This is a genomic window from Pseudomonas sp. B414 (assembly GCF_055408445.1).
This window is the reverse complement of sequence record NZ_JBUZTQ010000003.1, coordinates 230,686-272,469: the sequence shown is the minus strand read 5'-3', so window position 1 is coordinate 272,469 and position 41,784 is coordinate 230,686. Positions and strand designations below refer to the sequence as shown.

Here is a 41,784-nt window from a genome sequence, read left to right as displayed (position 1 = left end):
TGAATGATCGCGCGCTCTTCAACGCTGAGTTCGGAATAGGACATAGGGGCAGCACCGTACCGGAAAGGTCAGGTGTTGCACTCAGTTTTCGCGGCCGCCCATCAAATAAGGCGAGTACTAACATGCCCCTCTCCCCGCCACGCCAACAGCTACTCCTGGTGGATGACGAAGAGGACGCACTGCTGGAGTTGGCTGAGCTGCTGGAGGGCGAGGGCTTTTGTTGCTATACGGCAACTTCAGTCAAACTCGCCCTTTCGCAGTTGACCCAACATCCGGATATTGCGCTGGTCATCACCGACCTGCGCATGCCGGAAGAGAGCGGTATTGCGCTGATCAAGCGCCTGCGCGAGCACACATCGCGCCAGCATTTGCCGGTGATTGTCATTTCAGGGCACGCCGATATGGACGATGTAAGCGACCTTCTGCGCCTGCAGGTGCTGGATCTGTTTCGCAAACCCATCTACCACGTGCGCCTGCTCGACACCCTCGACAATCTCTTTCCACACCCCACGCAATTGCATCTGGCCAGAACCTGAACCCTCTATAAAAAACCCCGCGACCTGTATAAGCGTCTGCGGGGTTTTTTATAGATCCGCTTTACAACTGATAACTAAAACTTAGTGTATAACGCGGCCGCCGGTTAAAACTGTCCAGCGCCATATCCGACATGGGCTTGGCAACTTCCAGGGCAATGTTGTAATAACGCTTGTCACCAAACCGCAAGCCCAGCGCAGCCGACGACATGTCTGAACCCTTGAACGGTAATTCGTTGTACCAGGCCTTGGCCTTGTCCACGACCGCATAAGGCTGCAGCAACTTCACCCATTCGCCATCGCGGTTAAAGCTGTAGTTCAGTTCATAGGCTACGCCCCAGCCCTTGTCCCCCGAGGCTTGATCATCCGGGTAACCCCGGCCGAAGTTCTGCCCGCCAAATACTGCCCGCTCGCTGTCAGGCAAGGTGTCGTCACTCCAGTACAGCGCGCCTGAAATCACGCCCTGCCAGTTATCGAAATAGCCGTCACTCTGCACGCCCGACAAACGTAAACGAAAGAAGTCCAGGTCATAACGAGTGCCGGTCAGGTTGGTCTCGCTCTTGGCGCCCATGCCGTCTATGCCCTGGTACAGACCGGCACTGACGATACGCAGTTGCTTGGCGTCGGACTTGCGCCAGTCGCCCTCAAACGCCAGTGCCCGCACATTGGTTTTTTCGCTGATGGTCTGCCCGTAGCCGACGATCTCATAGTCGGTATTGTCATTGACCCCGTACAGCCGGGCAGCGGCGCTCAGCCATTGATCCGGCGCGGCAATCAGCGGGTGGCTGACACCTATCGAGAAACGGTCATTCTCACGGTGGGTCTTGAGCTCAAAGCCGTCACTGGTGACGATGCTGGTGCTCGGGTCACTGCGATAACTGGAACCATACAGGTTCAATTGAGTGCCTTCAGCGTTGAGGTACTGGCTGTAATCGAGGCGGTAGTAATGCTCCTTGTCGTCGCCCGGCGGGAACAAACCGCTCAAGGTCAACTGCTCGGCCATGGCCGTTTGCGAGTTGCTGCTGGCGGCGAACAGTGCCTGAGTACTGTCACGGCTGCCTTCGATAAGGCTCATGCTGGTGGTGAAGGGTTTGCGGCTGGCTTTGACATGCAACGTCGATGCGCCGTCGGTGGTGCCCGGGGGCGGTACTTGTGCCTCCAGAGTCACTCCGGGGATACGGCTCATCAGCGTGCTGTAGCGGTCAAAGGTTTTGCGGGTCAGCGGGCGCTCACCCTTGAGTTTGTCCACCAACTCATCGATAAAACCTTTGACCCTGCCGATATCACCGTCTACTTGATACTGGCTGATATAGCCTTCGACCAGCACCACGCGTACCAGGCCCTGATCAAAATTCTGCTGTGGCAAAAAGGCGTAGGACAGTAAATAACCGTCTTCCTGATAACGCTGGGTAATGCGGCGCGTAGCCTCGATCAGTTCGGCCAGGGTGATCTCATGGCCCAGCAGTGGTTTGTACACCGCGCCCAGTTCCGGTAGCGGGTAGATCGAGCCGCCTTCGATTTGCAACTTGCGAATGGTCAGCCGGGTGCCCATTTCCAATGGTTGGGCCTGTTGGGCAGCCGGTTTGGGCAACTCCAGAGCAGGTGCCGGCGGGCGGTAGGCATCCACCGGCAAGTTGGGCGTGGGCAAGGTTTGCATGGTGTCATTGCTGTTGAGGAAGCGCGGAAGGGGCTCGGCACCCGCATAAGGGGCCAGTGCCAACAACAAAAAGGGAACGCAATTACGCATAGGACACTCCATGTTCAACTACAGCGGCATAACGAAGGGGGCTTCATCTTTGAATGTTCCGTGAAGCTGCCCGAGCATCGCTCCTACAACCTGCACATGAAAAAAGACGAGAGACTCATCTGAATCTCTCGTCCCAACCAAGCGTAGGCGCTGTAGGTACGGCCGTCGAACCGGCCAGGTGCAATATTCGTCAGTTTTTCTTGCCCAGATTGCCCAGCCCGCCAAGCACTCCCCCAAGAGCTCCACCCAGACCGCCTGTACCGCCCACTGCACCACTTCCAGCTGTTCCTGCGCCTGCTGCAGCACCGGTGCTGCCTGCATCCACTTTGACGCCCAGCACGCCACCCACCTGACCGAGCAAGCCACCCAGGCCTGCAGCGCCACCGGCTCCAGCAGCGGCACCTGCGCCAGCACCAACAGTTGTACCTGTGCCAGTGCCTGTACCTGCGCCGACACCAGCCCCCACACCAGCACCTACACCAATCCCGCCCAACAATCCGCCAAGACCACCCGAGCCTGTACCTGTGCCAGTACCCGCCGCCGGATTGACGTAGCCACCAGTCTTGTCAACCACACCACCCACACCGGTCAGTACGCCACCCACCAAAGAGGTCACCGGGTTGTTCGCGCCACCGGTAGTCGTCACCTTGTCGCCAAGGCCGCCCACAACGCCGCCGACCTTGTTCAACAGACCGTCAACGGGAGCGCCCAGGCCAGTCGTGGTGCCCACTTTGCCCGTGACGTTTTCCACCAGGGAAATCACCGGCACCAGAACCTTGTCATTCACCCCGCCAGTAACCTTGCCCAACTGGCCACTGGTGACATTGGTAGTCAGTGTGTTGCCAAGCATGGTTACGGTAGTGCCCACTTTATTGACCAGCCCACCCGTGGTGTCGGTCACCTTGCCCACGACACCGCCTACCAGCGGGATCTGGCTGATCGGGGTGTTGTCCAGTACGGTGCTCAAACCTGTACCAACAGAAGAGACGCCCTTACCCACGTCACTGACGGCATTGGTGGCACCGGCCACGGTGAGGCCAAGGGAATTCTTGTCAGTGCCCAGCGAGCCCAGGCCGTTGGTAAGGCCATCGGTTACCGAGGTCACGGCATTGCCGGTGTTGGTCACCAGCCCGCCGCCCAGGGTGCCGACCACTGGAACGCTGGTGAGGGTGTCACCCAGCCCGCTGACTGTAGAGCCCACGCCGCCAACAGCACTGCCGACTTGCCCTACGACCTGGCCAGTTACCAGAGGCGTGGTGCCTGCGCCGGTCCCACCGTCAGTGCCGCCACCAGTACCACCATCAGTGCCACCACCAGTACCGCCGTCAGTGCCGCCACCAGTACCGCCGTCAGTGCCGCCACCAGTACCGCCGTCAGTGCCGCCACCGGTACCGCCGTCTGTACCACCGCCAGTACCGCTGTCCGGTGTGCTCGCCGAAACTACGCTTTTGTGACCGCCACCGCCGCTGCTGCAGCCTGCCAGGCTGACAGTCATGACCAAGAGCAGAGCTGTACTGGTTTTCAACCACAGTTGAGTGTTCATGATTAATTCCCTTGCACCTGTTACACCTGAGTTCGAAAGTTCCCTGCTCTGTGTCAGGGATACATTCATCCGTTGCAGACATAACAACCCCACGGGCCTTATCAAACAATTCACAACTTGGTATTAACCCCTTATATACAAGGGTTCCAACCTTGCTTGCGGATTAATACTTTTGGTCTAGGTGATTTAAAAAAAAACGTTAATTATCAACAGACTTACTGACCCGATAAAACATCAACGCCCGCAACCCTACTTTAGGTATAAACACAATTAGCGGGGTTTTAGTTGCTTTACAGTGCGTCAAAACAAGTACCCAACGGTTTTAATCCACCACACTGAACTCAACACGGGCGGTTTGCCCGCTTTCGTCGAGCACACTGAGCTCATAGCGCCCCGCCTGTTCCAGGGTGGTGTTGAACACGGCTTGCTGCGCGCTATCCCCCAACGGTACGCCGTTTAAAAACCACCAACGCCGGCCGTCACCGCCCAAGGCCGATAGCGCCAGGTGCAACAAGGTCTGACTGGCAGCAGGACGACGCAGGCGGTCGCCATCACGCACACCGACAATCGACAGCGGTGTAACGGCATTCAAAGGCGGTGGCGGGCATTGCGTAGACGCTGGCGGCAAGCGCGCTTCACGTCGCTCGCTGCGGGACAGCCACGGCTCAAGGGGGGCAGGCCACAACGCCACTTCACGCACTTGCCCATCCGCGCATTGCGGCCCCACCCGCAAGCCCTGGGGGTTGACCCGAATGGTTTCGCGCAGGCCCACACCCAGCGGCTGGTCGGCCGCCAGCAGGGTCGGCGGGGTGGTGTGCTCCAGGGTCCAGGCAAAGCGCTGGCGACGGCAATTGGGGTCATCCTTGTTCATGGGCTGGCCCAGCGGCCAACAAATCGCAGCCACCCCGACACTCCCCGGCACCGCCTGCACTGGCGCAACAATGCCGCGCTGGCTGTCACGGTTGCTCAGCACATCGTGCACTTGCAGCATCAAGGGCGCCGCCGACGCCAGGCCAAACTGCCCTGGCACCGGCGTGCCATCCGGGCGACCGATCCACACACCAATCAAATAGCGCGGCCCCACGCCAATCGCCAGGGCATCGCGAAAGCCATAGCTGGTGCCTGTCTTCCAGGCAAGCTGCGGGCGCTGCACCAGATCGGCTGTGGGATCGCGATCCGGGCGCGCCTGACCACTGAGAATGCGCCGGATAACCCACGCCGCACCCGGCGACAGCATGCGCCGCTCGCGCAGTTGGTCATCGGGTTGCAGGCGCAGATTGGCGCTGCGCCCTTCTCGTGCCAGGGCGCTGTAACCGCTGAGCAGATCTTCCAGACGGCTACCGGCACCGCCCAGAATCAGCGCCAGATTGGGCTCGGCCAGCGCCGGCAAGCTCAAGGGCACGCCACCGTTGCGCATATCGGCGGCAAAGCGTTTGGGGCCATAAGCTTCAAGCAGTTGCACGGCAGGCAAATTGAGCGACGTGACCAACGCAGCACTGGCCGAGACCGGCCCGCTAAAACCCATGGAAAAGTTGCCCGGCCGGTAATCGCCATAACGTCGCGGCACATCCTGCAGCAGTGACTCGGAGTGGATCAGTCCGGCATCCATGGCCATACCGTACAAAAACGGCTTGAGGGTCGAGCCCGGCGAGCGCATGGCGGTGATCATGTCGACATGGCCAAAGCGGCGCGCATCGTTGATATCCACCGAGCCCAGATAGGCGCGCACCGCCATGGTGTCGGTTTCAACCACCACAATGGCGGCCGAGGTGTGATCGGGTAAGCGGGCGCGCCAGCCCAGCAGCAAATCCTCAAGACGGCGCTGCAAGCTGGCGTCAAGGGTGGTGCGGATCAACGGCGGGCTGTCAGGGCGGTTGAGCCTGCGTGCCAGCAACGGCGCCAGGCTGGGCTCCAGACGCGGCGCCAGCAGCAGCGGCTCTTGCAGCGCCTCAATCACAACTGGCTGCGGCCATACCCGGTACTCGGCCAACCGGCGCAGTACCTTATCCCGCGCCACTTGCGCCCGCCCGGGGTGACGATCGGGGCGCAAACGGCTCGGCGCTTGCGGCAGCACTGCAAGCAATGCGGCTTCGGAGTGAGTGAGCTGTTGTGGAGACTTGCCCAGATACGCCCAACTGGCGGCTGCAACGCCCTGCAGGGTGCCACCAAACGGCGCACGATTGAGGTACAGGGTGAGAATCTGGTCCTTGGATAAATGCCATTCCAACTGCGCAGTGCGCCACAACTGGCGCAGCTTGCCGGGGAGCGTGCGCTCATGGGGGTCGAGCAGGCGCGCCACTTGCATCGACAAGGTGCTGCCGCCTGACAACACCCGCCCACCCGTCAGGTTTTGCCAGGCCGCACGGCCCAATGCCAAGGGGTTGACCCCCGGGTGTTGAAAAAACCAGCGATCCTCGTAGGTCAGCAAGGCATCCAGGTACAGCGGCGACACCTCGCTGGTCTGCACCGGATAGCGCCAAACACCGTTGGCATCGGCAAAGCGCCATAGCGGCGTGCCGTCTTCGGCCAGTACCACGCGAGCCAGGTCATCCTTGGGCAAGGGCAGTGGCCAGACCCTGTCGGCCAGCCACAGCAGTGCGCATGCCAGCACCAGGCCAGCTAAAATCTTGCTTATGATGCGTAACCATCCACGGCTTTTCTCTGGCACAGTGGCCGCATCATTCATTGGGACACACACATGCAAGTTGAAGGGTTTTTCGAGAGCCTTGGGCAGATGTTCGGGGCCATCATTCGCTTTATCGTTGAAGGGTTGGGTGGCATTTTCAGCGGCCTGAGCAACGCCGGCAGCAACTTTATCGAGGGGCTGAGCCGAACGTTGGGCATGGAAACGTCGATTATCAGCATCGCCATTCTGGTGATCGGCCTGCTGTTTATATACAACGCCGTACGCGCCTTTATGCGTACCTCGATCATTGGCGGAGTCATCTGGTTACTGCTGGGGCTGTGGGTGCTGAGCTGGATTATCAACTAGCCCCACCGCACAACAGCTGGCAGGCAGGATTAATGTGGGAGCGGGCTTGCTCGCGATGGGATCCATGCGGTGCAGCAGACAAACCGCGTCGTCTGCATCGCGAGCAAGCCTGCTCCCACAAAAAACCAAACCTGCACAAGACAGCTGCCCCCAGCCAAACCTAGCGCCCCCTGATCAGCATATCCCCCGGTGTTTCACCCACGGCCTGCCAGTTGGGGCGGTACATCGATTCCACTTGCGGCGGTGGCACGCGGTAGGTGCCCGGGGTCACGGCACGGGCCAGGTACAGCAGGTGCGTGGTGCCATAGCCGTCGAGCTTCAGCGCCGCCACATAACGGTCATCGCGATACTCCTGATGCTGCACACTGGCGTTCTGCATCGACTCGCGCCATTGCTTGACCTGGCTACTGGCGTTTTCAAGGCTGGCGGCGCTCTGGCCCAGGTTCTGGTTTTCCAGCTCCAGGCCCGCCGGCAGCAAGTCCACCACCAGCGCATCCGGCACCGGTTGCTTGGCCTTCACCGCCAGATGCACCAGCACCAGATCACCACTTTTCAGAGCCTTGAGGTCCAGCGGCTCGCCGTTCATACCCAGGTAATCCCGGCGAATGCTCATGTTCTCACCACCCGCCGCCGGGGCCTGCTGTGGATAACCCGAAATGGTCAACTGTTGATAAACCGGCGTACTGCCTTCGTTGCGCAGGGTCAGTGGCGAAGCCAGCAACGGCCCGTCGAGCTTGAGGCCCGAATGAGTGTTGTCCAGCTGGCGGGTCTGGCCGCCACTGCTGAGCTGCGCCGACCAGTTGGCTTCAGGTTTGCCCAGCAGATCGCGGCCGGCGAGGAACAGCGAGTTGCGCTCCTGGGTCGACAGCCATTGGCTCGCCGCCAGTTGATCGGACAGGTCGAACAAGCGTTGCTCACGCTGGCCGCTCATCAGGTTGTTCTCTTCGAGCAAGGCCAGGATCAGTGCCTGATCGCGCAGCGGGCTGCCGTAATCCCCCAGCCATTGATCGGCCTTGCGGGTCACGGCCAAGCCTGCCACCAGCGCCTGATCGGCGCGGGGCTGATCCCCCATCTTCTGCAAGGCAACCGCCAACTGCACCAGCGGCAGGCCGGAACGGGCCTCACTGCGGCGCTCAAAGATGCTGCGCAACGCTCCCAGCGGTGCCTGCTGGGTACGCGCAAGCACCAGCGCCGCATAGGCCTGCACGGCAAAGCGGGTGTGGTCGAGGTTGTCGCTGTAGTCGGCTTCGATCAGGTTGCGTTCCTGCACATAACGCAGCAACCGCTCGCTGGCCTTTTTTAGCGCCTCGGGCGGTACGGCATAACCCTGATCACGGGCACGCAGCAGGAAGTCGGTAATATAGGCCGTGAGCCAGTACTCCTCCTGACCCTCCGCGCCCCACAGGGCAAAGCTGCCGTTGTAGCGCTGCATGCCCAGCAGACGCTCGATGCCCAGTTCGATCTTGCGCTTGCGCTCGGCATCCGGCTCGCCTTCAAGCCCCAGCCGTTGCAGCACTGCAGCATCGGCATACAGGGCCGGGTACAGGCCGCTGGTGGTTTGCTCCGAGCAACCGTAAGGATAGGCCTTGAGTGCCCGAATCTGCTCGCCAAGGTTCAGCGGCGGACGACTCGACAGGCTGATCAGGGCTTCACGCCCGGCCGGTTCAAAAGCTTGCAGTTCGCCATCCGGTAAACTCCACGGCTGATCGTTAAGCACGCTGCGGTAGTGCTTGAGCAAGGCCGGGTAGGCCGGGCGCACGCCCAGGGTCCACTCGCGGGTAAACGGCGCCAGGGTTTCGCCCGGCAGATCAAGCCCGCTGACGGTGACCTTGACCACTCCCGTGCCAAAGCCGCCAAGGGCCTTGACCGGCACCTGCAAGGTGCTGCGCTGGCCGGGGCTCAGGGTGACACTTTGCGTCGGGTTTGCCAGCAGATTCAGTTGCCCCTCGGTGTCGAGTTTGACCTGCAGGGTTTGCGGCTTGTCGGTGAGATTGGACAGGTCCAGTGCCAGCCGTGTCTCGTCGCCACCGGCCAAAAAGCGCGGTGCGGCCAGCTCGGCCACCAGCGGCGCAGCAACCACGGTCTTGCTCTCGGCCATGCCGTAGCGATCGTCGGTCCAGGCCTGTGCCATCAAGCGCAGTTCACCGTTGAAGTCAGGGATATCCACGCTGACTTCGCCCTCGCCCTGCTCGTTCAGCGTTACCGGTGCGCTTTGCAGTGCCACGATGGTCACGCTGGTGGCCGGCCGTTTGCCGCCCTTGGCCAGCGCGGCATCACCACCGAACGCCAGGCTGGCCAGGCGGCCCTGCCCGGCTTCGATCAATTGCCCGTAGATATCCAGTTGGTCAGCCCCATAGGCCTTGCGCCCGAACAAGCTGGCGAAGGGATCGGGAGTCGGGTACTCAGTGATATTGAGCACGCCCACATCCACTGCGGCCAGTAGCACATGGGCTTGTTTGGGGGTGCTGCCATCGGCGTTTTTAGCCTGGATTTTCACCGTGAGCGGCTGCTTGGGGCGCATTTTCTCAGGGGCCTCGAGCGTCAGTGCCAACTTGCGCTGGCTGCGGTCGATGGGCAGATGCAACACACCTACAGCACGCTTGGGGGTGATATTGGTCTTGCGCTCGCCGGGACGGATCACCAGAGCGCTGATATAGAGATCATGGCGCGCCCAGCTCGGGTCGAGCTTGATGTCGAAGCTCTTGCCTTCGGCGGGCACTTCGATCTCTTCCCACCACAGCGGGCCGTCGCTGCCCTCAACCAGCAAGTAGCCCTTGCCCGCTGCGGGCGGCGTGACCGTCACTTTGGCCGTATCACCATCGGCGTAGGCAGCCTTGTCCAGCGCCAGCTTGACCTGATCGGGGCGCACGGCGCCGCCTTCGGCGTTGTCCTGGGCGCGATAACCGGCCCAGAAACGCAGGCTGCTGATCAGACCGGTTTGCGGGTCTTCGACTTCAACGCGGTATGGCCCCCACTCCACCGGGAAGCTGACCTTGGCGGTTTCGCCCGCCTTGAGGCTGAGGGTTTCTTCGTTGAGGTTCAAAAACTTCTCGTTGTAGTGATAGCTCCAGCCGTCGCTGTCCGAGTAGTTCCAGTAGTAGTCGCGGCGCTCGCGCACCAGGCGCACCTTGAGGTTGTCGACGGCCAGCTTGTTGCCCTGGCTGTCGGCGACCAGCAGTTCGAATTCAACCGGGCCATCGCCATCGGTTTCAGTGCCGTCAAACAAGCCGCGAAGCCCCGGCAGACGCTCTGCTGGCCACACCGGCTGCACCAGACGCCGGGTGATCGGGCGCCCGCCCGACTCTTGCAGGCTGGCCTGCACAATCAGTTGCAGCGGTGACTTGGCATCGCGCCACTGGCTTTCAATGCTGATGGTTTGCTTGCCCTCGGCATTCAGTACGCTTTCGTCCAGTTCCAGATCCTGAGTCAGCTCGGTTTCGCTGACCGAACCGAACTGATAACCCGGCAAAGCGCTGACCGCCTCGCGCAAGGGCCGCACATAGACCTGACCGCTCAGGCGATTGCCCGCTGCCGGGGCGCCATAGAGGTAGCGACCATTAACCTGGATTTTCGCGGTTTGCTCCGGGCTCAGCGGCGTGTCGCTGCCCTTGAGCTCCAGCGCCATGCGCTCTGGCAGGAAGTCTTCAACCAGAAACTCATACAACTGCGGCTTGCCGTCACCGAAATCGAACACCAGCTGCCAGCGCCCGGTCGGAGCTTCGGCGGCCAGTTGCAGCGGGTACTGATACAGGCCGGAGGCGTCCGGCGACCAGACAAATTTGCGGCTGACCTGCGCGTCCGGGCGGCGTACTTCCACGCTGACCGGCTGCGGCTTGACCGGTTTGCCATCACGGTCGCGGAGCAAGGCATTAAGCAGCACCGTTTCGCCGGGGCGATACAGATCCCGCGGGCCAAATACAAAGAACTGCAACGGATGCGCCTGCGGGCCGCCGATATCGAATTCGGCCAGGTCCAGCGCCGCCGTGTTCAAGCGCAGCAGGCTGGTCTGGTCGCCCTGGCGCGCCACCAGCACTTCAGCCTTGGGTGGCAAGGCCAGCTCGGCATGCCCGTCCTTGCCGGTCTTGCCCTGGCCCACCATCTTGCCCTTGCCATCAAGCAGTTCCAGCTCAACCCCGCTCAATGCACTGCCGCCTTCCAGGGCTTGGGTGAACACATCCAGGCGCTTCTGGTAGCGGTGTACGGAGAGGCCGATATCGCTGAGGGTGAACAAGGTGGCCGGGGTCGAATAGTTGTAACTGCCCGACGCGGTCATCACCGCCAGATAAACACCTGGCTGCAGCAGAGGCTTGATCCCGGCAGTGGGCAGGATCAGGGTTTCACGAGTGTTGCGCGCCGGGTTCAAGTCAAAACGGCCGCTGTACACCAGGTCAGCCATATTCAGCAGATCCTTGGCCTCGTAGCTTTGCAGGCTGCTGTTACGCCCCCATTGGCTGAGGAAAGCTGGTAATGATTCGGGTTTGACCCGGAAGAACTCGACGTCCACCTTGTCGACGTTTAGCGCAATCACCGGCAAGCCTTCGGCCAGGCGGGTGGGCAGCAGGTTGCCGCGGCTGGCGAAACCGACCGTGGGTTGCAGGTCGCGGGTTTCCAGGCGGCTGAGGTATTCGGCGGCCAGCTTGGCGTCGTTGACCGCACGCAGGCCGGGGTCGACGGTAAGGATCAGTTTGCGTTGCGGCTCAAGGTGGCGCAGACGCAGTTCCATCAAGTTGTCCGACAGCTCCCAGGCACCGTCGACCTTGCCAGTTTTGGCGTCGACCAGATGCAGTTTGTCGGCGAAATTTTGCTGCGGGTCCAATGGCACCGAAAAACTCACGGACAAGGTACTGGCACCGTCCAGTTGCACTTCGGATACATCCACCACACTCAACTCGCGCCCGGCATAGCGCTCAGCCAGAACCTTGACGTCCTGCACCGGTTTGGCCGGCTGGCTCGCGGCAACTTTGGGCACGGCGGGCTTGTCGACGCTGGAAGAATCACAAGCGCTCAGCAGCGCCAGTGTGCAGGCCAGGAACAATCCTTTGTTAAGCATGGTGTACTCGTTGACTGGGCATTGAAGGGGTCGACTATATAACAGCTCGCGGTGAACGGCAGGAGCGCTGGTCAGATTGAAGATCAAAAGCGCCCTCACCCTAACCCTCTCCCGGAGGGAGAGGGTTAGGGTGAGGGCCGCTTGCGCTACAATCGCGCCCCCCTAAGGAGCCTGCATGTCACCTTCCCTGCTAGCCGACTGGCGCGACCGCCCGACCCATCGCCGGGTCTGGGCGCTGGCCGCCCCCATGATCCTGTCGAATATCTCCGTGCCGCTGGTAGCCCTGGTCGACAGCACCGTGATCGGCCACTTGCCCCACGCCCACCAACTGGGCGCAGTCGCTGTGGGTGCCAGCCTGTATATCTTCCTGGCCTGGATGATGGGCTTTTTGCGCATGGGCACCACCGGTTTTTCCGCACAAGCCGCCGGCCGCGGGGATGGCACTGCACTGCGACAAATCCTGCTGCAAGGCCTGTTGCTCAGTGTGTTGCTGTCGATGCTGCTGGGCGCGATTGCCATTCCGTTCAGCGGGTTGGCACTGAATGTGATGCAGCCCTCTGCCGAGTTGCATGAGCTTACCCTGGAGTTCTTCCATACCCGCCTGTTTGGCCTGCCTGCTGCCCTGGCCAGTTATGCGCTGGTGGGCTGGTTTCTGGGCACGCAAAACGCCCGGGCGCCGCTGGCGATTCTGCTCACCACCAACCTGGTCAATATTGCGCTCAACCTGTGGTTTGTCCTCGGTCTGGACTGGGGCGTGGCCGGTTCGGCACGGGCGTCGGTGATTGCCGAGTGGAGCGGCGCCCTGCTCGGCCTGTGGCTCACGCGCGGGGCCTTGCGCAGGTTTCCCGGCACTCTGGTCTGGGCCGCCTTGCGCGTCTGGCACAACTGGCAGCCGCTGCTGGGGGTCAACCGGGATATTTTTATCCGCAGCCTGCTGCTGCAATCGGTGTTTTTTTCCATCACCTTGCAAGGCGCCCGCCTGGGCGACGCTACCGTGGCAGCCAACGCCCTATTGCTCAATGGCCTGCTGCTGGCGGCCCACGCCCTGGACGGTCTGGCCCATGCGGTTGAGGCGCTGTGCGGGCATGCCATCGGTGCCCGCGACCGTAATGCGTTACGCCGTTCGATGGTCGTGGCCTGCGGCTGGTCGCTGCTGGCCAGCCTGGCGTTTGCGTTACTGTTTGTGTTTGGCGGGCATCTGTTTATCGAGATGCAAAGCGATATCCCCAGCGTGCGCGAAACCGCCTTCCAGTACCTGCCGTATCTGGCCCTGCTGCCGCTGATTGCGGTGTGGAGCTATTTGCTCGACGGCCTGTTTATCGGCGCCACTCGCGCCCGAGAAATGCGCGATGCCATGGTCATCAGCGTGGTGATTGCTTTCCCCGTCGCCTGGGCCTTGCACGGCTACGGCAACCACGGTCTGTGGATAAGTTTCCTGCTGTTTATGGTGCTGCGCAGCCTGACCCTGGGTGTGTTTGCATGGCGGATGCAGCGCAAGGATCAGTGGTTCGGCACCTGAATCGGGGGCAAAAAAAAACGCTGACCCCTGCAATGCACAGGTCAGCGTAGTTCAGTCAGCCAGGACTCAATCGGGCAATCAGTGGCTCGACAGGTAAGACGAACGAGTCAGGCCCAGACGCAGGGCATCCAGGTACTGGGTACGTTCCTTGACGCTGATATTGGCGCTGGCCACTTTGTCGCGGTAGTGGTTCATCAGCTCTTCAGGCGACAAGTGCACGTAGCGCAGCATATCTTCGATGGTGTCATGCGTCTCGATACCGGCGTGGTAAACGCTGCCATCTTCGTTCTGGTAGATGTTCACCGAGTCGGTATCACCGAACAGGTTGTGCATGTCACCGAGGATTTCCTGGTAAGCGCCCACCAGGAAGATGCCCAGCAAGTAGTCTTCACCTTCATTCAAACCGTGAACCGGCAGGCTGGTTTCGATGCTCTGCTCGTCGACGTATTGCTTGATCTTGCCGTCGGAGTCACAGGTCAAGTCTTGCAGCACGGCGCGGCGCAGCGGCTCTTCGTTGAGACGGTGCAGCGGCAGGATCGGCAGGACCTGGCCAATCGCCCAGGTGTCCGGCAGGCTCTGGAATACCGAGAAGTTGCAGATGTACTTGTCGGCCAGCTTGTCGTTGAGTTCGTCCAGCACCTGACGGTGGGAACGCTGACGCGCTTTCAACGAGTTGTGCAGGCGACGGCACACGGCAAAGTAGCACTGTTCGGCCAGGGCTTTTTCAGCCAGGGTGATCTTGCCGTCAGCGTACTGGGCGGCAATGTCGCTCATGTAGTGCGTGGCACGCCAGTAGGTTTCGGTCACCATCTCGATGTCGGTCGGACCCAGCAGGTCCACCAGCCATTGCACGGTTTCCGGCAGGCTTTCCTTGTTTTCGATTACCGGAACGTCATCGTTGTGTTTCTCGACGTCGGTCACCTGTACCACCAGCATGGCGTGGTGCGCGGTCAGGGAACGGCCGCTTTCGGAGAAGATATGCGGGTGCGGCAGGCTCTGCGCGTCGCAGAACTCTTTGAGCATGCCCACGACCACACCGGCATAGTCGTCCATGTCGTAGTTGATCGAGCTGGCGTTGCGCGAGTGCGTACCGTCGTAGTCCACGCCCAGACCGCCGCCCACGTCGATATGGTCAACCGGCAGGCCGAGGTTGCGCAGCTCGCCGTAGTAGCGGATTGCTTCCTTGAAACCGTGCTGGTAGTCCGCCAGGTTGGCGATCTGCGAACCCATATGGAAGTGCAGCAGGCGGATGCCCTGATCCAGGCCGGCAGCGCGGAAGCGCTCAACCACCGACAGCAACTGCGCCGCCGACAAACCGAACTTGGATTTCTCGCCACCGGTGTCAGCCCACTTGCTCGAGGCCAGGGACGACAGGCGCACGCGCAGGCCAACCTGAGGCTTGACCTTGAGCGAGGCTGCTTCTTCGATCACCAGGTCTACTTCGGATTCTTTCTCGATCACGATAAAGACGTTGTGACCCAGCTTCTGGCCCATCAGTGCCAGGCGGATAAACTCGCGGTCCTTGTAACCGTTGCAAACGATGGTGCCGCCTTTCGGGGCCAGCGCCAGCACGGCCAGCAGCTCTGGCTTGGAGCCGGCTTCAAGACCGATGGATACGTTTTTGGTGGCGATGATGTTTTCGATCACCGCTTCTTGCTGGTTCACCTTGATCGGGTACAGCGCGGTGTACTCGCTCTGGTATTCCAAGCGCGCGATATTGGCATCGAAGGCACCGGTCAACTGGCGTACACGGTCTTGCAGGATATCCGGGAAACGCACCAGCAACGGCAAGGACAAACCGCTGTTCTTGCGCAGTTCGTCGACTTGCTCGTACAGGTCGATGGGCGAGCTGTTCGGGCCGTTCGGACGGACTTCTACGCGACCGGCTTCATTGATCGCGAAATACCCGGCCCCCCAATGGCGAATCCCATAAACGCTGCGGCTGTCCGCAACTGTCCATTGGCTGCCATCGTCTTTGCGTGTGCGTCGTACGGACATCGAAGTCCCCTATAAATAAGTCAAATAGCCCAGCCTGAAAGCAGGCTGGCGCAGTCTAAAGTGTGAAAGTGACGATTAGTCAGACCCTGACAACAGCGCCGAGTTTAGAAACCGGTGATAACAGGCTCTGTGAAAACCATGGCAAGAGCGGTCTGACCAGCCCATCAAGGCGTCAGACCCGCTAAGCGGTGGTTTTCACAGAGGCTGCTAGCCGCCGGATTTCTTGGCTTTGAACCCGTGCTTGAGCAGCTCGGCCAGCAGCAGTTCGACATGATCGCCCTGGATCTCGATGATGCCGTCTTTCAACGCACCACCGGTGCCGCAGCGTTTTTTCAACGTTGTGGCCAGTTCCTTGAGTGCGTCTTCAGCCAGCGGCACGCCGGTGATGGTGGTCACCGTCTTGCCGCCGCGGCCTTTGCTTTCGCGGCGCACGCGGGCAATGCCGTCACCTTCGGGGATCAGGGTTTGTTTGCAGGTACAGGCGTCCACCGGCTGACGACAGTCCGGACAGTGACGACCTGCGTCGGTGGAAAATACCAGGCCACCCAGGGCGGCGAAGGATGCGGCTTTTTTGGCCACCGGCAATCCTCATTCGGAGGACAAATAATTGGCCGGTGCATGACGCGCTTGCGCCAAGGTGTACCGACCGCGAAGCCCCACTCTGGCAGGGGCAGCGCAACTCAGGGGGAAAACCGCCTGAGCCTGAAAAAGGTCGCGCAGTGTAACGACAAAATCGCCGGTGCCCAATAGCCAATCGGCGGCAATTTTCAAAGCTGCAACCCCGAGTCAGTCTTGAGCCAGATAGCGCTTGAGCGCATCCAGCGAATCCGGGCAATAAGACTCTTGCCTGCTCAGGCGCAACGCCTCGGCCACCGGCATAAAGCAGGCCTGCTGGACTTCCTCGGGCTGCACCTGCAACGGGCCGTCCCACACCGCCGAAAACACCGCGCACCACAGATGGTTTTGCGGGGCTTCGAAGTAAAACCGTTCATGGGCCGTCAGCGGCACGCCACTGACGCCCAGCTCTTCTGCCAGCTCACGGGCCGCTGATTCGGCGTAGGTTTCATCCACCCCCACCATGCCACCCGCCGCCACATCCCAGAACCCCGGATACAGCGCCTTGCTCAGGGTGCGCTGATGCACGCACAGTTCCCCGGCAGAGTTGAACAACAGAATAAAGGTGCCGCGCCCGATCAGGCCGCGCTCGCGCAGTTCGTGCCGGGGCAGACCGCCCAGCAGGCGGTCTTCGCGGTCGACCCAGGCGACTTGTTCGACATCGGAAGCCGCACGGTGTGCGGCTTCCAAAGCTGAAATGACCATTGCTTAGCCCTGGGACAGCAATTGACGAAGGTCCATGACCGCAGCGTTGGCGCGGGAAATATAGTTGGCCATGACCAGCGAGTGGTTGGCCAGCACGCCATAGCCGCTGCCATTGAGGATCATCGGGCTCCATACCGGCTCTTGTGCTGCTTCCAGCTCACGAATGATCTGACGCACGCTGACCGTGGCGTTCTTTTTCGCCAATACGTCAGCGAAGTCGACTTCAATGGCACGCAGCAAGTGCGACAAGGCCCAGGCCTGACCGCGAGCTTCGTAGAACACGTTGTCGATCTGCATCCACGGTGTTTCAACCACTTCCTCGTCAACCACCGGCACCTGGCCTGGCTGCAGGGATTCGGTTTTCAAGGCGCTGTTGAGCTTGACCCGCCCAACACTGGCCGACAGGCGCTGCGACAGCGAACCCAGACGGGTGCCCACATCGCCCAGCCAGTTGTTCAGGTTGTCGGCGCGGGCATAGAACAGGGCGTTTTTCTGATTCGGGTCAGACAGGCGCGCCTGGTAACGGCTCAGGGAATTGATGCCTTCCTGGTATTCGGACTCGCTGGACGGCAGCATCCAGCTCTTGTTGTCAAAGTTGAAGCGCGGCTCGGCCTTGGCCAGATCTGCATCTTCCGCCGACTGTGACTGCGAACGGGCGAAGTCTTTGCGCAGGGCCCGGGTCAGGTCGCGTACCTGCACCAGCACGCCGTATTCCCAGCTCGGAATATTGTCCAGGAAGATGCCCGGCGGCAGCCGGTCATTGGACAGGTAGCCACCGGGTTTGCTGAGCAAGGTACCGGCCACGGTCTTGAGGGTTTCGACAGTGGTAAAGCCCGGGACCATCTGTTTGCCTTCTTTCTCGGCTGCCAGTTGGGCATTTTGCTGCACCGGGAACAGGTCCGGCTCCTGGCTCCAGTACCAGCCCAGGCCCAGGTTCACCAGCACGAATATCCCCACCAGCACCGCGATGGAGCGGCTCAGCAGGATGCTTTTGAAATAGCCACGCGACTGTGTTTTCGTCTCTTTGACCGATTCACGGGCAGTGCCCTCACGTTTTTTCCAGTCCAGCATGGCTATGTCCTTTCATCTGCTTGATTCAACGGTTCGACCACAACCCTAACCCATCGTGCCTTGCATGCACGCTTTTTATCTCAGGGGGCCACTACGCCCGGCACTATAGAACAAGCGCACAGACGATGGGCAATATGGCTGCCCGACAGATAATTTCAAGCAGAAACTCGTACATTTGAAATGAACTGCTAGCATAGAGCCACTATTCAATTTCCAGCATGCTTCCTTACCCAGCAGCCAGGTTATGACCGAGCAAGAAGACCCCAGTCGCGAACGTCTTAAAAACCACTTTGCCCAGCGAGTCACGCACCAGGCCCGCCAGATACTTGAGATATGGCAACGCTTGCAGGCCAATGAGTGGTCGCCCGCCAGCCTGGCCGAACTCGACGATGCCAACCTGCGCCTGCTGCGTTTTGCCGAGCGCTTCGAGCAGCCGGAACATATCGAACTGGCCCGGGCCATCGACCTTGCCCTGCAAGACATGGCCGCCAACAGTAGCCGCCTGAGCAGCCCGATCATTACCGAACTCAACCGTCTGATGCAGCGCCTGTCGCGCACCGGCCTGCGCCAGGGCGACCTGGTGGCTAACATCAGCCTGCCGCCGCTGCGCAAGCCCGTGTATATCCTGCTGCAAGATCTGGAACGTGCCGACCGGCTGGCCAGGCAACTGGAGTTTTTCGAGCTCAGCGCCCGGGCCTTCCGAAGCCCGGAGGAGTTTCGCCAGGCCATGGCCGAGCGCCATCCTGCCGCGATTGTCATGGACGTGGACTTCGGCGCAGCGGGCCTTGGCCTGGCGCTGGCCGCCGAAGCCCAGGCAGGCCTTGAGCAAAAACTGCCGCTGCTGTTTTTCAGCCTGCATGAGGCCGATACCCCAACCCGGCTGGCCGCCGTGCGCGCAGGCGGGCAAGGCTTTTTGACCGGCACCCTCGAAGCGTCAAGCCTGCTGGAAAAAATCGAGGTACTGACCTGCGTGGCCCAGTACGAGCCTTATAAGGTGCTGATCATTGACGATTCCAGGGCCCAGGCCCTGCACGCCGAGCGCCTGCTCAATGGCGCAGGGATTGTCACCCGCACCCTGATCAACCCCATCCAGGCCATGGCCGAGCTGGCGGAATTTCAGCCCGACCTGATTATCCTCGACATGTATATGCCCAGCTGTACAGGGGCCGAGTTAGCCAAGGTGATCCGCCACAATGACCGCTATGTCAGCGTGCCGATTATTTATCTGTCGGCCGAAGACGACATGGACAAGCAGCTCGACGCCATGAGCGAAGGCGGCGATGATTTTTTGACCAAACCCATCCAGCCGCGTCATCTGATCACCACCGTGCGCAACCGCGCCGCCCGCGCCCGCCACCTCAAGGCACGCATGGTGCGCGACAGCCTGACCGGTTTGTACAACCACACCCATATTCTGCAACTGCTCGAAGACTGCACCTTCCGCGCCCGCCGCGAGAGTCGTCCCTTGAGCTTTGCCATGCTCGACCTGGACCATTTCAAGCACGTCAACGACGGCTACGGCCATCCAATGGGCGACCGGGTCATCAAGAGCCTGGCGCTGTTTCTCAAGCAGCGCCTGCGCAAGACCGACTTTATCGGCCGCTACGGCGGCGAAGAGTTTGCCATTGTGATGCCGGACACCGATCAAGAGGCGGCCTACAAGGTGCTTAACCAAATCCGCCAGCGCTTTGCCGAAATTCACTACCCGGCGCAGCCCACAGACCTGTCGTGCTCGTTCAGTGCCGGTGTGGTGCAAATGCAGGGCGAAGCCGACAGCCTGCTGATGGCCTCCCAGGCCGACGAAGCGCTATACCGCGCCAAGAATAATGGCCGCAATCAGGTACAGCGCTTTCACCCGACAAGGCCAATTGCCACTATTTGCTCCTGATCCCCGCTTTTCGTCACACCCTTGTAACTTAAGTGCAATAACTTCTGCCGCTTCTGACTGTGTAGTAGGCAAAACCTCACATGCGCCTGAAGCTGCTAACCAACCTCAACACCCTGTTGCTGGTCGCCGTGTGCCTCGCCCTGGGCGCAACCCTGTGGTGGTCGCAGCAGGCACTGGAACGCCCCTTTCTGCTGATGGAACGCTACCTGAGCCTGTCGCAGCAGTTCCAGAGCAAGGTGGCGCGCAATATCGAGGACTACCTGGCCAGCGGCGATGCCCTGCGCCTGAGCGATGCCAACAGTGCCCTCGACACGCTCAAGAGCGAACTCGGCCACTTGCCACCGGCACTGGCCGATGCACTGCGCCCCAGCCTTGAGAACCTCAGCACCTACAGCAACACCGAACTGCTGGCCGCCGGCAAGCTGGCCGGCGATCCGCAGGCCTTGCTGCTGCAAGCCGAGCGCGAACTGGGTGCCAGCCTCGAACAGCTCAGCCAATATGCCAGCGACCCGGCCTCGACCGAGGCCCGTGGCTATCTGCCCTTGCTGCTGACCGCCTCGCAACATCTGGCCAAGCTGTCCCTGGCCCGCGACAAGCTGGTCAGCAGCGGGCGCAGTGAACTGGCGGGTGATGTGGAGCGCGAGCTGGACAGTATTCAACTTCAAGCCCGAGAAATCGACGCCCTGCCCCTGCTGGGCGTAAGCAGCAAAAGCGCCTCGGGCACCGACGACTTTGCCGCCATGATGGGCCTTGAAACCACCGATACGGCCCAGGCCGAGGACGCCGGGGTTGGCCTCAAGCGTGAACTCAACAGCCTGCTCAACCGTTACCCTGCCGAACTCAAACGCACCCGCAACCAGATTGAGCAACGCAGCCAGCTCAGCACTGCCACCCACCTCAAACTCGACGCCGTACAACAGGCCATTGCCGAGCTGGAGCCGGTGGTACGCGCCGAGCACGGCCAGATCCAGAGTGAAGTGCGATTGATCCAGGGCCTGATGATCGGCCTGATCCTGTTGATTGCGCTGCTGATCGACACCCTGCAACGCAAGCTGGCACGGGTGCTGACCTATCTGGCGCCACTGCTGTCGACCTGGGCCGAGGGCGACTTCAGCCGCGATATCCAACTGGGCAAGACCAACCGCGAATTGCGTGATATCGAATCCTCACTCAACCGCCTGCGCAGCTTTCTGGTGAAACTGGTGGGCACCCTGCGCCTGAATGCCGAGCAGGTTGCCGGCAGCAGCCAGACCCTGGCCGAACTGAGCACGGGCCTGCACAGCGGCGCCGAGCGCCAGGCCGGTGATACAGCACAAATTCGTGATGCCCTTGGCGAGCTGGAAGCGACCATCTCCCAGGTGGCGGGCGATGCCAGCCAGGCCGCCGATGCCAGCCGCAGCGCCGGGTTGGCGGTAGCTCAAGGCCAACGGGTAATTGGCCAGAGCCTGACAGGGCTGCATGCGCTGGTCGGCGAGGTACAAGGCAACGCGCAGACCATCGAGCGCCTTGCTGAAGAATCGGCCACCATTGGCGGCGTGCTTACGGTGATTCGCTCGATTGCCGAGCAGACCAATCTGCTGGCGCTGAATGCCGCTATCGAAGCTGCCCGTGCCGGAGAAATGGGCCGTGGTTTTGCCGTGGTTGCCGAAGAAGTGCGCTCACTGGCGCAACGTACCGCTGGCGCGACCAACGAGATCCAGACCTTGATTGGCGGCCTGCAACTGGCGGCCCGCCAATCGGTTGAAGGCATCCGTGCACAAGTGACCCACGCCCAGGCCACTGCCCAGCAAGCCCAGGATGCGGACGGTGCGCTGGACGAAATTGTCGGGGCAATTGCCACCATCTCGGACACCGCCGTACGCATTGCCGATATCACTGCGCAGCAAAGCGGGGCTGTGAGCGAGATTCGCGATCACAGCGAGCGCATTCACGTACTGGGAGACGAAAACCTGCAACGCATCGGCATTGCCCGTGACCAAAGCCAGCAACTGCTGGAATTGGGCTCAGAGCTCAATACCGCAGTGCAGGCGTTTCGGGTGTAACACCTGAAAATCCCTCCCCCCACCCTGTGGGAGCGGGCTTGCTCGCGATTCGGCCCACGCGATTTCACTGATACACCGCGGCGACCCCATCGCGAGCAAGCCCGCTCCCACACGGGGATTACTGCGCCGGGCCCATTCAGTCCGCTATCATGCCCCCACGTTTGATTTGCGAGATTCCTATGCGCCGCCTGTTACTGCTTCTGTGTCTGCTGTTTGCCGTGCCTGCCATGGGCGCGGGTTTACTGGATAACCGCCCCAGTGCAACCCTGGGCGCCATCAATAACAGCAGCGACTTTCTGCCAGTACGCGAAGCCTTCAAGCTCAACCTGATCAGCAGTACCCCCGAATCCATCAAGCTGCGCTTTGTGCCCACCGAAGGCTATTACCTGTACCGGCACAAGTTCGCCTTCAAGACCGAACCCGCCGATATCGCCCTGGGCACCGCGCAACTGCCCCCCGGCGAAGCCAAACACGATGAGTACTTCGGCGATGTCGAGGTCTATCACGGCATTCTTGACGTCGACATCCCACGCCCGGCCAACGACCCGCGCCCCTTCACCCTGGTGGTCACCTATCAGGGCTGCGCCGACAAGGGCCTGTGCTACCCGCCTGAAACCGAACGCCTGAGCATCGACGGCAGTGCTGTCACGACCAGCGGCGAACCGGCAAAATCGTGGAACTGGCGCGAACTGGCACTGTTCTTCCTCGCAGGTCTTGGCCTGACCTTTACCCCCTGCGTATTACCCATGCTGCCGATTCTGTCGGGCGTGGTATTGCGCGGCCAGGTCGGCGGCCTGCGCGGTTTCAGTCTGTCGCTGGCCTATGTGCTGCCGATGGCGGCGTGCTTTGCCTTGCTGGGCGCATTGATGGGCATGTTTGGCGCACAACTGAATCTGCAGGCTCGCCTGCAGTCGGTATGGGTACTGGTGCCCTTTGCGCTGTTCTTCGGGATTTTTGCCCTGGCCATGTTCGGCGTATTCGAGCTGAAGCTGCCGCAAGCCATCAGCAACCGCCTCGATCGTGTCGCCAACCGCACCCAGGGCGGCTCGCTGTGGGGCGCGGCAGTGCTGGGCGTGGTCTCCAGCCTGTTGGTATCGCCTTGCGTGTCCGCACCGCTGGCCGGGGCCTTGCTCTATATCAGTGCCAGTGGTGATGCCCTGGGCGGCGGCTTGAAGCTGTTCGCCCTCGGCCTGGGCATGGGCGCACCGCTGCTGCTGGTCGCCACTGGCGGCGCGGCCTGGTTGCCGAAAAGCGGGCCATGGCTGGTCAACGTGAAAAACGCCATTGGCGTGCTGCTGCTCGGTCTGGCCATCGGCCTGCTCAGCCGTGTGCTGCCGGGACCCGTGACGCTGCTGTTGATCGGTGCACTGGCAGCAGGCGTGAGCCTGTTCCTCGGTACTCTGGAGTTCGCCAGCAAGGCCCCGCGCCAGCGTCTGGCGCAATTGCTGGGGCTGTTCTTGCTGGTCTACGCCCTGGCGTGCTGGTACGGCGCCCTGAGCGGGCAAAGCGACCCGTTCAATCCCATCGGCCATGCGCAACCTGTGGCATCCACTGCACCCGGCTCCGCACAACCGGCCGACCAATGGCTCACCGTCAGCACCCCTGGCGAACTGGACAACGCCCTGGCCCGTGCCAAAGCGGCCGGTCAGCCACTGTTGCTGGACTGGTACGCCGACTGGTGCATCAGTTGCAAGGTGATCGAACACGAAGTGCTGAATAACCCCCGTGTACTGGAGTTGCTCAAGGGTTACCAACTGGTGCGTTTCGATATCACCGCCAGCAATGCCGAGCAACGCGCCCTGCTTGATCGCTACCAATTGTTCGGCCCGCCAGCACTGATGTTCTTCGGTAAAAACGGCGAAGAAAAAAGTGACCAGCGGGTCATTGGCGAGATCAATGCAGCGGACTTCGCCGAACGTGTCGCCATCGCGAATGACCAGATCTAGAGCCACAGTCACAAACTTTTCGCGAACATCGGACATCGTGCTGGCTATTGCAGTTAACTGGACAGCGAATCCGCTTTTCGGCATAGTCGCCCGGCACTGATGACTGCAGACAGATAATAAGGAACAGCAGATGGCGACTTTCCTGGTTCTACACGGCCCCAACCTGAACCTGCTTGGCACCCGCGAGCCGGGCGTCTACGGCGCAACTACCCTGGCGCAAATCAATCAGGATCTGGAACAACGGGCCCGTGATGCCGGCCACCATTTGCTCTACCTGCAAAGCAATGCCGAGTATGAATTGATCGACCGCGTACACGCTGCCCGCAACGAAGGCGTGGACTTTATTCTGATCAACCCGGCGGCTTTTACCCACACCAGCGTGGCATTACGTGACGCGCTGCTGGCGGTGAGCATCCCATTTATCGAAGTGCATTTGTCTAACGTGCACAAACGCGAACCTTTCCGCCATCACTCCTACTTCTCCGACGTTGCAGTAGGTGTGATCTGCGGCCTTGGCGCCAGCGGTTATCGACTGGCCTTGGAGGCCGCCCTGGAACAGCTTGAACTACAAGCTAAACGCCCCTGACAGACCCATTGGGAGTTGACGATTCATGGATATCCGTAAAGTTAAGAAACTGATCGAGCTGCTGGAAGAGTCCGGCATCGACGAGCTGGAAATCAAAGAAGGCGAAGAGTCCGTACGCATCAGCCGTCACAGCAAGACTCCTGCTCAGCAGTACTACGCGCCAGCTCCAATGCACGCACCGGCAGCTCCTGCTCCAGTAGCCGTTGCTCCGGTTGCCACCGTGACTGAAGCGCCTGCTGCACCAAAACTGAACGGTTTTGTGGTCAAGTCGCCAATGGTCGGTACCTTCTACCGTACCCCGGCGCCAACGTCGCCTGCCTTCGTTGAAGTGGGCCAGACCGTCAAGGTTGGCGACACCATTTGCATCGTTGAAGCGATGAAAATGATGAACCACATCACGGCTGAAAAAGCCGGCGTAATCGAATCCATCCTGGTAGAAAACGGTCAGCCGGTTGAATTCGACCAACCGCTGTTCACCATCGTTTGAACCACGGGGAGCCAACGATGTTGAAGCCTCAGAAGCTGGAAAAAGTCCTGATCGCCAACCGTGGCGAGATTGCTTTGCGCATCCTGCGGGCGTGCAAGGAAATGGGGATCAAGACTGTCGCGGTGTACTCCACTGCCGACAAAGAGCTGATGCACCTGGGCCTGGCAGACGAAACTGTCTGCATCGGTCCGGCACCGGCCAACCTGTCTTACCTGCACATTCCGGCCATCATCGCGGCCGCTGAAGTGACCGGCGCCACGGCGATTCACCCGGGCTACGGCTTTCTGGCTGAAAACGCCGATTTTGCCGAACAAGTCGAGAAATCCGGCTTTGCCTTTATCGGCCCGAAAGCCGACACCATTCGCCTGATGGGCGACAAGGTATCGGCCAAGCACGCCATGATCGCTGCAGGCGTACCCACGGTTCCAGGTTCTGACGGCCCACTGCCTGAAGACGAAGAAACCGCACTGCGCATCGGCCGTGAAGTCGGCTACCCGGTGATCATCAAGGCCGCTGGCGGCGGCGGCGGTCGCGGCATGCGCGTGGTCAATCGTGAAGAAGACCTGATCGAAGCAGCCAAGCAGACCCGCGAAGAAGCCGGCGCCTGGTTCAGCAACCCGATGGTCTACCTGGAAAAATACCTGACCAACCCGCGTCACGTGGAAGTTCAGGTGATTTCCGATGGCCAGGGTAACGCGATCCACCTGGGCGACCGCGATTGCTCACTGCAACGTCGTCACCAGAAAGTGCTGGAAGAAGCTCCGGCACCGGGCATCGACGAAACCGCACGCGCCGAAGTACTGGCTCGTTGCGTCAAGGCCTGCGTTGACATCAACTACCGCGGTGCGGGTACTTTCGAGTTCCTGTACGAAAACGGTCGCTTCTACTTCATCGAGATGAACACTCGTGTGCAGGTAGAGCACCCGGTGTCCGAGATGGTCACTGGCATCGACATCGTTAAAGAGATGTTGAGCATCGCTGCCGGCAACAAACTGTCGTTCACCCAGGCTGACGTGAAGATCCACGGTCACTCGCTGGAGTGCCGGATCAACGCTGAAGACCCGGCAACGTTCATGCCGAGCCCTGGCATGGTCAAGCACTTCCACGCTCCGGGCGGCAACGGCGTTCGCGTCGATTCGCACCTGTACAGCGGCTACAAGGTTCCGTCCAACTACGACTCCCTGATCGGCAAGCTGATCACCTGGGGCGCGACCCGTGACGAAGCCATGGCGCGCATGCGCAATGCCCTGGACGAAATCGTGGTCGACGGGATCAAGACCAACATCCCGCTGCACCGCGATCTGGTGAATGACGAAGGCTTCTGCGAAGGCGGCGTCAATATTCACTACCTGGAACACAAACTGGCTAATAAGTAAGTTTGTAATCCTTCAATAAAGCCGCTTTCGAGCGGCTTTGTTGTTTGTGGGGATTGCCCGCAATCACCAGTCCAGCGAATAGCTCACACTCAGCGTACGCCCTTGCGCATTTGCATAAGGGGCGCGAGCATTGGCCTGGGCAAACAGGTTTTGGTAGGTACGATTGGCCACGTTGTAAATCCCCCCTTCAAGACGCCCGATCGGCAACGCGAGCGACCCAAGCATATCGATCAGGGTATAACCGCTGATCTTGCGACCATTGTTATCCTTGGCTGCAGCATCGTAGCTGGCCAGGCGCATCGCTTGCAGTCGCAGACTGAAATCCGCCTCCGTGTAGCCGACAAACACCGTGGTTTTGGCGGGTGAAATACGGGTCGCGGGTAAATCAATCCACTTGCCATTTTGCCGGGTTTCACCTTTTGCCCATGCGTAAGTGCCGCCCAGCGACCAATGCTCAGCCATATACCAGGCCACGCTGCTTTCGATGCCGCGCACTCGCTCCTTTTGATTGATCAAACGCAATACACGGTCGTTGGCGTCGTAGAACTGGGTCACGTCAGAAGTGTTTTCATAAACCGTGGTGGCTGCCTGCCATTTATCCCAGTCCCCACGCCACCCCAACTCGTAGCTGTTGACCTTGATCGCCTGGGCATTGAGGCTCTGGATATTGAAATCACTCTGTACATCACGCATAAAACGCTGCAAGTCAGGCAGTGAAAAACCCTGACTGAAGTTGGCAAATACATCCTGATTTTCACTTACGTGGTAAACCGCGCCCAGATTGTAGAGAGTGGCACCGTAGCGAAGCGTGTCACCGGGCAAAACTGAACGCTTGCCGGTCTGGACAATTTCGCCATAGGCGATGCTGTCAGCGACTTCACTTTCAATCCACTCGCGACGCACACCACCACGCAAGGTCCAATCGCCGATGTCCCATGACATTTGCCCGAAAAGCGCTTTGGTAGTGGTTTCAATATCGGGACCAAGCTCAAAGGTCTCGCCGGTTTTTCGGTACACCAGCCCGTTGACGGCATATTGATCACCTCGCTGGCGAGAGCGTTCGTGGTCATAGTCCGCGCCCCACACCAGGTTGCCGGTCGCCTGGCCAACAGACGGCAGCGTGCTGTCTATCGCTGCGCGCAAACCGTAAACATCCTGCACGCTGTTATTGTCAGAGATCCCCGCCTTGCCCCTTTTAAGATCCGGAAAGAACAGCGCATCAGAACGCCGCCAATAGCTTTCCACCTTTAAGCCCTGCCCGTAGAAATCTGCATCGGCGTAGTTGAGATTGATAGCCTGGGTGTGGGTATAAGGCTGATCATCCAGATCAAGCCCCTTGATCGCGACAGCGTCCAGCTTGTTGCTGCGGTCTTTGGTGTAAGCGGTGTCCTGTTGATCCTTGTAGTTTTGCAAAGACAGACTTAGCTTTTTGTCGGTGTCCAACCTATAGCCGAAACGACCTTGCAGGTCATAGGTTTCGGTATCCATGTTGCTGCCTTGGGAGGTGTCCTGCGGTATGCGCTTGCCGTTACCATCGAACTGATCGTTGCGCTGAACCGCGCCTGCCGACACGTACCAGTCCAGGGCATCCTTGTTGCCGGTCGCACTCTGAAACGCCTCATAGGCAAAGCCTTTGCGATTGAAAGGCGTACCACTGGTCAGCCCCAGGCGGCTGCTAAAGGCAATATCCTGGCCCTGGTTGCGCTTGGTAATGATATTGATGATGCCGCCTGAAGCCCCTGCACCATAAACACTGCTCGCACCCGAAATAACCTCAATGCGTTCGATGCTGGACGGCGAAAGGCTGTTGAGCTGGCGGAAATTGTCTCGTGTTGAGTTTTGCGAAACACCGTCAATCAATACCAGGATATTGCGCCCGCGCAGCGTCTGCCCGAAGTTGCTCATGCCACCCGAGGACGGTGCAATACCGGGCACCAATTGACCAAGAATGTCGGCGACACGACGTCCCGCACCGCTCTGCTCGCGCAACTGCTGCTCGTCAATAACCTGCACCGAGCCCGGAATCGACGCGATGGTCGCTTCGTTTCGGGTGGCTGAAACGACAGTAGGCTCAAGACTCAACGCGCTGGACGACAGATTATCTGCAGCCCACGCGCTTGTACTCAGGGTGCCGAGCAACAATAAAGAAGGCGTGGTTCGATTCATGATCTGACCTCTTTGATTGTGATGGGGAGGGAAGTCGGCAAAGCCGTTGATTCGGGTGCAGTGCAAGCTCCGCGCACCCAACGCCCCCCCCCCCCCAAAGCTGCCAGCGCGCAAGTCAGCGCCACCAGCCAGAAACTGTGCGCAAGGCCAACCACTCCCAACCCCGCACCACACAACACAACACAGCCCACAGCCCACAGCAATAGCGCCACCTTTCGCAGCGCTATTGCCAAGGCCCAAGGCAAACCTTCCTGCAGGGAGAGCACTGCACGTTATCGGCATAAAAAAACAGTCGATATCAGTTGGATCCGGGGCTTTTGTAAGTCTGAAGATTTAGTACCGTGGGATAGTTCAAATAAGCGGAACCAGTCGCGTACAGCCAAAGATGTGCCTTCCTACGCATAACGAGGCCATGGACGGCTTCCGGGTTTTGAAGGGGGGCGTACTGTGCATCGTCACTGAAAAAAACAGTGACCGGGCCTGAGAATCCGAGGAGCAGTAGTTGAACACCATCGATTGATGGCATTCATTCTTGTACAGTCCATCGTGTTATGGCGGCTGTGCGCGGGAGGCCTTCGTGCCTGCCGGGGTTCCTATTGTCCCGACTCTCAGCTCGCGCACGGCTGCCACCTTTTGCCTGAGAACCGGAAGTGGCAGCTCTTCATCCCATAGGAGCGCACTAAATGACCGATCACCCCCCAATCAAAACCCTCGGCACCGTCACCTTCGGCCCATGCGGCCAGGACAACCACGAGCTGTTTCGCGTTAACCCCGATATACCGCTGCGCCCGGCGCTGGAGCAGGTGTCGGCACTGCTCTATTGCGCAAAGAAACTGGCGCTGGATGCCGCGCTGGACAAGAACTGCGAGCGCCATGCCTGGGCTTCGCATTACTTGTGCGATATGGGCAAGGCGGTGATTGATGACTTGTGTTTGCGGGAGTTTTGATGACCTGCGTGAAGCATAAAAGCCCCTCACCCCAACCCTCTCCCGGAGCGAGAGCGAGCTGATTTGTGCTGATCTTGAGTTCGTGTGCGATAAAGCCCCTCTCCCTCCAGGTGAGGGGCTTTGGCTTTTCATCGTTTTTGATTACCCCACTGCCAGCCCGCTCGCGTAAACTTGCGCGCTTCTCGCAGCCCCACCGGCTGCACACTCCTATTTTTCAAAGGTGCCCGCCATGCCTTGGCTGCAAGTACGCCTCGCCATCAGCCCGGAACAAGCCGAAACCTACGAAGACGCGTTCCTCGAAGTCGGTGCTGTCTCGGTTACGTTTATGGACGCCGAAGACCAACCGATCTTCGAACCCGAGCTCAACACCACCCCGCTGTGGTCGCACACCCATTTGCTGGCACTGTTCGAAGGCGGCACCGAAGCCGAACTCGTGCTGTCCCATCTGGAGTTGCTGACCGGTTCGCCACTGCCCGAGCACCACGCCGAAGTTATCGAAGACCAGGACTGGGAACGCAGCTGGATGGATAATTTCCACCCGATGCGCTTCGGTCAGCGCCTGTGGATCGTGCCAAGCTGGCACGCCGCTCCGGAGCCAGACGCTGTCAACCTGCTGCTCGACCCGGGCCTGGCCTTTGGCACCGGCACCCACCCGACCACCGCGCTGTGCCTGGAATGGCTCGACGGGCAGGACTTGCAAGACTGCAACGTGCTGGACTTCGGCTGCGGCTCGGGGATCCTGGCCATTGCTGCCCTGTTGCTGGGCGCCAAAGAAGCCATCGGCACCGATATCGATGTGCAGGCGCTGGAAGCTTCCCGCGATAACGCCGGGCGCAACAATATCGCCGAAGAGCTGTTCCCGCTGTACTTGCCCGAAGACCTGCCACAGGTTCAGGCCGATGTGGTGGTGGCCAATATCCTCGCCGGCCCGCTAGTGTCCCTGGCCCCGCAACTGTCGAGCCTGGTCAAGCCGGGTGGCCGTCTGGCCCTGTCGGGTATCCTCGCCGAACAGGGCGAAGAAGTGGCTGCGGCCTATGCCAAGGACTTCGAGCTGGACCCGATTGCCAATCGCGAAGGCTGGGTACGCATCAGCGGCCGCCGGCGCTAGAATGAAAGTATGCCCAACCCGGATGGCCGCATGAGCGATAGCTTCGTTACCCAGTGCCCACATTGCCAAACCAGCTTTCGCGTCAGCCATGCCCAATTGGGTATGGCGCGCGGAGTGGTGCGCTGTGGCGCCTGCCTGCAAGTGTTCAATGCCGGGCAGCAACTGCTGAACCAGAGCACTGAAACAGAGCAGCCACCCGCCGTGGTGACGCCCGCTGTCGCCGCGCCCGAAGTGATCGAGCCTGCCCCCGTCGAAGCACTTGCCCCACCCGCGCCGGCCAACCCGCCAGCGTGGCAGGCACACGCGATCGACCTCGACCATCTGGATCTGGACGAAGAGCTGGCCAAGCTCGAAGAGCGTGAAATCCAGCCCAGCAAAAGCTTCGGCCAACCGCACCCACCTAAAAGCACGTCGTTAAGCGCTCGCCGCGAAACTTCTGTGGCAGAAGAAGGTGAATGGTCTGATAGCCTGTTCAGCGAATCTGCGGCAGATCGTGCCGAGAACGCCAAGGTGGCCGAGCAAGCAGCAGAGATTGCGCAAACCGGGCGTACCGAGCCGTCATTGTCACTGGACATAGACGAACCGGACGACACCCCGCCACTCCAGCTTTCCCTGGACGACGACCTCGAACCGCCGCTGGCAGGCGAACGCCTGTCTGCCACTGATGACGAGGACGACGAACTCCCTGAGCCTGTGCCCGTCAGCAAAGACCGACGCAAGCGCAGCGAACCGGCCATGCGCGAAGACCCGCTGATGGACCTGGTGGACGATCCGCTGCAACTGGACTGGCAAAAACGCCGCACACCGTGGGGCAAGCGCCTGCTCTGGACCTTGCTGGCGCTGTTGGCCGGCGCGGCTCTGGCCGGGCAATATATTGCCAATCACTTCGATGAACTGGCTCGCCAGGACCAATACCGGCCGATTTTCCAGCAACTTTGCCCACAGATCGGCTGTACGGTGCCATCCAAGGTCGACATCGACCGGATCAAAAGCAGCAACCTGGTGGTGCGCAGCCACCCCGAGTTCGCCGGTGCGCTGGTGGTGGATGCCATCCTCTACAACCGCGCCCCGTTCTCCCAGCCCTTCCCGCTGCTGGAACTGCGATTCGCAGACCTGAACGGAAAAATGATTGCCAGTCGTCGGTTCAAACCCGGCGAATACCTGAGCGGTGATCTGTCAAAAGCCGAAATGCCCCCGCAAACCCCTATCCACATTGCTCTGGACATTCTCGACCCGGGCCCCAAGGCCGTGAACTACAGCCTGAGTTTTCACTCGCCAGAGTGAGCACGCTTCGCTTCTGGCTCTAAGCTACAAGCTTCCAGTGAAGAGCTGCTCGCCTCAAGCTTGCCGCTTGCAGCTTGAAACTTGCAACTGCTGTTCAATTTTTATCCAATTGCGTCTTTAACCAGTCATCGAGAGCGGGTATCATGCCAACCCTTTTTCGAACTCCCAAGATCCGGCCCCACAACAGGGAAGTCCTATGTCGGCGGTACGCATCGGCCCATATACATTGCACAACGGTTTGATCCTCGCCCCTATGGCGGGTGTCACCGACCAGCCCTTCCGTCAGCTTTGCCGACGCATGGGTGCGGGCCTGGTTGTTTCGGAAATGGTCACCAGTGACATGAGTCTCTGGAACAGCCGCAAATCGCGCCTGCGCATGATTCACGACGGTGATCCCGAGCCACGCTCGGTACAGATCGCCGGCGGTGATGCGCAAATGCTGGCAGACGCCGCCAGGGCCAATGTGGAGCTGGGCGCACAGATTATTGATATCAACATGGGTTGCCCGGCAAAGAAGGTCTGCAACAAGGCCGCCGGCTCCGCACTGTTGAAGGATGAGGCACTGGTAAACGAGATCCTGCAGGCCGTCGTGGCTGCAGTTGATGTACCGGTTACCCTGAAAATCCGTACCGGCTGGGACCGGGACAACAAGAACGGCATAACGGTGGCAAAGATCGCCGAACAAGCCGGAATTACCGCACTCGCGGTGCACGGCAGAACCCGTGCCGACCTGTACACCGGGGATGCCGAGTACGACACCATTGCCGCGATCAAGCAGGCCGTGTCGATACCGGTCTTTGCCAACGGCGATATCGATTCACCGCACAAGGCCCTGCACGTGTTGAACGCGACCGGGGCTGACGGACTATTGATTGGCAGGGCGGCCCAGGGGCGGCCCTGGATTTTCCGCGAGATCGATCACTTTCTGCGTACCGGGCAACTATTGCCGGCACCGGAACTGGCCGAAGTGGAACGTATTCTGCTAGAGCATCTGGCTGCATTGCATACCTTCTATGGGGAGGTACTGGGCGTTCGTATTGCCCGCAAGCACGTCGGTTGGTATCTGGCAACCTTGCCGGGCGCCAAGGAGTTTCGCGCCCACTTCAATCGTTTAGAAGATACGGAAGCACAATGCGCCAACGTTCAGGCGTTTTTCGCCGAACGACACAAGAGCCTGGTGACAGGGGACGAAGGATGGGTGGCCGCATGACGATGATGACCGAGACATTAGTGAGTGGAACAACGCCCGTGAGCGACAACGTCAACTTGAAACAGCACCTCAATACACCGAGCGAAGAAGGTCAGACCCTTCGCGGGAGTGTCGAAAAGGCGCTGCACAACTATTTCGCCCACCTGGAGGGCGCTGAAGTCACGGACGTCTACAACCTGGTACTTTCCGAAGTCGAGGCTCCCCTTCTCGAGTGCGTCATGAACTACGTCAAGGGCAACCAGACCAAGGCCTCCGAGCTGCTGGGCCTCAATCGCGGCACCTTGCGCAAAAAGCTCAAACAGTACGATCTGCTGTAAGCATTCAATCAAACCTGAAAGGCGTCCTGATAAAACAGGCCGCCTTTTTTGCTGACTCCTTTGCTTTTGATGGAAATCGAGATGACCGATCAGACTACCCGCCTGCCGATCCGCCGCGCTCTAATCAGCGTTTCCGACAAAACCGGAATCCTTGATTTCGCCCGTGAACTGGAAGCCCTCGGCGTCGAGATCCTGTCCACCGGCGGCACGTTCAAGCTGCTGCAAGACAACGGCGTTGCGGCTGTTGAAGTGGCTGACTACACCGGTTTTGCAGAAATGATGGACGGTCGGGTGAAAACCCTGCACCCGAAAATCCACGGTGGCATTCTGGGCCGTCGCGGCATCGACGACGACATCATGAGCGAGCACGGCATCAAGCCGATCGACCTGGTAGCCGTTAACCTCTACCCGTTTGAAGCGACCATCTCCAAGCCAGGCTGCGACCTGCCGACTGCCATCGAAAACATCGATATCGGCGGCCCGACCATGGTTCGCTCCGCTGCAAAAAACCACAAAGACGTGGCCATCGTGGTGAATGCCAGCGATTACGCCAACGTGCTGGAAAACCTCAAGGCCGGTGGCCTGACCTACGCACAGCGTTTCGACCTGATGCTCAAGGCCTTTGAACACACCGCCGCCTACGACGGCATGATCGCCAACTACCTGGGCACTGTGAACCAGGCCGCTGAAACACTGAGCACTGAAGACCGTGGCCTGTTCCCGCGCACCTTCAACAGCCAGTTCATCAAAGCCCAGGAAATGCGCTACGGCGAGAACCCGCACCAGAAAGCGGCGTTCTACGTTGAAGCCAAGCCTGCCGAAGTCAGCATCGCCACCGCGACCCAGCTGCAAGGCAAAGAGCTGTCGTTCAACAACGTGGCCGACACCGACGCCGCGCTGGAATGCGTAAAAAGCTTCGTCAAACCGGCTTGCGTGATCGTCAAGCACGCCAACCCGTGCGGCGTTGCCGTCAGCCCGGACGCCGAAGGCGGCATTCGCCAGGCTTACGAACTGGCCTACGCCACTGACACCGAATCGGCATTTGGCGGCATTATCGCCTTCAACCGTGAACTGGACGCCGAAACGGCCAAGGCCATTGTTGAGCGTCAGTTCGTTGAAGTGATCATCGCTCCGTCGGTCAGCGAAGAGGCTCGCGCCATCGTCGCCGCCAAAGCCAACGTGCGCCTGCTGGCCTGCGGTGAGTGGAGCGCAGACCGTGCCCCGGCCTGGGACTTCAAACGCGTCAACGGCGGCCTGCTGGTGCAGAGCCGTGACATCGAGATGATCGGCAGCGAAGACCTCAAGGTTGTGACCAAGCGCGCCCCGACCGAGCAAGAGATCAACGATCTGATCTTCGCCTGGAAAGTGGCCAAGTACGTGAAGTCCAACGCCATCGTCTACGCCAAGGGCCGTCAGACCATCGGTGTCGGCGCTGGCCAGATGAGCCGCGTAAACTCGGCCCGTATCGCTGCGATCAAGGCTGAACACGCCGGTCTGCAAGTCCAGGGGGCGGTAATGGCATCGGACGCATTCTTCCCGTTCCGTGACGGCATCGACAACGCAGCCAAGGCCGGTATCACTGCGGTGATCCAGCCGGGCGGCTCGATGCGTGACAACGAAGTGATTGCTGCTGCCGACGAAGCCGGTATTGCCATGGTGTTCACCGGCATGCGTCATTTCCGTCACTAACAGCACGACCCCATGAGGGCACTGGCTTTTGTGGGAGCTGGCTTGCCTGCGATAGCAACACCTCGGTATACCTGAAATACCGAGGTGCCTGTATCGCGAGCAAGCCCGCTCCCACACAAAAACATCCCGTCACGCCCCACAGAATTCAGCGTCATCCGAGGTTTTTGAAATGAATGTTTTGATCATTGGCAGCGGTGGCCGCGAACACGCACTGGCCTGGAAAGTAGCTCAGGACCCACGTGTCGCCAAAGTATTCGTTGCCCCGGGCAACGCCGGCACCGCCATTGAAGCCAAGTGCGAGAACGTCGCCATCGACGTGCTGGCCCTTGAGCAACTGGCGGACTTCGCCGAGAAAAACGTCTCCCTGACCATCGTTGGCCCGGAAGTACCTCTGGTAGCCGGTGTCGTCGATCTGTTCCGTGCCCGTGGCCTGGACTGCTTCGGCCCTACCGCTGGCGCTGCCCAGCTGGAAGGCTCCAAGGCGTTCACCAAGGATTTCCTGGCGCGTCACCAGATCCCGACTGCCGACTACCAGAACTTTACCGAAATCGAACCGGCCCTGGCTTACCTGCAGAAAGTCGGCGCACCGATCGTGATCAAGGCTGACGGCCTGGCCGCTGGTAAAGGCGTGATTGTCGCCATGACCCTGACCGAAGCCGAAGACGCCGTACGCGACATGCTTGCCGGCAACGCCTTTGGCGAAGCCGGTTCGCGCGTGGTCATCGAAGAGTTCCTCGACGGCGAAGAAGCCAGCTTTATCGTGATGGTCGACGGCAAGAACGTGCTGCCGATGGCCACCAGCCAGGACCACAAACGTGTTGGCGACGCCGACACCGGCCCGAACACCGGTGGCATGGGTGCTTACTCCCCTGCCCCGGTGGTGACCGCTGAAGTTCACCAGCGGGTGATGGATCTGGTGATCTGGCCTACCGTTCGCGGCATGGCTGAAGAAGGTAACGTGTACACCGGCTTCCTGTACGCCGGTCTGATGATCGACAAGGCCGGTAACCCGAAAGTGATCGAGTTCAACTGCCGCTTCGGTGACCCGGAAACCCAACCGGTGATGCTGCGTCTGCAGTCGAGCCTGGTGCTGCTGGTTGAGGCTGCACTGGCCCAGGCGCTGGACAAGGTTGAAGCACAATGGGACCCGCGCCCAAGCCTGGGCATCGTTCTGGCTGCCGGTGGCTACCCTGGCGATTACGCCAAAGGCGCGGTAATCCATGGTCTGGATGCAGCCGCCAAGCTGGAAGGCAAAGTGTTCCATGCCGGTACTGCCCTGAATGCAGCCGGTGAAGTGGTGACCTCGGGCGGACGCGTACTGTGCGCTACCGCAATGGGTGACACCGTTGAAGCAGCACAACAGAAAGCTTACGAACTGGCCAAGGCCATCGAGTGGGACGGCTGCTTCTACCGTAACGATATTGGCTACCGGGCCATTGCACGCGAACGCGGTGAAAGCCAGGAATAAGCAATCCACATGGACAGGCATGGGGCCTCGGCCCTTGCCTAACCATTCCGGGCCCGCGCATAGTTATCATCTGGCTTCACTTTACGAAGGGATTTCGCCGTGCGCTGGCTCAGGATCGCCATAGCTTTTACCGTTACCCTGCTGTCCTGTGTGCTGGGCATGATGCCTGCGCAGGCGGCACCGGGCACCAGTTGGTCTGTCCTTTCAGACCCTCAGGCCACCCTGCAACTGAGCGATGTGCGCTCGCCCCGACTCTCCAGCCAGTTCAGCCCTGTCGACCTCGGCCGGCTCAGTGCTGCCGAACCCGGCGAAGCCTTGTGGCTGCGCGTACGCCTGCAACCCGAACGGCACGAGCAGATCCTGCGGGTGTTCGCCCCCGACCTGGCCAACCTGAACATGTATGTTTTCGATGATCAAAAACTGATCAGCGAAACCAGCACCGGCACGGCATTGCCCGTCAACAGCAAGCCGGTCCCCAGCAGCGACTACCTGCTGCCCCTGCCGCAAAGCAGCAAACCGCTGGATGTTTACCTGCGCATGGTCTCTGACCACCAGTTGCGCCCCCACATTACCCTCGACACTGCCGTCATGCTCGCCGCCAACCAAGGCAAACCCCTGTTCTACGGGTTGCTGTTGGGCTGCATGATGATGCTGTTGCTGCACAATATCGTGCGCTTTGCCTTTACCCGCTCGCCCAGCAGCCTATGGCTGGCCATTTGTGAAGCGCTGCTGATGGCCAGTTCAGTGCTGTTCCTGAACCTGCTCGATCCCTGGCTGCCCGAGTGGCACCGCATGCAAACCCCCGGCGCCTACCTGACCCTGCTGCTGACCGCTCCGTGCGGGCTGATGTTCGCCTATAATTTTTTCTCCACCCGCAGCGCCAACCGGCTGCATAAACTGCTGTTGCTGGACATCCTGATCATCGCCCTGGGCGGCCTGCTGATGCTGTTTATCGACAACCTGCCGCTCAACCTGATGACCTATGCCCTGGTCGGGCTGGCCAGCGTGAGCATTCTGGTGGTCTCGGTTTACCACTGGCAAAAGGGCTACCGACCTGCGCGCATGTTTGTCATGGCAATGGTGATTTTCAATATCGGCACCCTGGTGATTCTCCCCGCCCTGCTGAGTTTGACCCTGATCGCGCCGCAGGAGCTGGTGCTGGCACTGATGACCATCGTCTGCATCAGCGGCCTGCTGATGAGCTTTGCCTTGAGCGAGCGCAACCGCAGCATCACCGAAGCGCAATTCAGCATCAGCCGCGATCTGGCGGCCAGCAACGCCGAAGTGAATGCCAAGGCCGAGTTCCTGGCCAAGATCAGCCATGAAATCCGCACGCCCATGAACGGCGTGCTGGGCATGACCGAGCTGCTGCTGGGCACGCCGCTGTCGGTCAAGCAGCGCGACTATGTGCAAACCATCCACAGCGCAGGCAACGAGCTGCTGACGCTGATTAACGAAATCCTCGATATTTCCAAGCTCGAATCGGGGCAGATCGAACTGGACGACGTGCAGTTCGACCTCAATGCCTTGATCGAAGACTGCCTGAGTATTTTCCGTACCAAGGCTGAACAGCAGAACGTCGAACTCATCAGTTTTATTCAGCCACAAGTGCCACGGGTGATCAGCGGCGACCCGACGCGCCTGCGCCAGACCCTGCTGAGCCTGCTCGAAAGTTCGCTGAAAAAGACCGACGAGGGCGAAATCCTTATCGTTGTGGCCCTGGAAGAGCGCAGCGGGCCGCCGCGCCTGCGCATTGCCATCCAGGACTCCGGCCAGCCGATGGATGAGCAGGAGCGTGACGCCCTGTTGCATGCCGAACTGCACAGCAAGAACTTCCTCGCCGCCACCCGCCTCGGTGGCCATTTGGGCCTGGTGATCGCACGCCAGCTGATCATGCTGATGGGCGGCGAGTTCGGCATCAAGCCGGGGCAGACCGTCGGCAGCAATCTGTGGCTGACCCTGCCGCTGGATCCACAGCACCTCGAACACCCGACCTCTGACCTCGACAGCCCGCTCAAAGGCGCCCGGGTGCTGGTGGTCGACGACAATGACACCTGTCGCAAAGTGCTGGTGCAGCAATGCTCGGCCTGGGGCCTGAACGTCAGTGCCGCCGCATCGGGCAAGGAAGCCCTGGCCCTGCTGCGCACCAAGGCGCACTTGCGTGATTACTTTGACATCGTGCTGCTGGACCAGAACATGCCCGGCATGACCGGCATGCAACTGGCCGCCAAGATCAAGGAAGACCCGAGCCTCAATCACGACATCCTGCTGGTCATGCTCACTGGCATCAGCAACGCGCCGAGCAAGATCATTGCGCGCAATTGCGGGATCAAGCGCATCCTCGCCAAGCCAGTGGCCGGTTACACCCTCAAGACCACCCTGGCTGACGAGCTGACCCAGCGCAACAAGGGCCATGCGGCTACACAGACCACGACCAACGGCCCCGCCGCCGTGCCGGTTTCAGTGCCCGGGGACTTCCGCATTCTGGTGGCAGAAGACAACAGCATCTCGACCAAGGTTATTCGCGGCATGCTGGGCAAGCTCAACCTGTACCCGGACACTGCCTGCAATGGCGCAGAAGCGCTCAAGGCAATGAAAACCCAGCGCTACGATCTGGTGCTGATGGACTGCGAAATGCCGGTTCTCGACGGTTTCTCCGCCACCGAGCAATTGCGCGCCTGGGAAGTCAGCCATCAACGGGTACGTACCCCGGTGGTTGCATTGACTGCGCATATCCTCACCGAACACAAGGAACGCGCCCGTCAGGCTGGCATGGACGGGCATATGTCCAAACCCGTGGAACTGTCGCAATTGCGTGAACTGGTGGAGTATTGGGTCGAACAACGTGAGTTGCGTCAATCCCGCACACAACTGTCCTAACGGACAGCCAATCCCCCTGATAGACTTTCCCGCGCCCCTTCTCGATGTGAGCTCAGACCATGCTCCATATGCTGTTCAGTGTGTATTTGAAGATGCTGGTGCTCTACAGCCCGTTTTTCGTGCTGTCGTGCTTTATCAGCCTGACCCGGGGTTACTCGAATAAGGAACGCCGCCGCCTGGCCTGGAAAGTGGCCCTGGCGACGCTGATCTCCAGCGTATTGCTCTACCTGTTCGGGCGCGCGATTTTCAATGTGTTCGGCATCACCGTGGACGCGTTCCGCATCGGTGCCGGTAGTGTGCTGTTTATCTCGGCATTGGGCATGGCCCAGGGCAAGTCGGCCGTGCAGACCGACAACGTGCAGCAGGACGTGACCATTGTGCCGCTGACCATCCCGCTGACCGTGGGCCCCGGCACCATCGGTGCATTGCTGGTGATGGGCGTCAGTCAGCCCCACTGGGACGACAAACTGATGGCGATCGTCAGTATTGCCCTGGCGAGCCTGACGGTAGGCATCGTGCTTTACCTGTCCAACCGGATCGAGCGAATTCTCGGCGAACAGGGTTTGCAGATTGTCAGCCGCCTGATGGGCCTGTTTGTCTGCGCCCTTGCAGCGCAGATCATCTTTACCGGGATCCGGGGTTATATGGTCCCTTGAAGGGACATTAACCCCTACCCTGTGGGAGCGGGCTTGCTCGCGATGCAGGCAACTCGGTTTATCCGACAGACCGAGGTGATGCCATCGCGAGCAAGCCCGCTCCCACAGTCATATCTATAACCCTCAGGGCTTTTCGCCATACCAGCGCGGCGTGTACACCCACTGTGTGCCATCGGCCCGCGGAAAGGTGCAGGTCGTCGACGAACCCACCAGCACCATGGTGCGCATATCTACCTGATCCGGCGTCAACTCACCCAGTGTGATCACGCGCAGGGTCTGACCCGGACGCCCGATATCACGCCCCAGTACCACCGGGGTTTGCGCCGTGCGATGACGGCGCACGATATCCAGCGCAACACCCAGCTGCCACGGTCGTGAGCGAGAGATAGGGTTGTAGAACGCCAACGCCAGATCCGCCTCGGACGCCAGATCCAGACGCTTCTCAATGATGCTCCACGGCTTGAGGTTGTCCGACAGCGACATCACGCAGAAATCATGCCCCAACGGCGCCCCTGCCTGCGCAGCGGTGGCCAGCGAAGCCGATACCCCCGGCAACATCTCCAGATCAACAGAATGCCAATGCGGATCAGTGGACTCGTGCAGCGCTTCCAGCACCGCTGCTGCCATGGCAAAGACCCCGGGGTCACCCGAAGACACCACCACCACTGAACGGCCCTGCGCCGCCAGCTCAAAGGCATGGCGGGCGCGCTGCATCTCTTCGCGGTTGTCGGTGCAATGCATCACCTGATCGTCGCGAAACGGCCCGGCCATGCGCACATAGGTTTCGTAACCCAGCACATCGTTGGCCCGCGCCAGCTCGGCCTTGACCGCAGGCACCATCAGCTCGGCAGCACCGGGCCCCAGGCCGATAACTGCCAGACGGCCTCGGGTACGACCAATCTGCAGCGGGTCCAATGGCGCGGGTGCCACGCCCAACGTCAGGGCGCCACAGGACTCGCGCCAGGCCACAGGCAGTTCCTCACCGGCACTGGCAAAGCGCAGTGGCACACCCAGCTCCAGAGCTGCTTCACGCAACTGGACACTGGCCATCAGGGTGTCGACGGCAACCAGGCAGGCCAGCGATTGCCAGGCCAGCTGCGCGTTATGCAAAGCCTCGCGAATGGCCTGCGCCGAGACCTCGGCACTGACCTTGACCAGCAGATTGCGCGGATAGATCAGCAGCTCATCAGCCGCCGGTTCACGCGCGGCACTGCCAACATGAATGGCCAGACGCGCCTCCTCGCTTTGCGGCAACTGCGCACTGGCCAGCCACGGCGCATCGCCTTCGATACGCACCGACTCGCCCGCCAGCAAGTCCGAGACAAAGCGCTTGCCCAGCTCCAGATCACCCAGGGAATAACCACTCGGCGGATTCAGCAGGCAGGTGCCAAAGCGCAGCTCACCGCTGGTGGTGATCGCCGGGGCAATGCCCAGCCCGGCAGCGATTTCCCGCGCCAGATCGTTCACTCCAGCCAATCCGCCCAGCAACGGCACGACCGCGCTGGCGTCTTCGGCCACGGCCAGTACCGGCGGCTCGGCGCCCTTCTCCAGCAGCAGCGGCGCCAGCGTACGGATCACGATACCTGCCGCGCACAGGGCAATAATCGGCGTGTCCTGCTGATACAACTCACGCAGGGTGGCGCCAAAATCGCTGTAACTGCGATCAGCGCCTTCGACCCGACCGCTCAGGCCATAGATCCGCGCCTCGGGGTAGCACTGCTGGATGCGCTGGGCCGTGTTCAGGCTGCCATTGCCGAGGATGACAATGGCCGGGGCCGGACGACTCATCCTTGCCACCGTTCGCCCGGCACGATAATCAGCGAGAAGTACGGCGAAGACATCGGTTCCACTTCATTGAGCGGCACAATCTTCTGATTGCTCATGGTGGCGCGCTCCACATACAGCGCACGCTCGGCCAGCCCAAGCTCACCCAGCACTTCGCGCACTTTATGGAAGTTGCG

The 41,784-nt window shown here is 60.4% G+C and carries 28 protein-coding genes and 1 pseudogene (1 of these 29 only partly in view); 18 read left to right on the top strand and 11 right to left on the bottom strand.

What is annotated here, in order from left to right; genetic code table 11:
• Window positions 1–122: 122 nt before the first annotated feature.
• The gene (locus ACZRMH_RS04665; RefSeq protein ID WP_464012387.1) at window positions 123–536 is read left to right on the top strand and encodes a response regulator; all 414 of its coding nucleotides are present in this window, start codon (window positions 123–125) and stop codon (window positions 534–536) included.
• A 61-nt stretch (window positions 537–597) separates the two neighbouring features.
• Here ACZRMH_RS04665 and ACZRMH_RS04660 read toward each other — a convergent pair whose 3' ends face one another.
• From ACZRMH_RS04660 to pbpC, 3 genes are all read right to left on the bottom strand, one after another.
• Complete coding sequence (locus ACZRMH_RS04660) at window positions 598–2,280, bottom strand: ShlB/FhaC/HecB family hemolysin secretion/activation protein (RefSeq protein WP_464012381.1); 1,683 nt, start codon at window positions 2,278–2,280, stop codon at window positions 598–600.
• 190 nt (window positions 2,281–2,470) lie between these two features.
• Window positions 2,471–3,823, bottom strand: coding sequence for a collagen-like triple helix repeat-containing protein (locus ACZRMH_RS04655; RefSeq protein ID WP_464012380.1), 1,353 nt, complete (start codon window positions 3,821–3,823; stop codon window positions 2,471–2,473).
• Window positions 3,824–4,145: 322 nt separating this feature from the next.
• The gene (gene pbpC / locus ACZRMH_RS04650) at window positions 4,146–6,509 is read right to left on the bottom strand and encodes a peptidoglycan glycosyltransferase PbpC (protein WP_464012379.1); all 2,364 of its coding nucleotides are present in this window, start codon (window positions 6,507–6,509) and stop codon (window positions 4,146–4,148) included.
• Between the two features lie 12 nt (window positions 6,510–6,521).
• On the opposite strand from pbpC, the gene ACZRMH_RS04645 reads away from it, so the two are divergent.
• Window positions 6,522–6,815, top strand: a complete 294-nt coding sequence (locus ACZRMH_RS04645) for a hypothetical protein (protein ID WP_464012378.1) — start codon at window positions 6,522–6,524, stop codon at window positions 6,813–6,815.
• A gap of 160 nt (window positions 6,816–6,975) precedes the next feature.
• On the opposite strand, the gene ACZRMH_RS04640 is transcribed toward ACZRMH_RS04645, so the two are convergent.
• Entirely contained in the window at window positions 6,976–11,865 is a 4,890-nt protein-coding gene (locus ACZRMH_RS04640) for an alpha-2-macroglobulin family protein (protein WP_464012377.1), read from the bottom strand.
• A gap of 175 nt (window positions 11,866–12,040) precedes the next feature.
• Between ACZRMH_RS04640 and ACZRMH_RS04635 the strand changes: the two genes are divergently transcribed.
• Entirely contained in the window at window positions 12,041–13,384 is a 1,344-nt protein-coding gene (locus ACZRMH_RS04635; RefSeq protein ID WP_464012376.1) for an MATE family efflux transporter, read from the top strand.
• Window positions 13,385–13,462: 78 nt separating this feature from the next.
• On the opposite strand, the gene speA is transcribed toward ACZRMH_RS04635, so the two are convergent.
• From speA to ACZRMH_RS04615, 4 genes are all read right to left on the bottom strand, one after another.
• Entirely contained in the window at window positions 13,463–15,382 is a 1,920-nt protein-coding gene (gene speA, locus ACZRMH_RS04630) for an arginine decarboxylase (protein ID WP_464012375.1), read from the bottom strand.
• A gap of 207 nt (window positions 15,383–15,589) precedes the next feature.
• Window positions 15,590–15,961 (bottom strand): translation initiation factor Sui1, encoded by a 372-nt coding sequence (locus tag ACZRMH_RS04625; protein WP_464012374.1) that lies wholly within the window; start codon window positions 15,959–15,961, stop codon window positions 15,590–15,592.
• A gap of 207 nt (window positions 15,962–16,168) precedes the next feature.
• A complete protein-coding gene (locus ACZRMH_RS04620; protein WP_464012373.1) occupies window positions 16,169–16,702 on the bottom strand; it encodes an NUDIX hydrolase in 534 nt (177 codons plus the stop codon).
• Between the two features lie 3 nt (window positions 16,703–16,705).
• Complete coding sequence (locus ACZRMH_RS04615) at window positions 16,706–17,773, bottom strand: DUF2333 family protein (protein ID WP_464012372.1); 1,068 nt, start codon at window positions 17,771–17,773, stop codon at window positions 16,706–16,708.
• 244 nt (window positions 17,774–18,017) lie between these two features.
• On the opposite strand from ACZRMH_RS04615, the gene ACZRMH_RS04610 reads away from it, so the two are divergent.
• The 6 genes and pseudogenes from ACZRMH_RS04610 (at window position 18,018) to accC (ending at window position 26,098) form a co-directional block, all read left to right on the top strand.
• Complete coding sequence (locus tag ACZRMH_RS04610) at window positions 18,018–19,661, top strand: diguanylate cyclase (protein WP_464012371.1); 1,644 nt, start codon at window positions 18,018–18,020, stop codon at window positions 19,659–19,661.
• 1,526 nt (window positions 19,662–21,187) lie between these two features.
• Window positions 21,188–21,703, top strand: a pseudogene (locus ACZRMH_RS04605) (methyl-accepting chemotaxis protein); the annotation flags it as partial.
• Window positions 21,704–21,882: 179 nt separating this feature from the next.
• The gene (locus tag ACZRMH_RS04600) at window positions 21,883–23,649 is read left to right on the top strand and encodes a protein-disulfide reductase DsbD (RefSeq protein ID WP_464012370.1); all 1,767 of its coding nucleotides are present in this window, start codon (window positions 21,883–21,885) and stop codon (window positions 23,647–23,649) included.
• Between the two features lie 130 nt (window positions 23,650–23,779).
• Window positions 23,780–24,235, top strand: coding sequence for a type II 3-dehydroquinate dehydratase (aroQ, locus tag ACZRMH_RS04595; RefSeq protein ID WP_048360251.1), 456 nt, complete (start codon window positions 23,780–23,782; stop codon window positions 24,233–24,235).
• 25 nt (window positions 24,236–24,260) lie between these two features.
• The gene (gene accB / locus ACZRMH_RS04590; protein ID WP_464012369.1) at window positions 24,261–24,722 is read left to right on the top strand and encodes an acetyl-CoA carboxylase biotin carboxyl carrier protein; all 462 of its coding nucleotides are present in this window, start codon (window positions 24,261–24,263) and stop codon (window positions 24,720–24,722) included.
• Between the two features lie 17 nt (window positions 24,723–24,739).
• Entirely contained in the window at window positions 24,740–26,098 is a 1,359-nt protein-coding gene (accC, locus tag ACZRMH_RS04585; protein ID WP_464012368.1) for an acetyl-CoA carboxylase biotin carboxylase subunit, read from the top strand.
• Between the two features lie 63 nt (window positions 26,099–26,161).
• Here accC and ACZRMH_RS04580 read toward each other — a convergent pair whose 3' ends face one another.
• The gene (locus tag ACZRMH_RS04580) at window positions 26,162–28,264 is read right to left on the bottom strand and encodes a TonB-dependent receptor (RefSeq protein WP_464012367.1); all 2,103 of its coding nucleotides are present in this window, start codon (window positions 28,262–28,264) and stop codon (window positions 26,162–26,164) included.
• Between the two features lie 683 nt (window positions 28,265–28,947).
• On the opposite strand from ACZRMH_RS04580, the gene ACZRMH_RS04575 reads away from it, so the two are divergent.
• The 9 genes from ACZRMH_RS04575 to ACZRMH_RS04535 all read left to right on the top strand — a co-directional run bounded on the left by ACZRMH_RS04575 (window position 28,948) and on the right by ACZRMH_RS04535 (window position 39,823).
• Window positions 28,948–29,211, top strand: coding sequence for a DUF3077 domain-containing protein (locus ACZRMH_RS04575; protein WP_464012366.1), 264 nt, complete (start codon window positions 28,948–28,950; stop codon window positions 29,209–29,211).
• A gap of 229 nt (window positions 29,212–29,440) precedes the next feature.
• Window positions 29,441–30,319: a 50S ribosomal protein L11 methyltransferase gene (gene prmA / locus ACZRMH_RS04570; RefSeq protein ID WP_464012365.1), complete on the top strand. Its 879-nt coding sequence runs from the start codon at window positions 29,441–29,443 to the stop codon at window positions 30,317–30,319.
• Between the two features lie 30 nt (window positions 30,320–30,349).
• Window positions 30,350–31,603 carry a DUF3426 domain-containing protein gene (locus tag ACZRMH_RS04565; RefSeq protein WP_464012364.1) on the top strand — a complete coding sequence of 418 codons (1,254 nt, stop codon included), beginning with the start codon at window positions 30,350–30,352 and terminating at the stop codon, window positions 31,601–31,603.
• Between the two features lie 196 nt (window positions 31,604–31,799).
• Window positions 31,800–32,813: a tRNA dihydrouridine synthase DusB gene (gene dusB, locus ACZRMH_RS04560; protein WP_464012363.1), complete on the top strand. Its 1,014-nt coding sequence runs from the start codon at window positions 31,800–31,802 to the stop codon at window positions 32,811–32,813.
• Window positions 32,810–33,130 carry a DNA-binding transcriptional regulator Fis gene (gene fis, locus ACZRMH_RS04555; RefSeq protein ID WP_003439210.1) on the top strand — a complete coding sequence of 107 codons (321 nt, stop codon included), beginning with the start codon at window positions 32,810–32,812 and terminating at the stop codon, window positions 33,128–33,130. The genes dusB and fis overlap by 4 nt, the downstream gene beginning before the upstream one ends.
• Before the next feature lie 81 nt (window positions 33,131–33,211).
• Window positions 33,212–34,819, top strand: coding sequence for a bifunctional phosphoribosylaminoimidazolecarboxamide formyltransferase/IMP cyclohydrolase (gene purH, locus ACZRMH_RS04550; RefSeq protein ID WP_464012362.1), 1,608 nt, complete (start codon window positions 33,212–33,214; stop codon window positions 34,817–34,819).
• Between the two features lie 169 nt (window positions 34,820–34,988).
• On the top strand, window positions 34,989–36,287 hold the full coding sequence (gene purD, locus ACZRMH_RS04545) for a phosphoribosylamine--glycine ligase (RefSeq protein ID WP_464012361.1): 1,299 nt from the start codon (window positions 34,989–34,991) through the stop codon (window positions 36,285–36,287).
• A gap of 99 nt (window positions 36,288–36,386) precedes the next feature.
• Window positions 36,387–39,167, top strand: coding sequence for a hybrid sensor histidine kinase/response regulator (locus ACZRMH_RS04540; RefSeq protein WP_464012360.1), 2,781 nt, complete (start codon window positions 36,387–36,389; stop codon window positions 39,165–39,167).
• 59 nt (window positions 39,168–39,226) lie between these two features.
• The gene (locus ACZRMH_RS04535) at window positions 39,227–39,823 is read left to right on the top strand and encodes a MarC family protein (protein ID WP_464012359.1); all 597 of its coding nucleotides are present in this window, start codon (window positions 39,227–39,229) and stop codon (window positions 39,821–39,823) included.
• 123 nt (window positions 39,824–39,946) lie between these two features.
• Here ACZRMH_RS04535 and cobJ read toward each other — a convergent pair whose 3' ends face one another.
• Together cobJ and ACZRMH_RS04525 are read right to left on the bottom strand one after the other, a co-directional pair.
• Window positions 39,947–41,611, bottom strand: a complete 1,665-nt coding sequence (gene cobJ / locus ACZRMH_RS04530; RefSeq protein WP_464012358.1) for a precorrin-3B C(17)-methyltransferase — start codon at window positions 41,609–41,611, stop codon at window positions 39,947–39,949.
• Window positions 41,608–41,784 carry the 3' end of a precorrin-2 C(20)-methyltransferase gene (locus ACZRMH_RS04525; RefSeq protein WP_464012357.1) on the bottom strand. Its footprint extends 555 nt past the window's final position, so 177 of the gene's 732 nt are visible here — the last part of the coding sequence; its start codon lies off the right edge, out of view; it ends in the stop codon at window positions 41,608–41,610. The genes cobJ and ACZRMH_RS04525 overlap by 4 nt, the downstream gene beginning before the upstream one ends.

Excerpts from the sequence above, each read along its gene's own strand:
- ACZRMH_RS04580 (WP_464012367.1), bottom strand. The coding sequence starts at position 28,264 with ATGAATCGAACCACGCCTTCTTTATTGTTGCTCGGCACCCTGAGTACA.
- accC (WP_464012368.1), top strand. The coding sequence starts at position 24,740 with ATGTTGAAGCCTCAGAAGCTGGAAAAAGTCCTGATCGCCAACCGTGGC.
- ACZRMH_RS04645 (WP_464012378.1), top strand. The coding sequence starts at position 6,522 with ATGCAAGTTGAAGGGTTTTTCGAGAGCCTTGGGCAGATGTTCGGGGCC.
- ACZRMH_RS04665 (WP_464012387.1), top strand. The coding sequence starts at position 123 with ATGCCCCTCTCCCCGCCACGCCAACAGCTACTCCTGGTGGATGACGAA.
- speA (WP_464012375.1), bottom strand. The coding sequence starts at position 15,382 with ATGTCCGTACGACGCACACGCAAAGACGATGGCAGCCAATGGACAGTT.
- ACZRMH_RS04635 (WP_464012376.1), top strand. The coding sequence starts at position 12,041 with ATGTCACCTTCCCTGCTAGCCGACTGGCGCGACCGCCCGACCCATCGC.
- accB (WP_464012369.1), top strand. The coding sequence starts at position 24,261 with ATGGATATCCGTAAAGTTAAGAAACTGATCGAGCTGCTGGAAGAGTCC.
- pbpC (WP_464012379.1), bottom strand. The coding sequence starts at position 6,509 with ATGAATGATGCGGCCACTGTGCCAGAGAAAAGCCGTGGATGGTTACGC.
- ACZRMH_RS04620 (WP_464012373.1), bottom strand. The coding sequence starts at position 16,702 with ATGGTCATTTCAGCTTTGGAAGCCGCACACCGTGCGGCTTCCGATGTC.
- purD (WP_464012361.1), top strand. The coding sequence starts at position 34,989 with ATGAATGTTTTGATCATTGGCAGCGGTGGCCGCGAACACGCACTGGCC.
- aroQ (WP_048360251.1), top strand. The coding sequence starts at position 23,780 with ATGGCGACTTTCCTGGTTCTACACGGCCCCAACCTGAACCTGCTTGGC.
- ACZRMH_RS04600 (WP_464012370.1), top strand. The coding sequence starts at position 21,883 with ATGCGCCGCCTGTTACTGCTTCTGTGTCTGCTGTTTGCCGTGCCTGCC.
- ACZRMH_RS04640 (WP_464012377.1), bottom strand. The coding sequence starts at position 11,865 with ATGCTTAACAAAGGATTGTTCCTGGCCTGCACACTGGCGCTGCTGAGC.
- fis (WP_003439210.1), top strand. The coding sequence starts at position 32,810 with ATGACGATGATGACCGAGACATTAGTGAGTGGAACAACGCCCGTGAGC.
- ACZRMH_RS04575 (WP_464012366.1), top strand. The coding sequence starts at position 28,948 with ATGACCGATCACCCCCCAATCAAAACCCTCGGCACCGTCACCTTCGGC.
- ACZRMH_RS04565 (WP_464012364.1), top strand. The coding sequence starts at position 30,350 with ATGAGCGATAGCTTCGTTACCCAGTGCCCACATTGCCAAACCAGCTTT.
- ACZRMH_RS04535 (WP_464012359.1), top strand. The coding sequence starts at position 39,227 with ATGCTCCATATGCTGTTCAGTGTGTATTTGAAGATGCTGGTGCTCTAC.
- cobJ (WP_464012358.1), bottom strand. The coding sequence starts at position 41,611 with ATGAGTCGTCCGGCCCCGGCCATTGTCATCCTCGGCAATGGCAGCCTG.
- ACZRMH_RS04655 (WP_464012380.1), bottom strand. The coding sequence starts at position 3,823 with ATGAACACTCAACTGTGGTTGAAAACCAGTACAGCTCTGCTCTTGGTC.
- prmA (WP_464012365.1), top strand. The coding sequence starts at position 29,441 with ATGCCTTGGCTGCAAGTACGCCTCGCCATCAGCCCGGAACAAGCCGAA.
- ACZRMH_RS04610 (WP_464012371.1), top strand. The coding sequence starts at position 18,018 with ATGACCGAGCAAGAAGACCCCAGTCGCGAACGTCTTAAAAACCACTTT.
- ACZRMH_RS04660 (WP_464012381.1), bottom strand. The coding sequence starts at position 2,280 with ATGCGTAATTGCGTTCCCTTTTTGTTGTTGGCACTGGCCCCTTATGCG.
- purH (WP_464012362.1), top strand. The coding sequence starts at position 33,212 with ATGACCGATCAGACTACCCGCCTGCCGATCCGCCGCGCTCTAATCAGC.
- dusB (WP_464012363.1), top strand. The coding sequence starts at position 31,800 with ATGTCGGCGGTACGCATCGGCCCATATACATTGCACAACGGTTTGATC.
- ACZRMH_RS04615 (WP_464012372.1), bottom strand. The coding sequence starts at position 17,773 with ATGCTGGACTGGAAAAAACGTGAGGGCACTGCCCGTGAATCGGTCAAA.